Source organism: Acrocarpospora macrocephala, assembly GCF_009687865.1.
Taxonomy (GTDB): Bacteria; Actinomycetota; Actinomycetes; order Streptosporangiales; family Streptosporangiaceae; genus Acrocarpospora; species Acrocarpospora macrocephala.
Window position 1 is genome coordinate 49,461 of the sequence record NZ_BLAE01000025.1, and the last position, 55,995, is coordinate 105,455.

The 55,995-nt window shown below is 68.5% G+C and carries 56 protein-coding genes and 3 tRNA genes (1 of these 59 cut by a window edge); 16 read left to right on the forward strand and 43 right to left on the reverse strand.

All coding sequences use genetic code 11. The annotated features are described in order from the left end of the window. Positions 1-253: 253 nt before the first annotated feature. From Amac_RS56315 to fakA, 10 genes are all read right to left on the reverse strand, one after another. A complete protein-coding gene (locus tag Amac_RS56315; protein ID WP_155336276.1) occupies positions 254-448 on the reverse strand; it encodes a hypothetical protein in 195 nt (64 codons plus the stop codon). Between the two features lie 189 nt (positions 449-637). Beyond that, positions 638-943, reverse strand: coding sequence for an acylphosphatase (locus tag Amac_RS22130; protein ID WP_155356296.1), 306 nt, complete (start codon positions 941-943; stop codon positions 638-640). Between the two features lie 368 nt (positions 944-1,311). After that, positions 1,312-2,184, reverse strand: coding sequence for a bifunctional DNA-formamidopyrimidine glycosylase/DNA-(apurinic or apyrimidinic site) lyase (mutM, locus tag Amac_RS22135; RefSeq protein WP_155356297.1), 873 nt, complete (start codon positions 2,182-2,184; stop codon positions 1,312-1,314). 13 nt (positions 2,185-2,197) lie between these two features. After that, positions 2,198-2,935, reverse strand: coding sequence for a ribonuclease III (gene rnc / locus Amac_RS22140; RefSeq protein ID WP_155351508.1), 738 nt, complete (start codon positions 2,933-2,935; stop codon positions 2,198-2,200). Between the two features lie 267 nt (positions 2,936-3,202). Then, entirely contained in the window at positions 3,203-3,382 is a 180-nt protein-coding gene (rpmF, locus tag Amac_RS22145; RefSeq protein WP_155356298.1) for a 50S ribosomal protein L32, read from the reverse strand. 1 nt (position 3,383) lies between these two features. Next, positions 3,384-3,941 carry a YceD family protein gene (locus tag Amac_RS22150; RefSeq protein WP_155356299.1) on the reverse strand — a complete coding sequence of 186 codons (558 nt, stop codon included), beginning with the start codon at positions 3,939-3,941 and terminating at the stop codon, positions 3,384-3,386. Between the two features lie 79 nt (positions 3,942-4,020). After that, positions 4,021-4,497, reverse strand: a complete 477-nt coding sequence (gene coaD, locus Amac_RS22155; protein ID WP_155356300.1) for a pantetheine-phosphate adenylyltransferase — start codon at positions 4,495-4,497, stop codon at positions 4,021-4,023. A 21-nt stretch (positions 4,498-4,518) separates the two neighbouring features. Next, entirely contained in the window at positions 4,519-5,073 is a 555-nt protein-coding gene (gene rsmD, locus Amac_RS22160; RefSeq protein ID WP_155356301.1) for a 16S rRNA (guanine(966)-N(2))-methyltransferase RsmD, read from the reverse strand. 505 nt (positions 5,074-5,578) lie between these two features. Further along, positions 5,579-7,744 (reverse strand): ATP-dependent DNA helicase RecG, encoded by a 2,166-nt coding sequence (recG, locus tag Amac_RS22165; protein WP_155356302.1) that lies wholly within the window; start codon positions 7,742-7,744, stop codon positions 5,579-5,581. Between the two features lie 34 nt (positions 7,745-7,778). Further along, positions 7,779-9,335 (reverse strand): DAK2 domain-containing protein, encoded by a 1,557-nt coding sequence (gene fakA, locus Amac_RS22170; protein WP_155356303.1) that lies wholly within the window; start codon positions 9,333-9,335, stop codon positions 7,779-7,781. A gap of 209 nt (positions 9,336-9,544) precedes the next feature. Here fakA and rpmB point away from each other — a divergent pair, with 209 nt between their 5' ends. Continuing rightward, a complete protein-coding gene (gene rpmB / locus Amac_RS22175; protein ID WP_155336401.1) occupies positions 9,545-9,730 on the forward strand; it encodes a 50S ribosomal protein L28 in 186 nt (61 codons plus the stop codon). Between the two features lie 20 nt (positions 9,731-9,750). Here the strand turns inward: rpmB and thiD are convergent, their stop codons facing one another. The 6 genes from thiD to Amac_RS22205 all read right to left on the reverse strand — a co-directional run bounded on the left by thiD (position 9,751) and on the right by Amac_RS22205 (position 15,463). Next, positions 9,751-10,563, reverse strand: coding sequence for a bifunctional hydroxymethylpyrimidine kinase/phosphomethylpyrimidine kinase (gene thiD, locus Amac_RS22180; protein WP_155356304.1), 813 nt, complete (start codon positions 10,561-10,563; stop codon positions 9,751-9,753). 65 nt (positions 10,564-10,628) lie between these two features. Continuing rightward, positions 10,629-10,844: a DUF397 domain-containing protein gene (locus Amac_RS22185; RefSeq protein WP_155356305.1), complete on the reverse strand. Its 216-nt coding sequence runs from the start codon at positions 10,842-10,844 to the stop codon at positions 10,629-10,631. A gap of 20 nt (positions 10,845-10,864) precedes the next feature. Continuing rightward, a complete protein-coding gene (locus Amac_RS22190) occupies positions 10,865-11,749 on the reverse strand; it encodes a helix-turn-helix domain-containing protein (RefSeq protein WP_246268577.1) in 885 nt (294 codons plus the stop codon). Positions 11,750-11,869: 120 nt separating this feature from the next. Continuing rightward, entirely contained in the window at positions 11,870-12,751 is an 882-nt protein-coding gene (locus tag Amac_RS22195; protein ID WP_170322592.1) for an ADP-ribosylglycohydrolase family protein, read from the reverse strand. 2 nt (positions 12,752-12,753) lie between these two features. Continuing rightward, the gene (locus Amac_RS22200; protein ID WP_155356307.1) at positions 12,754-13,569 is read right to left on the reverse strand and encodes a hypothetical protein; all 816 of its coding nucleotides are present in this window, start codon (positions 13,567-13,569) and stop codon (positions 12,754-12,756) included. An 883-nt stretch (positions 13,570-14,452) separates the two neighbouring features. Continuing rightward, a complete protein-coding gene (locus Amac_RS22205) occupies positions 14,453-15,463 on the reverse strand; it encodes a thiamine-phosphate kinase (protein WP_155356308.1) in 1,011 nt (336 codons plus the stop codon). A gap of 64 nt (positions 15,464-15,527) precedes the next feature. On the opposite strand from Amac_RS22205, the gene Amac_RS22210 reads away from it, so the two are divergent. Together Amac_RS22210 and Amac_RS22215 are read left to right on the forward strand one after the other, a co-directional pair. Further along, positions 15,528-15,761, forward strand: a complete 234-nt coding sequence (locus Amac_RS22210; protein ID WP_155356309.1) for an Lrp/AsnC ligand binding domain-containing protein — start codon at positions 15,528-15,530, stop codon at positions 15,759-15,761. 8 nt (positions 15,762-15,769) lie between these two features. Further along, positions 15,770-16,189 carry a DUF3515 domain-containing protein gene (locus Amac_RS22215; RefSeq protein ID WP_155356310.1) on the forward strand — a complete coding sequence of 140 codons (420 nt, stop codon included), beginning with the start codon at positions 15,770-15,772 and terminating at the stop codon, positions 16,187-16,189. 69 nt (positions 16,190-16,258) lie between these two features. On the opposite strand, the gene Amac_RS22220 is transcribed toward Amac_RS22215, so the two are convergent. From Amac_RS22220 to Amac_RS22235, 4 genes are read right to left on the reverse strand one after another with little or no spacing between them, the layout of a single operon-like run. After that, a complete protein-coding gene (locus Amac_RS22220; RefSeq protein WP_155356311.1) occupies positions 16,259-17,353 on the reverse strand; it encodes a D-alanine--D-alanine ligase family protein in 1,095 nt (364 codons plus the stop codon). A gap of 40 nt (positions 17,354-17,393) precedes the next feature. After that, positions 17,394-18,569: a trans-sulfuration enzyme family protein gene (locus tag Amac_RS22225; RefSeq protein ID WP_155356312.1), complete on the reverse strand. Its 1,176-nt coding sequence runs from the start codon at positions 18,567-18,569 to the stop codon at positions 17,394-17,396. Positions 18,570-18,599: 30 nt separating this feature from the next. Then, positions 18,600-19,607 carry an NAD(P)H-dependent glycerol-3-phosphate dehydrogenase gene (locus Amac_RS22230; protein ID WP_155356313.1) on the reverse strand — a complete coding sequence of 336 codons (1,008 nt, stop codon included), beginning with the start codon at positions 19,605-19,607 and terminating at the stop codon, positions 18,600-18,602. A gap of 20 nt (positions 19,608-19,627) precedes the next feature. After that, a complete protein-coding gene (locus tag Amac_RS22235; RefSeq protein ID WP_155356314.1) occupies positions 19,628-20,326 on the reverse strand; it encodes a lysophospholipid acyltransferase family protein in 699 nt (232 codons plus the stop codon). A 92-nt stretch (positions 20,327-20,418) separates the two neighbouring features. Here Amac_RS22235 and cofC point away from each other — a divergent pair, with 92 nt between their 5' ends. Then, positions 20,419-21,054: a 2-phospho-L-lactate guanylyltransferase gene (gene cofC / locus Amac_RS22240; protein WP_155356315.1), complete on the forward strand. Its 636-nt coding sequence runs from the start codon at positions 20,419-20,421 to the stop codon at positions 21,052-21,054. Here cofC and Amac_RS22245 read toward each other — a convergent pair. Further along, positions 21,043-22,482 carry an MFS transporter gene (locus Amac_RS22245; protein ID WP_155356316.1) on the reverse strand — a complete coding sequence of 480 codons (1,440 nt, stop codon included), beginning with the start codon at positions 22,480-22,482 and terminating at the stop codon, positions 21,043-21,045. The genes cofC and Amac_RS22245 overlap by 12 nt on opposite strands. A 172-nt stretch (positions 22,483-22,654) precedes the next feature. Between Amac_RS22245 and Amac_RS22250 the strand changes: the two genes are divergently transcribed. After that, positions 22,655-23,374: a TetR/AcrR family transcriptional regulator gene (locus Amac_RS22250; RefSeq protein ID WP_155356317.1), complete on the forward strand. Its 720-nt coding sequence runs from the start codon at positions 22,655-22,657 to the stop codon at positions 23,372-23,374. Between the two features lie 15 nt (positions 23,375-23,389). After that, positions 23,390-23,599, forward strand: coding sequence for a hypothetical protein (locus Amac_RS22255; RefSeq protein WP_155356318.1), 210 nt, complete (start codon positions 23,390-23,392; stop codon positions 23,597-23,599). Between the two features lie 249 nt (positions 23,600-23,848). Here the strand turns inward: Amac_RS22255 and Amac_RS22260 are convergent, their stop codons facing one another. Next, positions 23,849-24,454: a TetR/AcrR family transcriptional regulator gene (locus Amac_RS22260; RefSeq protein WP_218041221.1), complete on the reverse strand. Its 606-nt coding sequence runs from the start codon at positions 24,452-24,454 to the stop codon at positions 23,849-23,851. Positions 24,455-24,524: 70 nt separating this feature from the next. On the opposite strand from Amac_RS22260, the gene Amac_RS22265 reads away from it, so the two are divergent. Further along, positions 24,525-24,917, forward strand: coding sequence for a nuclear transport factor 2 family protein (locus Amac_RS22265; protein WP_155356319.1), 393 nt, complete (start codon positions 24,525-24,527; stop codon positions 24,915-24,917). Between the two features lie 85 nt (positions 24,918-25,002). On the opposite strand, the gene Amac_RS22270 is transcribed toward Amac_RS22265, so the two are convergent. The 4 genes from Amac_RS22270 to leuC are packed head-to-tail and all read right to left on the reverse strand — an operon-like array spanning position 25,003 to position 27,581. After that, positions 25,003-25,302: an HU family DNA-binding protein gene (locus Amac_RS22270; RefSeq protein WP_155351531.1), complete on the reverse strand. Its 300-nt coding sequence runs from the start codon at positions 25,300-25,302 to the stop codon at positions 25,003-25,005. Between the two features lie 59 nt (positions 25,303-25,361). Next, positions 25,362-25,613, reverse strand: a complete 252-nt coding sequence (locus Amac_RS22275; protein ID WP_155356320.1) for an SCO5555 family protein — start codon at positions 25,611-25,613, stop codon at positions 25,362-25,364. Then, entirely contained in the window at positions 25,592-26,179 is a 588-nt protein-coding gene (gene leuD / locus Amac_RS22280; protein WP_155356321.1) for a 3-isopropylmalate dehydratase small subunit, read from the reverse strand. The genes Amac_RS22275 and leuD overlap by 22 nt, the downstream gene beginning before the upstream one ends. A 13-nt stretch (positions 26,180-26,192) precedes the next feature. Beyond that, on the reverse strand, positions 26,193-27,581 hold the full coding sequence (gene leuC, locus Amac_RS22285) for a 3-isopropylmalate dehydratase large subunit (protein ID WP_155356322.1): 1,389 nt from the start codon (positions 27,579-27,581) through the stop codon (positions 26,193-26,195). A 140-nt stretch (positions 27,582-27,721) separates the two neighbouring features. On the opposite strand from leuC, the gene Amac_RS22290 reads away from it, so the two are divergent. Next, positions 27,722-28,438, forward strand: a complete 717-nt coding sequence (locus tag Amac_RS22290; protein WP_155351535.1) for an IclR family transcriptional regulator — start codon at positions 27,722-27,724, stop codon at positions 28,436-28,438. Between the two features lie 304 nt (positions 28,439-28,742). Continuing rightward, on the forward strand, positions 28,743-30,446 hold the full coding sequence (locus tag Amac_RS22295) for a hypothetical protein (protein WP_155356323.1): 1,704 nt from the start codon (positions 28,743-28,745) through the stop codon (positions 30,444-30,446). Between the two features lie 1,130 nt (positions 30,447-31,576). Here the strand turns inward: Amac_RS22295 and Amac_RS22300 are convergent. Next, positions 31,577-32,314: an SDR family oxidoreductase gene (locus Amac_RS22300; protein ID WP_155356382.1), complete on the reverse strand. Its 738-nt coding sequence runs from the start codon at positions 32,312-32,314 to the stop codon at positions 31,577-31,579. 94 nt (positions 32,315-32,408) lie between these two features. Between Amac_RS22300 and Amac_RS22305 the strand changes: the two genes are divergently transcribed. Next, on the forward strand, positions 32,409-33,248 hold the full coding sequence (locus Amac_RS22305) for a LysR family transcriptional regulator (protein WP_155356324.1): 840 nt from the start codon (positions 32,409-32,411) through the stop codon (positions 33,246-33,248). Positions 33,249-33,297: 49 nt separating this feature from the next. Here the strand turns inward: Amac_RS22305 and Amac_RS22310 are convergent, their stop codons facing one another. The 5 genes from Amac_RS22310 to Amac_RS22330 form a co-directional block, all read right to left on the reverse strand. Continuing rightward, positions 33,298-33,798 (reverse strand): PaaI family thioesterase, encoded by a 501-nt coding sequence (locus Amac_RS22310; RefSeq protein WP_155356325.1) that lies wholly within the window; start codon positions 33,796-33,798, stop codon positions 33,298-33,300. Positions 33,799-33,843: 45 nt separating this feature from the next. Beyond that, complete coding sequence (locus tag Amac_RS22315; RefSeq protein ID WP_155356326.1) at positions 33,844-34,821, reverse strand: TlpA disulfide reductase family protein; 978 nt, start codon at positions 34,819-34,821, stop codon at positions 33,844-33,846. A 92-nt stretch (positions 34,822-34,913) separates the two neighbouring features. Continuing rightward, positions 34,914-34,989 (reverse strand) — tRNA-Glu (locus Amac_RS22320). A gap of 68 nt (positions 34,990-35,057) precedes the next feature. Next, positions 35,058-35,133 (reverse strand) — tRNA-Glu (locus Amac_RS22325). Between the two features lie 26 nt (positions 35,134-35,159). Beyond that, positions 35,160-35,231, reverse strand: a tRNA-Gln gene (locus tag Amac_RS22330). 161 nt (positions 35,232-35,392) lie between these two features. On the opposite strand from Amac_RS22330, the gene Amac_RS22335 reads away from it, so the two are divergent. After that, positions 35,393-37,372, forward strand: a complete 1,980-nt coding sequence (locus Amac_RS22335; protein ID WP_155356327.1) for a M3 family metallopeptidase — start codon at positions 35,393-35,395, stop codon at positions 37,370-37,372. 44 nt (positions 37,373-37,416) lie between these two features. On the opposite strand, the gene gltX is transcribed toward Amac_RS22335, so the two are convergent. Together gltX and Amac_RS22345 are read right to left on the reverse strand one after the other, a co-directional pair. Continuing rightward, positions 37,417-38,787 (reverse strand): glutamate--tRNA ligase, encoded by a 1,371-nt coding sequence (gltX, locus tag Amac_RS22340; protein ID WP_155356328.1) that lies wholly within the window; start codon positions 38,785-38,787, stop codon positions 37,417-37,419. Beyond that, positions 38,780-39,550, reverse strand: a complete 771-nt coding sequence (locus Amac_RS22345; RefSeq protein ID WP_155356329.1) for a fumarylacetoacetate hydrolase family protein — start codon at positions 39,548-39,550, stop codon at positions 38,780-38,782. The genes gltX and Amac_RS22345 overlap by 8 nt, the downstream gene beginning before the upstream one ends. A 148-nt stretch (positions 39,551-39,698) precedes the next feature. Between Amac_RS22345 and Amac_RS22350 the strand changes: the two genes are divergently transcribed. Further along, complete coding sequence (locus tag Amac_RS22350; protein ID WP_246268578.1) at positions 39,699-41,327, forward strand: heparinase II/III domain-containing protein; 1,629 nt, start codon at positions 39,699-39,701, stop codon at positions 41,325-41,327. Here the strand turns inward: Amac_RS22350 and cimA are convergent. Further along, positions 41,324-42,898: a citramalate synthase gene (gene cimA / locus Amac_RS22355; RefSeq protein ID WP_155356331.1), complete on the reverse strand. Its 1,575-nt coding sequence runs from the start codon at positions 42,896-42,898 to the stop codon at positions 41,324-41,326. The genes Amac_RS22350 and cimA overlap by 4 nt on opposite strands. Before the next feature lie 224 nt (positions 42,899-43,122). Here cimA and Amac_RS22360 point away from each other — a divergent pair, with 224 nt between their 5' ends. Next, a complete protein-coding gene (locus Amac_RS22360) occupies positions 43,123-43,773 on the forward strand; it encodes an O-methyltransferase (RefSeq protein ID WP_155356332.1) in 651 nt (216 codons plus the stop codon). An 18-nt stretch (positions 43,774-43,791) separates the two neighbouring features. On the opposite strand, the gene Amac_RS22365 is transcribed toward Amac_RS22360, so the two are convergent. From Amac_RS22365 to serA, 5 genes are all read right to left on the reverse strand, one after another. Then, positions 43,792-44,883, reverse strand: a complete 1,092-nt coding sequence (locus Amac_RS22365) for a branched-chain amino acid aminotransferase (protein WP_155356333.1) — start codon at positions 44,881-44,883, stop codon at positions 43,792-43,794. Between the two features lie 116 nt (positions 44,884-44,999). Next, on the reverse strand, positions 45,000-46,046 hold the full coding sequence (locus tag Amac_RS22370) for a 3-isopropylmalate dehydrogenase (RefSeq protein ID WP_155356334.1): 1,047 nt from the start codon (positions 46,044-46,046) through the stop codon (positions 45,000-45,002). 45 nt (positions 46,047-46,091) lie between these two features. Next, positions 46,092-47,021, reverse strand: a complete 930-nt coding sequence (locus tag Amac_RS22375; RefSeq protein WP_373869829.1) for an ROK family protein — start codon at positions 47,019-47,021, stop codon at positions 46,092-46,094. 326 nt (positions 47,022-47,347) lie between these two features. Beyond that, entirely contained in the window at positions 47,348-47,479 is a 132-nt protein-coding gene (locus tag Amac_RS57375; RefSeq protein ID WP_281356319.1) for a hypothetical protein, read from the reverse strand. A gap of 85 nt (positions 47,480-47,564) precedes the next feature. Then, the gene (gene serA / locus Amac_RS22380) at positions 47,565-49,154 is read right to left on the reverse strand and encodes a phosphoglycerate dehydrogenase (RefSeq protein ID WP_155356336.1); all 1,590 of its coding nucleotides are present in this window, start codon (positions 49,152-49,154) and stop codon (positions 47,565-47,567) included. A gap of 281 nt (positions 49,155-49,435) precedes the next feature. Between serA and Amac_RS22385 the strand changes: the two genes are divergently transcribed. After that, positions 49,436-50,290 (forward strand): hypothetical protein, encoded by an 855-nt coding sequence (locus Amac_RS22385; protein ID WP_155356337.1) that lies wholly within the window; start codon positions 49,436-49,438, stop codon positions 50,288-50,290. A 234-nt stretch (positions 50,291-50,524) separates the two neighbouring features. After that, entirely contained in the window at positions 50,525-51,856 is a 1,332-nt protein-coding gene (locus Amac_RS22390) for an MFS transporter (protein ID WP_155356338.1), read from the forward strand. Here Amac_RS22390 and Amac_RS22395 read toward each other — a convergent pair. From Amac_RS22395 to Amac_RS22405, 3 genes are read right to left on the reverse strand one after another with little or no spacing between them, the layout of a single operon-like run. Then, on the reverse strand, positions 51,849-54,536 hold the full coding sequence (locus tag Amac_RS22395) for an FtsX-like permease family protein (RefSeq protein ID WP_155356339.1): 2,688 nt from the start codon (positions 54,534-54,536) through the stop codon (positions 51,849-51,851). The two genes, Amac_RS22390 and Amac_RS22395, sit on opposite strands and share 8 nt — an antisense overlap. Next, positions 54,533-55,237, reverse strand: coding sequence for an ABC transporter ATP-binding protein (locus tag Amac_RS22400; protein ID WP_155356340.1), 705 nt, complete (start codon positions 55,235-55,237; stop codon positions 54,533-54,535). Before Amac_RS22400 ends, Amac_RS22395 begins: the two co-directional genes overlap by 4 nt. After that, positions 55,234-55,749 (reverse strand): PadR family transcriptional regulator, encoded by a 516-nt coding sequence (locus Amac_RS22405; RefSeq protein WP_155356341.1) that lies wholly within the window; start codon positions 55,747-55,749, stop codon positions 55,234-55,236. The genes Amac_RS22400 and Amac_RS22405 overlap by 4 nt, the downstream gene beginning before the upstream one ends. 213 nt (positions 55,750-55,962) lie before the next feature. Between Amac_RS22405 and Amac_RS22410 the strand changes: the two genes are divergently transcribed. Then, on the forward strand, positions 55,963-55,995 hold the beginning of the coding sequence (locus Amac_RS22410; RefSeq protein WP_155356342.1) for a CAP domain-containing protein. 879 nt of this gene lie beyond the right edge of the window; the window shows 33 of its 912 coding nt (coding positions 1-33); the start codon lies at positions 55,963-55,965; the stop codon falls past the right edge of the window.

Consider the following 55,995-nt stretch of genomic DNA (forward strand, 5'->3'; position numbering starts at 1 on the left):
GGGCTGGGTGGGTGGGAGAAACCCGGTAACGAAGGGGTGGGAGTCGTTGAGGGGAGTTGACGGGTGGGTGGGGGTCCCCAGTTTCGGGGGTGGGGCGTACGAAATAATCTGGAAAGTTGGCCTATGGGTCGTCAAGAATTGCCATAGGAGTGGCAAGGGAGGCGGAACATCATCGGAAATGTGGGTGGAAATGACAAGGGACGCCCTTTCGAGGCGCCCCTGACAATTTTCATTCGTGTTGTGACCCGGCCTCTCAGGTGAGAGCCGGCTCGCGATCCTGCAGCCTAACCAGAGCCTCATCACGAGTTTGCGCGGCAAGCGCATCGTTTTGTGCCTGGAGCCGGGTGAGTTCTGCCTCCAAGTCACGGATGCGCTGCTGGAGGCGACGCATTTCCGAGACCATACGAGGGTCAGGACCGCCGACGTGGCCGAGTAGAGCCTTCGCCATGGTTAAGGGTCCTCCACGCTGAGTGACCAGACTGGTTCGCGCACTTCAAGCCGCGGGAGGGGTGCGCGTGGTTCTTCTCAAGAGTCGCACCGGCTGCGGAGGCGGTCAAGTTGAACGCTTCACAATGAGCGGCCGATGGACACTGTCGACATGTAAATATACCTCATTTGGGTGGTTTAAGGGAAGGGGCTATCGCTCCACAAAGCCGACAACCGCCCCTTTCGGATCACTCCACCGCTCTATCACGCCTGTGACCTGGCCGGGCGTGTCACCCCCACTTAACAGGTCAAGTAACGCGGCGCAAGATTCCCGTGGCCCTTCGGCCACAACCTCAACCCGCCCATCCGGTAAGTTGAGCGCCCATCCGCGCAAGCCGAGCTCCAACGCCCTCGCCCGCACCCACCAGCGAAAGCCCACACCCTGCACACGCCCTTTCACCCAGACTGTGAGCCTCACCACACCAAACTCACCCCCAATCCGATCGCCAGAAGTCATCCCGCGCCGACGCAGCCTACGACAAAGCCCCGGTAACAACAGGATCGGGGGTCCCAAAGGCCCCATCAGGCTCAACAGCCCCAGCCGTCACCATGGTTTCCTTCGACAACTTCGAACCCGGCAACAACAAGTTCAGGGTCCCATGCCTTCCCTCAGGCTCCGCCAGCCCCCGCCGTCACCATGGTTTCCCACCACAACCCTCGAACCTGGCAACAACAGGATCGGAGGTCCCCGAGGTCCCATCCCTTCCCCCGGGTTCCACCATCCTCGCCGTCACCTGGTTTCCCAACGACAGCTTCGGCGCGAACGTGCAGACGCACGTACCACGCCAGCCATCGCGATATATACCCTCTTCACCCGATATACCCTCACCACCTGCCGTTTCTCGGTCTCGGCTGGCATTTCGGGCAGCTGTAGCTGGATCGGTTCATGAACGCGTCCCGCCGGATCGGGGTGCCACAGCGCGGGCACGGCTCGTCCCGCCGGCCGTACACAGCGAGTGACCGGTCGAAGTAGCCACTCTCGCCGTTCACGTTCACGTAGAGGCGGTCGAAGGACGTCCCGCCCTCCCCGAGCGCCTCGGTCATCACCCCACGCGCGGCCGTGAGCAGTTCGGCCACCTTCTTGCCGGTCAGCGTCTCGGTCGGGCGCGCCCAGTGCAGCTTGGCCCGCCACAACGCCTCATCCGCATAGATGTTGCCCACACCGCTAATAAGCGATTGATCCAAGAGCGCCCGTTTCACCCCGGTCTGGCGGCGGCGAATCCTGATCGTGAACTCGGCATCGTCGAACGCCTCCTCGAAAGGGTCGGGCGCGATATGCGCGATCGGCTCGGGAACGTCACGCGAAGGCCGTACCGCAAGGGGAGAGACCAGCAGATGCCCGAACGTGCGCTGATCGACGAAGCGCAACTCGGGGCCGTCGTCGGTGAAGCCGATCCGGACCCGCAGATGTTTCTCCGGCGGCTCTTTCGGCTCGACCATCAGAAGCTGGCCGCTCATCCCCAGATGGGCCATGAGCGCGTCCTCAACCGGTGAATCCCCCTCACGAAGCGGGAGCCACAGGTATTTGCCACGCCGCTCCGCCGACACCACCGTGCGGCCGACCAGCAGGTCCGCGAGCGTGCCGGTGTTGCGGCGCACCGCACGCGGATGGAGGACCTCGGCGGCGGCGATCTCCCGCCCGGCCACCCAGGTCTCCAGCCCGCGCCGGACAACCTCAACCTCGGGCAATTCCGGCATCTATGCTCCTGTGTCAGGTTCTGCCGACCGCCGCTTCACGGGCGTCACGCAGGTCGCGAATCGCCGTCCAGGCGGCTTCTGCGGCCTGCTGCTCGGCTTCCTTCTTGCTGCGCCCGGCCCCCGTGCCATACTCCTGCCCACCGACCCGTACGGTCGCCACGAACGATTTGGCGTGGTCAGGGCCGCTTTCGTCGACATGGTACTCGGGCACGCCCAGCATCTCCGAGGCGGTCAGCTCCTGCAGCGACGTCTTCCAGTCGAGCCCGGCCCCGAGCGAGGCGGAACGCTTGATCAGCGGGTCGAACAGCAGGTGCACCACCCGGAAGGCCTCTTCCAGCCCCTTGTCCACGTAAACCGTGCCGATCAGGGCCTCCAGCGTGTCGGCCAGGATCGAGGACTTGTCCCGGCCCCCGGTGCCCTCCTCGCCCCGGCCGAGCCGCAGGAACCGCCCCAGATCGAGGGTCCTGGCCACATCCGCGAGCGCCCGCATGTTGACCACGGCCGCGCGCAACTTCGCCAGCTGGCCCTCGGGCAGATCCGGATGCCCCCGGAACAGGGTGTCGGTGACGACCAGGCCGAGCACCGAGTCGCCCAGGAACTCCAGCCGCTCGTTGGTCGGCAGGCCACCGTTCTCGTACGCATACGAGCGGTGCGTCAGCGCCCGCTCCAGGATCTCGGTGCTGAGCCGGACGTCGAGCACCCGCTCCAGCTCATCGCGGACGGCCTCCACGGCGACGGGCTTGCCAATCATGATCTTCCTCCTCGTGCATGGCAACGCCGAAGCACGGTGGCAGGTGGATCATCTTGACGAAGCCCGAAGGCGTGGTGGGCGTCGGGTACGCACCCGGCGTCCACCACGGCCGCGGGCGAGCCGCCACCGCACACGCTTCCCTATGAAGCGCTTGTGAAGCAAGGTAACGCCGACCGGGCCGGTTTGACGACCCGATCGGCGCCGGAATCCCACAAACTCAGGCGCGCCCGGAACCGCGGCGCGCGCCGGGAATCGCTGAGCGCTTGCTCAGGCCTTCGGCACGATGACCTGACGGCGGTTGTAAGTGCCGCACTCGGGGCACGCGATGTGCGGGCGCTTCGGCGAGCGGCACTGCGGGCAGCTCACGAGCACGACCGCGGTCGCCTTCCACTGGGACCTGCGGGCGCGGGTGTTGCTCCGCGACATTTTCCGCTTCGGAACGGCCACGTCAGGCCTCCTGATCGTCTTCGTTATCGTCTATTTTCAGGCCCTGCAGTGACGCCCACCGGCTGTCCACCCGGTCGTGCCGGTGGTCAGGGCCGGCGTCCGCCAGCTTGGCCCCGCACTCCGGGCAGAGCCCTGGGCAGTCCTCGCGGCACACCGGACTCAACGGCAGTGCGAGCACCACCGCGTCACGGAACGTCGGCTCCAGATCGAGCAGTTCGCCGTCGAGGAGCGAATCGTCCTCTCTGGCGTCCTCCGCCGAGTAGAAGAAGAGCTCCTGGAACTCGACCTCGATCTCCGAGGTCAGCGGATCCAGACAGCGCGAGCACTCCCCGCTGAGCGGAGCACCCGCCGTGCCCGTCACGAGCACGCCTTCCATCACCGACTCCAGCCGGAGATCCACCTCGACCTCGGCGTCCTTGGGAACACCGATCATGCCGACCGCGAGATCCACCGGCGCCGGAAGCGTCGGACTCATCTTGCGCATCGACCCCGGTCGCCGGCCCAGATCATGAGTTGAAATCACCCAGGGAGCTCGGGGGTCGAGGCGTGGCAGACTCATCCTGCTTTCCATAAGGCATGGCGAATCACCGCCGTCGTGCAAGGCCAGAGTCCAACGATACCAGCCCGGATGGGCATCCTCAGCCGCGCAGACGTTCCACCAGGAGCCGCAGGACCAGGTCGGGGACGAGGCCGGAGACGTCGCCGCCGTAGCGGGCGATTTCCTTGAGGCGGCTGGAGGAGAGGAACGAATATTCCGGGTTGGTGGACATGAAGAGGGTTTCCACGCCGGACATGCGGTAGTTCAGCTGGGCCATCTGGAGTTCGTAGTCGAAGTCGCTGACCGCGCGCAGGCCCTTCACGATGGTCGGGATACTCTGCTGTTTGGCGAAATCGACGAGCAGGCCGTGGAACTTCTCCACGCGGACGTTGCCGTACTCCTTGGTGACCGCCTGGAGCATGTCGATGCGTTCCTCGACGGTGAAGAGGCTCTTCTTCTCGATATTGATCAGAACGGCGACGACGACCTCGTCGTAGAGCCGGGACGTCCGGCCGATGATGTCGAGATGACCATTGGTGACAGGGTCGAATGACCCCGGACAAACAACTCGGCGCACCACACACCCCTTAGATCGGGCTCATTCGGCGTGACCGTACCAAACGGTCGCTTCACCGTAGCGACGGGCCCGGGCCTCCTCGAACCCGGGGGGCCATCGAAGATCCTTCCCTCTCGTCTCACGCTCGACCGCGACCAACGCGCCGGATGTCAGCCAGCCGTTGTCCCGCAGCGCCAGCAGCACCTCGGCCAGCGTCTCGTCGCGCACCGCGTAGGGCGGATCCGCGAACACGAAGTCGTACGGCTCGGCGCACGGTTGCGCCACCACCCGCTCCACCCGGTCGGCGCGCAACACGGCTCCGGGAAGGCCGAGCGCGGCGATGTTCTCCCGGATCGTCCTGGCGGCCTTCGCGTCGGACTCCACCAGCAACGCGTGCGACGCGCCGCGGCTCAAGGATTCCAGCCCGACGGCGCCCGACCCCGCGTAGAGGTCGAGAGTGCGTTCCGGCACCCCCAGCAGCGACCCCACGGTGGCGAAAAGCCCTTCCCTGGCGCGGTCGCTGGTCGGCCGGGTGCTCTTTCCCGGTGGTACGGCCAGCCGCCGGCCGCCCGCTCTTCCTGCGATGACCCTGGTCATCTGCTCATTATCCCTGGTCAAGAGTGAGTAAGAGGTGGCGAGAAATAGGTAAGGGTGATTCCCTCCACCCGCACCTGCCTGCAAGATGGGTCTTGCGGCCTTCACGGTGACCCAGGGGAAGGCCGGCCGGCGTGATCGTGAGCCCTTCCGCACGCCGGCGCCCTCGGCACCTGACCCGAGGGTGGGCCCAGCCGGGGACGGCATTCGGGGGGAGGCCGTCCCAAGGCTGGGCCCTGGGTCATTTTGACGCCCAGGGCCCCATCCGGCCCCCCACTCAACGCGATTGCTCCCAGACCTACGCCGTTTCGAGACCACACTCCCATCCAACCCTCTGGTTCCCGTCGGGCTCAGCCCGACCCCGTGGTCGCTCAAATGAAGCAGGCAGCTTCATCCGCGTGGGCTCTCTCACCCGCCCCAAGGGGCTCCGCACGAACCCCGCCATCGCCGCGGCTGCCCCCAGAAATGACCCCCCAATCCCTCCAACACGCGGCCCTGCAGGACGAAGTCAGGTTTTTTCCAGGTATTCGGAGCGTTCGTCCGTGACCAGGGTGTCGAGTTCTGCTTTGAGTCCTGGATGGGATTCGAGCAGGGGGTCTTCGGTCAGCAGGGAGAGGGCCTCTTCGCGGGCCGATTCGATGACGTCCTCGTCGCGCAGCAGTTGGAGCATGCGGAGTGAGGACTTGCGGCCGGATTGGGCCGCGCCGAGGACGTCGCCTTCGCGGCGCTGTTCGAGGTCCACGCGGGACAGTTCGAAGCCGTCCAGAGTTCGGGCCACGGCGTCGAGGCGCAGGCGGGCCGGGGTGTCGGGGACGGCTTCGCTGACCAGGAGGCAGAGGCCGGGGAGGCCGCCTCGGCCGACGCGGCCGCGGAGCTGGTGGAGTTGGGAGACGCCGAAGCGGTCAGCGTCCATGATGACCATGACGGAGGCGTTGGGCACGTCCACGCCGACCTCGATGACGGTGGTCGCCACCAGCACGTCGACCTCACCCCGGGCGAAGGAGCGCATGATCGCGTCCTTTTCCTCGGGAGGCAGCTTGCCGTGCAGGACAGCCACGCGGAGACCGTGCAGCGGCCCGTCGGCGAGCATCTCGGCGACCTCGACCACCGCCAGCGGCGGCCGCCGCTCTTCGGCGTCCTCCTTGGCCAGGTCCCCTTCGTCCCCCTCCTGATCCCCGATACGCGGGCAGACAATGTACGCCTGCCGCCCCAACCCCACCTCCTCCTTGATCCGCTCCCACGACCGCTGGAGATAGTGCGGCTTCTCCGCCGCCGGAACCACGTGCGTCGTGATCGGCGCCCGCCCGGACGGCAGCTGGCTGAGCGTGGACACCTCAAGATCCCCGAAGACGGTCATCGCGACCGTGCGCGGGATCGGCGTGGCGGTCATCACCAGCACGTGCGGCCGCCCGCCCTGGGACTTCTCCCGCAACGCGTCCCGCTGCTCGACGCCGAACCGGTGTTGCTCGTCCACGACCACCAGGCCGAGGTCGGCGAACTGCACCTTGTCCTGGAGCAGCGCGTGGGTGCCCACCACGATCCCGGCCGCCCCGGAGGCCGCGTCCAGCAGATTGGAGCGCCGGGCCGCCGCGCCCATCGAACCGGTCAGCAGCGCCACCCCGGTCCCCCCGAACATGCCGCCCCCGGCCAGGTCGCCCAGCATCGCGACGATCGAACGGTGATGCTGCTGGGCCAGCACCTCGGTCGGCGCGAGCAGCGCCGCCTGCCCGCCGGAATCCACCACCTGCAACATCGCCCGCAGCGCGACCACGGTCTTCCCCGCGCCGACCTCGCCTTGCAGCAGCCGGTGCATCGGATGTTCGCTCCCGAGATCGGCGGAGATCTCCGCACCGACCTCACGCTGCCCGTCGGTCAGCCGGAACGGCAGCCGCGCGTCGAAATCGGCGAGCAGGCCGCTCTCCTTGCCCGGCCGCGCCGTGGCGGGCCACTGCGCCGCCACGATCCTGCGCCGCACCAGCACCGCCTGCAGCAAGAACGCCTCATCGAACTTGAGCCGCTTCTTGGCCCGCGCGATATCGCCATGGTCCCGCGGCCGGTGAATGGCCTTCAGCGCGTCCGTCAGCCCCGGCAGGCCCAGCCGCCTGCGCATCGCCGGTGGCAGCGGATCATCGAGCTCGAGCACATCCAGCACGGTCCGGACCGCACGCTGGATCTTCCAGGTGGCCAGGTTCTGCGCCGACGGGTAGATCGGCACGGGCGCGGTGCTGAACTCCTCAGCGGTCTCCTCATCCTCGGTCACATAGTCCGGATGCGTCAGCGACCGCCGCTTGACCCCATTCGGCGTAGCGAAAACGTTGACTTTTCCGGAAAAGAAGGCTTCGGTCCCGGGCAGCAGCCGCTGCTCCGCCACGTACGCGCCCTTCCCGAAGAACGCGAGCCGCAGCCGATCCTTCCCGTCGGTCACCTCGACATCCAGCCAGGTGCCCTGCCGGTTCTTCATCGGCCGCCGCTGCACGGCCGACACCCGCCCGACCACGGTGACATGATCATCATGCTCCAGCGAGGCGATCGGCGTGAGCTCCCCCCGCTCCGCATACCGCCGCGGATAGTGACGCAGCAGCTCACCCACGGTGCTGATCCCCAGCGCACTCTCCAACGGCGCGGCCGTCTTGTCCCCCACCGCGAGCTTCAACGACTCATCGAACCTGGTCACGTCAACCAGTTCTACCGCGCATCCCCGACAACAATCACTCCACCCCGATGAGCAGCGGATACCCGCCCTGCCCACCTTCGTAATGCACAACCTCAATATCCGGACGAACCACCCCAAGATGGTCCTGTACGACTTCCGCCAACGACCCCCCGGCATCCGCCCCGGACACCAACGTCACCAACTCGCTACTGGCGGACACCATCCGATCCACGACCTCAACCGCGACCTCCGCGACAGCCGTACCGATCAGGGAAACATCCCCATCCACCACGCCCAGCACATCCCCCGGACGGCACAACCCCGCACTCGTCATCGCCTCCCGGTTGGCCACCCACACATGCCCATGCCGGGTATGCCCAGCCGCGTCAGTCATAGCGACCACATCATCATCAAACCGCCGCAACGGATCATGTACGGCTAACGCCGCCAACCCCTGCACAGACGCCTTGGTCGGCAGCACGCTCACCGTCACCCCCTCCTCCCGGGCGATCTCCGCCGCCGCCACGGCCACCGCCCGGACCCCGCTGTCATTGGGCAGCACGACCACTTCGGCCCCCGCCTCCCTGATCGCCGCCAGCACGGCCGCCAGCGGCGGGCTCGCCCCCGGCTCCCGCCGCACCACCACGGCCCCGGCCTCCCGGAACAGCCCCGCCAGCCCGTCCCCGGCCGCCACCGCGACCACGCCACGGCTGGGCGTAGGCGTCCGCCCTCCGAGATACGTCACCTTGATCCGGTACGGCCGCCCAGCTCCCAACCCCGCCTCAATCGCCGACCCGGCATCGTCGACATGCACGTGCACGTTCCACAGCCCGTCCCCGCCAACGATCACCAGCGAGTCCCCGAGCCCGTCCAGCTCCGCCCGCAGGCGATCGATCGCCTCCTGCTCGGCGTCGAGCAGATACATGACCTCGTATCCAGGCTGCCCCACATCGAGGGCCGGCCTTTGATCGGAGGCGGGCGCGGGCACGTCATGACGCTCGGCGTATGCGTCGGCGACCACCTCGGCCAGGATCTCCAGGATGATCGTCAGTCCGGCGCCGCCCGCGTCCACGACGCCGCTGCGGGCCAGGACGTCCAACTGCCCGGTGGTCCGCAGCAGCGCCTGTCGGGCCGCCCGCGCCGCCGCTCCGGCCACGTCGGGCAGATCGCCGTCCCGCTCGCGTACCGCGTCCGCCACGGCGGCGAGCACGCTCAAAACGGTTCCCTCGACCGGCCGTACCACCGCGGATCTTGCCATTTCGGCGCCGCGCACCAGCGCGTCCCGGACGTCGTCGCCGCGGCCCTCGGCCTGCCCCAGCACCTCGGCCATGCCCCGGAGCGCCTGGCTGACGATCACCCCCGAGTTCCCGCGCGCGCCCAATAACGCCCCTTGCGCCAGGGTCCGCCAGGTCAGGTCGGCGTCCGCGTCCGCGCCGAGGCCCGCCAGCGCGTCGGCCGCCGCCAGCATCGTCAGATGCAGGTTCGTGCCCGTGTCCCCATCCGGCACCGGGAACACGTTCAGCGCGTCGATCTCGGCCCGAGCTCGGGCCAGCGCGTCCGCCGAAAGCCGTACCCAGCCGCGGACGGCCCCCGGATCGAGCACCTTCAGCATTGACCGGCCCTCATTTCGCACCGTCGCCCAACCCGCGTCCTGGCGCTCCCCCGATGCGCTACCGTTGGCAGGTACGAGGTTATCCCGTCTCCGCCGCGCCTTCGTTTCGCGTGTTTGGGCGGACATCGGCTATCCTCGTGTGGCCAGCCGGTTGTCCCGGCATGCTCGGATGAGCTGATCTAAGACTTGATCCTGAAGGAGCGATGACCGTGGCTTCCGTCTGCGACATCTGCGCTAAGAAGCCGATTTTCGGCAACAACGTCTCCCACTCGCACCGCCGCACCCGGCGCAACTGGAAGCCGAACATCCAGACCGTCCGCGCGACGGTCAACGGAACGCCGAAGCGGCTCAACGTGTGCACTTCCTGCATCAAGGCAGGCAAGGTCACCCGCTAGCACCCGCGACTCCGAACCCGTCACCCATCGGTGGCGGGTTTCGCATTGGTACGCCATCGCCAGGCGTGGTCCACCGGCCCGATCCCAGCCCCCAAAGGGAACCCGTTCGCAATCGCGCCAGTGACATAGACCTTGGCCTTTTCCACCGCGTCCGGAACGTTTTCGCCCAGGGCGAGATATGACGCGATGGCCGAGGCCAGCGTGCAACCGGTCCCGTGGGTGTGGCGGTTGTCCAGGCGTTCGGCGCGGAACCGATATTCGGTCGTGCCGTCCGTGAGCAGGTCGACGGGCTCCCCGGGCAGGTGGCCGCCCTTGATGAGCGCCCACCGGGGTCCGAGCGCCAGGACCGCGTCGGCCGCCCGGCGAAGATCGTCCTCGCCTTCGACCTTCACGCCGGTGAGCTGCTCGACCTCCCACAGGTTCGGCGTGACCACGGTGGCCGTCGGCAACAACCGGGACTTCACCGTCCCCACCGCCTCCGGCGCGAGCAGCGAATCCCCGTGCTTGGACACCCCTACCGGATCCACGACCACGGGCGCGTCCAGCCCGGCGAGCACCTCGGCCACCGTCTCCACCAGAACCGGCGAGGCCAGCATGCCGGTCTTCACGGCCTGAACCCCGATGTCCCCCAGCACGGAGTCCAGCTGCGCGCGGACCGCCTCAGGCGGCAACTCCCAGTACCCCTGAACCCCCACCGAGTTCTGCGCGGTCACCGCCGCGATCACGCTCATCCCGTGCGTGCCGAGCGCCAGCATCGTCTTCAGATCGGCCTGGATGCCCGCACCCCCACCGGAATCCGAGCCCGCGACCGTTAACACACGAGGAGGAGTCATACCCCAATCCAACCAGCTCGCCCAGCCGGCGATGTGCGTGGAGCGGTGGCTCGAGGCGTCACGCCTCAGGAGAAGAAGTCGAACTCGCCATCCTTGACGCCGCCGACGAACGCCTCCCACTCAGCGCGGGTATAAATGATCACCTCACCGTCGCGGTGCCGGCTGTGCCGTACCGCTACTCGGCCAGTGCCGTCAGCAAGCGGGCCCGCCTCGACACACTGCCCAACCCCGTTGGAACTCCTTGAACTGATGTGCCATGCGACACTTGACAACCCATCCATGCCGCGTCCTCCCGTATCGCCTACCCGAACCGCTTCGCGGCGTTCCGGATGAACTTCGCCGAAGCGTCCGGAATCAAGGCGATTGTTTGAAGGGAATCATACGTTCGCATGAAACTGTCGGCCCCGTCGGATTCGGCGTAGACAGCGCCTCCACGGGTTTCGGCATAGGCCACATCGGGATATGGGTCTGGCATATCGAAGATCAGGAAACCACCGTTAGGACTCGCGTGCGCCCCCACGCTGAACGGTATGATTCGCACCTCCACGTCGGGCCGGTCCGCGGCCAGTGCCAACCGCCTCAGCTGGGCCGACATCACCCGAGGGCCGCCGATGACGCGATGCATCAGGGCCTCGTCGAGGATCATTTCGATGCGTGGGTGCGGGTCTGATTCGAGCATCTTTTGTCTGGCCATCCGGAACTCCAGCCATTGGTTAATACGTTCGGGGCTGGCGCCCGCGTCACCTGCTGTAATGACCGCCGAAGCGTACTCGCGTGTCTGAAAGAGGCCCGGAATTACCATCGGCTCATAGATACGGATTCGTTCTGCCCGTGACTCCAGCCAGGCCCGATCGAGCATGCCGCCGAGAGCCTCCGGCGTATAACCATCCCACCAGCCGGTCTGCCAGACTTCGCGGCTGAGGCGTTCCATTCCCTCGCGTTTGGCCTTGTTGCTAATGCCGTACAGATTGAGCAGGGCTATCACGTCCGGGGTACGGGCGGGCACGAGGCCGCTCTCGATGCGGCTGATGGTCGCGGGGTCGCGCTGGATGTAGTCTCCGGCGTCTCGCAGGGTCAGCTTCGCCGCCTCGCGGAGTTCCCGTAGTTGTTTGCCCAGCCACTGCGTTCGTAGCGTCGGACCTCGTCTGCCGGCCATCGCGAACCACCCCTTCTCGGACTTAGCCACGCACTGGTCATCGTGCGACCAGCGGACCCAACGTGACTCTCAGCATTCTCCGCAAAACGGAAAGGAATCGGACCCCTTTTGGCCTGCTCTCTTTCCGTGTCCGCATCGCCAGAAGGGGGACTATCTCCGGAGCTCGATCAGCCGGGTGGCCAGGTGGTCTACCTCGGTGTCTTCGGGGAACAGGACGCGGGGCCACCAGGGGGGTGCGGGCTGGCCGGGGATGCCGCCGAGGATTCCGCCGACGATGGCGGCGACGGTGTCGGTGTCGCCGCCTAGGGTCACCGCGTAGGTCAGGGCGGTGGTGAGGTCGGTGGAGTGGTGGATGGTGTGGACGACGGCGGCGATGGTGGGGGCGGCCAGGATGGAGATGCCGCCGGGGGGTGGGGTCCAGGTGCCGGTGGCCGCCTGGTGGATGGGGGCGAAGGCGGGGAGGGCGAGGTGAGTGGCTTCGGCGATGGCGGCGGGGAGGATTTGAGCGGGGTCTTCGAGGGCTTGGGTGGCCATGGCGGAGACGATGGAGGCCGCGCCGATGGAGACGGGGTGGGGGTGGGTGCCTCGGGAGAGTTCGTGGACCAGGGCGCGGCGGCGGGCGGGGTCGGTGGGAGGGATGATCCAGCCGACGGGGGCGATGCGCATGGCTGCGCCGTTGCTGGCCCGGCTTTGTGGGGATATTTCGGGGAATGTGTGGGTGGCGGTGTAGTGCTTGAGGGCGCGGCGGGTGGTTGAGCCCATGCCGCGGATCTGGTCGGCCTCGGCGGAAAGGCGGCGCATGAACTCGGCCGCGGTGGGGGTTCCCGCGGTGTCGGCGAGGAGGCGGGCGACGATCAGGGCCTGGCTGGTGTCGTCGGAGGTGGCGCCGCGGGGCCAGCCTCGGCTGGCGGGCAGGTCGAAGAGGCGGGTGCGGTCGATGCGCTCGGGTGGCATGGTCTCCCACGGCACACCGAGCGCGTCTCCGGCGGCCAGGCCGCGAATCGCCGCCGCGACTTGGTGCGAGGTGACCACGTTCAGAGCGTAGGAGGTGCGGCGATGGTGCAGTCGCCGCCGGTCAGGACGCAGTCGGACGGGGTGGTGGGAGAGCCGTTGGCGATCATTTCGACGACGAGTTCCTCACCGGCGAGAAGGGGGGCGAAAGAGGTGAGAATGAGTTGCCCGCGCCGGACCTCCCATTGAGCGCCCTCAACGGTGAGGACCTCACCGGTGACGGGTATGGCGAGGCGAAGGTCGGAAATGTCCTCGTTGCCGCTTAGTACGACGATGCGGGCGGCGTAGCCGTCGAAATCCTCTTGGGTCACCTCGAAGGCGACCGTCACGGCGGGAGCCGCCACGCGGAGCGTGTTCCCGTCGGCCGGCGCGTCATCGTTGCTCGACGGACCGCCGCCCTCTTCGAGGCCGATCCCTACAGGAACCTCGTCGTCTTCGGTCGCTGTGGGCGTGGGCGACTTCTTGGGCTTCGGGGAGTTTGTACGGCTAGGCGTTGGCTTCGCCTGAACGATTGCGGGGGCCGTGGATTTGGGGGTGGGCTTCGGCTTCGGCTTGTCCGCTGTCGGGGAAGGTGACTCCTCCGGCGTGGCGAAATCAGTGGCCGACGGCTGGGGAACGGCGGGGGCCGCTCCGCATCCGCCCGGCTCGCAACTGGCCGCAGGCGGTTCCAAAACCAGGTCAGTACGGTCTCCGACCAGCCTCACCCCGGCGAACGTGACCCCCACTGCCACCAGCACCGACAGACCGGACAACAACGCGGTCCGCCCGAAACGGCCTCGAGAGCTGGGTTCGGTGAACAAGTCCGGGCCGCTGTCACGCGACTTCCCGGAAAGCTCCACAGCGACACCGGAAGACTCCGCGGGCGGCCAGCGATAGTCGACCTGCGCCTGGGGAACAGGCACCAGATCGGCGCGCGTCGCCTCTCCAGGCAAGTCATCTGAACCCCGCAAGGCGTCCGAACCCCGGAAAGCGTCCGAACCCCGGAAAGCGTCCGGACTCCGCAAGGCGTCCGGACCCGGCGGGTCATCCGAACCCCACAAAGCGTCCTTACCCCGCGAGGCGTCCGAACTCGGCGAGGCGTCTGAACCGTCTGTGGGACCAAAAGGGGACCCTGGCCCGAATCCCGCTGCCTCGGGAAATCCCGTCTCGGCTGGCGCGTAAGGGTTTCGTGGCTTGCGCCGGAACGGTGTCACGACTCCCGAGGGCGGCTCTTGATCCGACGGCTCGGCGGGGCGCTTGCGCTTGGGCGGGAGATCCCAGCGGTAGGCCGGATGGATGGCCGGACGATCCTCTTCGGCGGGCGGAGGCACGACAGGCCCCGCGTACCCAGAGCGCCCGGCGTTATCGACATACCCTCCGGGCCCAGGATGCCCGGCGGGCCAAGGCTGGCCAGAGCGCCCGGCTTGTCCAGGATGCCCGGAGTGCCCGGCGTTATCGGCATACCCAGGGCGGCCGGCGTGACCGGTGTCCTCCGGCCAGCGGTAGGTGAGCTCGGGGCCGTCTCCGGTCAGGTGCCCGAGCCACCGGTCGAAGCCATCCCCGGAGTCAGGGGAAGTGTGCTGGTCAGATGTGGCGTCCGCGGACGTGTTCGAATGGTCGGCATTGGGGTTGTCCCCATCACCGCTATCTCGTCCTGTCCTGTGACGACCCATGACGGTCCTTCCTGTTGGCGACCGTCATACTTCATAACAGATCTAAAACGCCTTTGTCACAAATTTCACATCATCCCCTGAAGTGATCCCATCCCCCGGGGGCCTCCGCGCGCCCTTTGACCTGCACTCCCTGGCCTTGAACGACTTCTCCGACAACATGCCAGGGAGGCGGAAGGCGTACCTCAGGAGGGAACGTGGCGGCGAGCGCGTGATCCTCACCGCCCGTGAGAATCCAGTCCAGCGGATCGACTCCCAGGTAGCGGGCCGCTTCAACAAGGATCGCGGACACCCGGAAAGACGCCGGCTCCACAACCACCCCGACCCCACTGGCTTCGGCAACATGCCCAAGATCCTGCACAAGCCCATCGCTGACATCCACCATCGCTGTCGCCCCCAACGCCGCAGCCCGGGCCCCTTGGTCATAGGGCGGCTCGGGACGACGATGCGCCAACAGCAACTCCGGGAAGGACCCACCCACCCAGCCCTTTGTTTCCCCTCGGGCTCCGCCCGCCCCCGTCGTGGCCGTGCCCGCCTCCATCGTGGCCTTGCCTGCCGAGAGGAGGGCGAGCCCGGCTGCCGCATACCCGAGGCGCCCGGCGATGGCTACCTGGTCTCCCGGGCGGGCTCCTGAGCGAGTAATCGGGGCGATTCCGGCGAGATCTCCCAAAGCTGTTACCCCGAGGACGATCGTGTCGGAGCGGGCGATGTCGCCGCCTGCCACGCTTGCCCCTACTAGGGCGCATTCGTCGCGGAAGCCGTCGGTTAGGGCGTCCAGCCAGGCGATTGTGGTGTCGGGGGGCATGCCCAAGCCCACGAAAAGGGCTGTGGGGGTTGCGCCCATGGCAATAACGTCGGAAAGGTTCTGCGCTGCCGCTTTACGACCGATTTCGTACCCGCTGGACCAATCGAGGCGGAAGTGTCTACCCTCAAGGAGCAGGTCCGTCGTCACGACCACGCGTTGGTCGGGCGCTGCCAGGACCGCGGCGTCGTCGCCTGGGCCGAGCAAGACCGACGCACCGTGGGACAGACGCCCCGCAATCCGGCTAACAACACCGAATTCGCCTAGTTCTCCGACTGTGATGTCACACCTCCTGGTGTTCGGGGTACGTTGACCTTTCGGTGGTGATCAATCCCGGGAGGACCTGATGGTGCAGGCCTACATCCTTATCCAGACCGAGGTCGGCAAGGCCGCCGACGTGGCCAGTGCGATCGCGGCGATTCCCGGTGTCACGCAGGCCGAGGATGTCACCGGTCCGTACGACGTGATCGTCCGGGCCGAGGCCCGTAACGTCGACGAGCTTGGCAAACTCGTGGTGGCCCAGATCCAGGCGGTGGAGGGGATCACGCGTACCCTGACGTGTCCGATTGTCCATATTTGAGATCCTTGATGAAGTCACTGATCGCCCTGCTCGCGCTGGCGGCGGCCGCGTGTTCCGGTGCTGTCCGCGTGGATCCGCCGAGCCCGCCCGCGGAGAGCAAGGTCGCGTGCGAGCGGCTGAGCCAGGCGTTGCCCCGCGAGCTGGACGGGGAGCGCCGGGTGCCGTCCGAGCCTCCGTCGCCGTATGTGGCGGTCTGGGGGGCCGGGCAGATCACGCTGCGCTGTGGCGTGGAGCGTCCGGCGGCGATGTCCCCCACGGACATGGTGGACGAGATCAACGGGGTCGCCTGGTATGCCGATCCGTACAAACCCACGCTGTTCACGTCGGTGAACCGGGAGGCGTACGTCCAGGTGACGATCTCGGTCGCCCACAAGCCGGGCGACGTCCTGGTGGAACTGGCCGATCCGATCAAGGCTTCAATTCCCTAGCCCCATATTTCGCGCATAGCCTATCCGCAATCGATCGACAAAGACGAACATGATGCGCAAAATACAGGGCTAGCGCAGCCCGGTCGGCCTATGCAGAGCGAGTTGAATCAACCGGTCCACTAGCTGCCCGTAGGACAGCCCGGTCGCCGCCCACAATTGCGGCGCGACCGACAGCGAGGTGAATCCGGGCATCGTGTTGATCTCGTTCAGGATCAGCTCGCCTGACGGCGTGTAGAAGAAGTCCACCCGGGACAGCCCCTCGCAGCCCAGCGCCTCGTACGCGCGGATCGCCATCGCCCGCAGCTCCGCCGTGGTCCCGGCCGGCAGGTCCGCCGGAACCTCCAGCGCCATCTGATCGGCGTAGTACTTGGCCTCGAAGTCGAAGAACTCCTGACCGCCCTGGACCAGCACCTCGCCGGGCAGGCTCGCCTCCGGCGCGGCGTCGCCGAGCGACTCCAGCACCGCGCACTCGATCTCCCGCCCGCCGATGGCGGCCTCCACCAGCACCTTCGGATCGTGCTCCCGGGCGAACTCGACCGCCGCCTCCAGCTCCTCCTGCGTGCTCGCCTTGCGGATGCCCTGCGATGATCCGGCCCGCGCGGGCTTGACGAACACCGGCCAGCCCAGCTCCTCGATCTCCTTGAGCACCCGGGGCCGATCGGTCCGCCAGGCCCGGTCCGGCACCACGACGTAGGGCCCGACCGGCAGCCCCGCCGACTTCAGCACCAGTTTCATGTACGCCTTGTCCATGCCGACCGCACTGGCCAGCACCCCAGACCCGACATACGGCACACCCGCCATCTCCAGCAATCCTTGCAGCGTGCCGTCCTCCCCGAACGGCCCGTGCAGCACCGGGAACACCACGTCCACGTCCCCCAGCGAGCGCGGGATCTCCCCCGGCTCCAGCGCCACCACGCTCCTGGAGGCGGACGGCAGCGCCAGCTCCGCGCCCGAGGTGTCCACTTCGGGCAGCCGGGTGCCCTCGATCGCGTAACTCTGGTCCGGCGCGGCCAGCACCCAGCGCCCATCCTGGGCGATCCCGATCGGCACGACCTCGTACGCGTCCCGGTCGATCACCTCGAGCACGCTGCCCGCCCCCATCAGGGAAACCGCGTGCTCCGAGTTGCGCCCGCCGAATACCACCGCTACGCGAATCTTGCTCATGACGCCCGAATCTACCCTGTGTGGTGGTCAAAACGCCTTGTCAGCCACGCGTGGGCGACACGGACCGAAGCGCGTCGAGTGCCTGGGTCGTGTCGGCGATCAGGTCCTCCGCGTCCTCAAGCCCGATCGAGAACCGTACGGCCGCCGCGTCCACGCCCGCCACCTCCTCAACCGAGGCCAGGTGGGCGACCTTGGTGTGGGTGCCGCCCATCGAGGTGGCGATCCTGACCATCCGCAGGGCGTCGGCGAGGGCGACCCCGGCCTCGTACCCACCGTACGGCGTGACCGTGACGATCGCCCCGAACCGGGGTCCCTCTGGCCCCGAGTCGAACAGCAGCCGGGCCAGCTGGTGCCCGGGATGGGAGGGCAGGCCCGGATAGTCCACCCGCCGGACCGCCGGATGCTTGGCGATCGCGGCCGCGAACACGAGCGCGGTCGAGCACATCCGGCGAACCCGCAGCGTCAGCGTCTCCAGGCCGCGCCTGAGCAGGTAGGCGTCGTCGGGGGAAAGTGACGCCCCGGTGTCGACGCGCACCTCGCGGACCTGGTCGATCAGGTCGGGGCGGCCGACCACGACGCCGCCGGTGCAGTCGTCGTGGCCGCCGATGTACTTGGTGGCCGAGTGCACGACCAGGTCGGCGCCGTGCTCCAGCGGGCGGCAGACGATCGGGGTGGCGAGGGTGGAGTCGACCACCAGCAGGGCGCCCGCCTCCCGGGCGACCCGGTAGAGGCCGCGGATGTCGGCTACGGCCATGGTCGGGTTGGCTAGGGTCTCGGCGTACACGATCTTGGTGTTGGGGCGGACGGCGGCGCGCACGCGCCGTACATCGGCGTAGTCGACGAAGTCGGCGGTGACGCCGAAGCGGGAGAGCACGTTGGTGAGCAGCGCGTGGGCGCGGCCGTAGAGGGGAGCGACGACGTGCGCGCCGGAGCGCAGGAAGGTCAGCAGCACGGTGTTGATCGCCGCGATGCCGGAGGAGAACGCCTGGCCGGCCACGTCCTCGGGGGCGGCGGCCCCTTCCAGGGAGGCCACGCCGGCGGCGAACGCGGCCACGGTGGGGTTGTCGATGTGGCTGACGTGCTCAGACGTGCTGTCGAAGGTCCAGGCCGCGGAGCGCCAGACCGGCGGGCCGATCGGGACCTGCCGTGGCGTTGTCGCGGCGGGCAGGTGGACCGCCCTGGAGTTCTCGCCGAGTCGTCTCCGGCTGCGCTTCACCGGCGGTTCACCAGCTTCTTCAATCGGGATTTACACGCCATATCGCTCTGGCTTGGGTGTTCGTGACATCAACAGCATCGCGGCCTCGGCCGGGGTCATGCCGTCGTGCACGACCCCCACCACGACCTCGGTGATCGGCATCTCCACGTCGTGCTTGGCGGCCAGATCCAGCACCGACTCGCAGGATTTCACGCCCTCGGCGGTCTGCTTGGTGGCCGCCACCACCTCGGCCATCGTCATGCCGCGCCCGAGATTCTCCCCGAACGTGCGGTTGCGGGACAGCGGCGAGGTGCAGGTCGCGATCAGATCGCCCATCCCGGCCAGACCGGCGAACGTGTGCTGGTCGGCGCCCAGCGCCGCGCCCAGCCGGGAGATCTCCGCAAGACCGCGCGTCATGAGCGTGGCCCGCAGGTTGTCCCCGAGCCCCATCCCGACCGCCACCCCGACCGCGAGCGCGATCACGTTCTTGACCGCGCCGCCCAGCTCCACCCCGACCACGTCGGGATTGGTGTAGGTCCGGAACCACGGCAGGTGGCAGGCCTCCTGGAAACGGTCGGCCACCATCGTGTCCGAGCAGGCCACCACGGCGGCGGCGGGCTGCCGCTGGGCCAGCTCGCCCACCAGGTTGGGCCCCGACACCACGGCCACCCGCCCCGGCGGCACCTCCGCCACCTCCACGATGACCTCGCTCATCCGCTTGGTGGTGCCCAGCTCGATGCCCTTCATCAGGCTGACCAGGACCGCTTCCGGCGGCAGGAACGGCTTCCACGCGGCCAGGTTCGCGCGCAGCGTCTGGGCCGGCACGGCCAGCACCACGAAATCGGCCCCGGCCATCGCCTCGGCCGGGTCGGTGGTGGCCCGCAGATTCTCGGGCAGCCGGAGTCCCGGCAGGTAATCGGGGTTCTCATGGTCACGGTCGATGGCGTGGACGATCTCCGCGCGCCGCCCCCACAGCGTCGTCCGGGTGCCCGCCTCGGCGAGGATCATCCCGAATGTCGTCCCCCACGAGCCGGTTCCGAGCACGGCAGCCTTGGTCATTCCCTCACCGTACGCCGAAGTCAGCCGTTAGCGCGGGCGCCGGGGACCTTCTCGCCCCGCAGCTCCGCCAGCTGCGCGGTTATCGCCGCCATGATGTCGGCGGTCGCGTCCCGGAGCACGTCAGGGCTCATGCCGTGATACCGCGACAGATCGACCGGCGGCCCGGCGAGCGCCCGGAACGTCTTGCGGGGAAACAGCCGGATCTTCTTCTCGCCGTACGGCAACAGCTCCTGGGCCCCCCAATGAGCGATCGGGACGACCTTGGCCCCGGTGGTCAGCGCCAGCCGGGCGACTCCCGTCTTGCCGGTCATCGGCCACAGGTCCGGATCGCGGGTGATCGTGCCCTCCGGGTAGAAGAGCACGCACCCGCCCTCCCGCAGCCGCTGCTCGGCGAGGGCCAGCGACTCGGTCGCCGCCGCGCTGCCGCGCTCGACCGGGATCGCCCGCAGCGAGCGGACCAGGTAGCCGAGCACCGGCACCCGGAACAGGCCCGCCTTGGCCAGGATGACCGGCCAGCGGCCGTTGACGTGCAGGTAGTGCGAGAGCAGCACCGGATCGGTCCACGACAGGTGGTTGGCCGCCACGATCACCCCGCCCTGCCGGGGGATCAGGTCGCCGCGCCGCCAGTCACGCTTGACCAGCAGCAGGGACAGCGGCTTGACGATCACGATGGCGACCGCTTCCCAGAAGCGGGTGGGTCGTCCGGCGCGGCGGCTCATCGTATTTCCTCACCTGTCCCCAAATCACCGGGTCTGTGCGGGGCCAGTCTCCCGGTTGCGCCGCGCCGATGTCGAGGCGGGATGCTGGGGTAATGCAGGAAGCACGCTGGTCGATCGTCATCCCCGTGAAGACCCTCATCAGGGCGAAAACCCGGCTCGCGGGCGCGGCGGGCGCGCACCGCGAGGATCTCGCGGTGGCCGTCGCCGCCGACACCGCCTCGGCGGCCCTGGCCTGCCCGCTCGTGGCCCGTGTGATCGTGGTCACCGCCGACCCGATCCCCGCCACCCGCCTGGCCCTGCTGGGCGCCGTCGTGGTCCCCGACCCCGACAAAGGCCTCAACACCGCCCTCCGCGCGGGCTTCACCGAGTCCGTACGGCTTGCGCCCCGCGACCCGGTAGCCGCCCTCCAGGCCGACCTGCCCGCGCTCCGCCCCGCCGAGCTCGCCCGCGCCCTCACCGCCGCCGCCGAGTTCGACGAGTCCTTCGTCCCCGACGCGCCGGGCGTCGGCACCACGCTCTACGCCACCGGCCCGGGCATCCCGTTCCGCCCCCGCTTCGGCGGCGAGTCCCGGGCCCGGCATCTGTCCTGCGGGGCGAAGGAGTTGCTCCTGGACGGCATCGACTCGGTCCGGCGCGACGTGGACACGGTCGAGGATCTGCGTGCGGCGGCGGCGCTCGGCCTTGGCCCGCACACCGCCGCCGTGGCCGCCAGGTTCCTAGTGGGTTGATCCCTCCTCCAGCGCCTTCTCCGGCAGCAGGTACGAGACCACGAAGGTGAGCGCCAGCATGCCGGCCACCACCCAGAGCGTGACCTCCATCGCGTTCTCGAAGCTCGGGCCGGTCGGGACGTCGCCGAGCAGGTCGAAGAAGACCGTGCCGAGCAGCGCCACCCCGAACGCGTTGCCGAGCTGCTGGATCGCGGTGAGCGTGCCGGAGGCGGAACCGGTCTCCTCGGGCTCGACCCCGGCCAGGACCAGGTTGAAGAAGGGCGACATGAGCAGGCCCATGCCGAGGCCGGTGAGCACCAGGGTGGGGGTGAGCTGCCAGGGGGTGACGCCCATTCCGGCGATGTTCAGGGTGATCCAGACGCCGATCACGCCAAGGATCATGATCGCCGTACCGAGCTGGAAGCAGCGGCGGCCGTACTTGAGCAGCGGCTGCGCCAGTCCGAATCCGACGATCATGCCGACCGACCAGGGCACGCCGGCGAGCCCGGCCTTGAGCGGGGAGTAGCCGAGGCCGATCTGGGTGTAGAGGTTGAAGACCAGCATGAAGCCCGACATGCTCGCGAAAAACACCATCCCGGTGGCCAGGCCGCCGTTGAAGGCCCGCTTGCGGAACAGGCTGGGCACGATCAGCGGGTCGCCGCCGGAGCGGCTGCGGCGCGACTGGTACCAGCCGAACAGGCCGAACATCGCGACGGATGCGGCGATCATCACGAACGCCCACGCGGGCCAGTCGTTCTCCCGGCCCTGGACCAGCGGATACACGATCAGCAGTCCGGCCGCCGAGGCCAGCGCGACGCCCAGCAGGTCCAGCCGGAGCGGATGCGGCGAGCGTGACTCGGGCAGGAAGCGCAGCCCGCCCGCGAAGGCGAGCAGGCCCACCGGCAGGTTGATCAGGAAGATCATGCGCCAGCCGGTGCCGAACAGGTCGGCGTCGATCAGCCATCCGGCCAGGATCGGCCCGCCCACCGAGGCCAGGCCCATGATCGGCCCGAACATGCCGAAGGCGGTGCCCATCTCCTTCGGCGGGAACATCTCCTTGATCATGCCAAGCCCTTGCGGGATCATCACGGCCGCGAACAGACCTTGCAGCGCGCGTGAGCCGACCAGCATCTCCGGCGACTGGGCGAGCCCGCACAGCAGCGAACCGAGCGTGAAGCCCGCCGCGCCGATCAGGAACATCCGGCGCCGCCCGTAGATGTCGCCGAGCCGCCCGCCGGTGAGCAAGCCCATCGCCATGGCCAGCATGTACGCCGCGCCGAGCCACTGCAGCACGCTCGCGGAGCCGCCCAGATCGGCCTGGATGTGCGGACCGGCGATGTTGGTGACCATGGCGTCGATCAGGTCCATGATCTCGGCGCCGAGGATCACGAAGAGGGCGGGCCATCGCCAGCGGTAACCGATTATCTCTTCGGTGACTGTCGTGGTCATGGGGGGCGACCTCCGGGGAGAACAGTGTTCAGAACTCAGTGAACACTGTTCTAGCATGAACACTGTTCAGTAGACAAGAGTAGTGTTCGCCTTCACGATCGTTGTTCACTAAAGTGCGGAGGAGGAGATGATGTAATTCATAGATCACCCGGCTCGGGAGGATGGTGCATCAGTGAGCGAGACCGACCTGCCGTCGCCGCCCTGGGACCGCAATCGCCGGCGGCCTGCCCCCGCGAAGGTGCCCCTCACCCGGGATCGGATCGTCGACGCGGCCTACACCGTGCTCGACCGGGAGGGCTACGACCGCTTCAGCATGCGGCAGGTCGCGCTTGAGCTCGGGGTCGCCGTGTCGGCGCTCTACGTGCACGTCGCCAACAAGGACGAGCTGTTCGAGCTCATGTACAACCGCACGTTCGTTGGCGAGGAACTCCCGGATCCCGACCCGGAGAACTGGCAGGAACAGATCAAGGAATTCGCCCGCCGAGGCCGCGCCCGCCTCCGCCAGCACCGAGACCTGGCCCGCATCTCCATGGCCCACATCCCGTTCACCCCCGAACTCCTCCCCCACGTGGAACGCCTGATGGCCATCTTCCGCTCCAGCGGCATGCCCGACCTGGTCGCCGCTATGGCCGGAGACCTGCTGTCGACCTACATCGAGGGGTTCTGCCTGGAGGAGAGCATGTGGCTGGAGCGCTACCGGGACATGGACGAGGAAACCTGGGAAACCAAACGCACCGAAATCATGAACTACTTCGCCGAACTACCACCCGACCGCTTCCCCAACATGGTCGCCATGGCGCCCTACATGGTCGACGAGTCAAACGACTACCGCTTCGAACTAGGCGTCGACATTCTGGTCCGCGGCCTGGCCTCCTACATTCCGGCCCGCTGAGGTTACGCTGACCACGTGCAGGCCACGGTGAAAACCTACGACGCGACGACCCGCTCCGGCTCGGTGTACCTCGACAACGGCACAGAACTCCCCTTCGGCACCGCCGCCTTCGACGCGGGCCCACTGCGCCTGCTCCGCTCCGGGCAACGCGTCAACATCGTGATGTCCGGGGACCAGATCACGTACGTCACACTGAGCACGTTTCCTGTCCCGAGCTCTGATTGAGCACCGTGGGTCTCCCACCCACCCACCCTTGATTTCATCCCAGGGCTCCGCCCTGCCCCGTCGTTACGCCCTTGGCGGGCAGAACCCGACAAAGGGCTGGTGGGTGATTCTTCGGGCTCCGCCATCCCTCGTCGTCGTCCGAAGGAAGCGGCAGCCCCTGGGTGGTTCCCGGCGACGGCGGATGCTTTGGGCCTGCTGAGTCAGTTCCTACCGGCACCCCTAAGCCTCCACGAGGGCCGTACATTCGGCTCAGGCGTTTCCGGAGGCCACCATGACGCGCAGGACGCTGTCGTGAAAAGCCGCACCGGCCTCGATGACGCTCATCCTGCCTGCGCTGACCTCCTGGCCCGCGGCGTGGCCCAGGCCGATCGTGGCGGCCACCAGCCACGCCGGCGTCGCGCCAGGGTCGATCTCGTTGGCCTGCTGGCCGCGCTGGATCAGGCGGTACAGGCTCTCGACGATCGGCAGGTGCCGGTCGTGGTCGTCCTGGGCGTCGTCGGTGGGAACCGCGGAGGTGAGCAGGATCGGATACCTCTCCAGGACCTGCCAGCTGGCCTGTAGCCACCGCCGCAACGCGGGCACGGCGGGGCCGCTGTCCAGGTCCGCCGCGTCGAATGCGGCGCGCACCTCGACGATGATCTGGTCGATGGCCGCTTGCAGGAGCGCCTCGCGGTTGGGGTAGTGGGCGTAGATGGTCTGGCGGGCGACCCCGGCGGCTACCGCGATCTCCTCCATGCTCGCCTCGGGCCGCCGTCCGAGTAGCACGATCGCCGCATCGAGAACCGTCGCCGCACTGCGCTGGGCATCGGCTCGCCGCGACCGCCGCACACGCCTTGCCTCCGGTATCTCTGACACGCTTGTCAACGTTACCAGAAGCCGTTAACTTGGACACATCTGTCAAAGATAGGAGAAGGTGGGGGTCGCCATGACCAGTGGCTCGGGAGTGGGTCGTGATCTCGTCGGCTACCTGACCGGGTATCCCCAAGAGGTCGCTTTCGGCGATGAGGAGGCTGCCGATGTCTTCGACCGCTATCACGTGCCGGCGTTCGAAATGTTCAACGACGGTGTCCGGCTGGACCGGGACCAACTGATCGCCCACATGCGGCCCGCGCGCAAGAACGCGACCAGTGTGCACGTCGACGTCCACGAGGCACTGACCACCGGGGATCGGGTCGCCGCCTCCTACACTTTGACCGCGGTCCTGCGCAAAGGACGTACCGTGACGACCGAGATCTACATGTTCGGTCACCTCGCCGGCGACGGCAGGCTGCGACGCGTCGATCAGATCACCCGCAACGTGCCCACTGAAAGTCAGTGACCCGCAGCACCGGGGGAGCACCCGTACCTCGTCCGGAAACGCAAAAGGCGCCTCCGGATTGGGAGGCGCCGTTTGCGAGCTTGAGCTACTTCTTTTTGGCCTGCTTCTTGCCGCCGACGTTGACCAGCTCCTTGAAGTCCGCGCCTGGGCGGAATTTGGGCGCCCAGCTCTCGGCTACCTTGATCGGCGCGCCGGTCGAAGGGTTCCGAGCCGTGCGGGCCGGCTTGTGCACCATTTCAAAGGCGCCGAAGCCGGTGATGGAGACCTTGTCGCCGCCTGCGACCGCGTGCTGGATGGCCTCAAGGACGGCGTTGACCGCCTCGGTGGCCGTCTTCTTGTCCCCGACGCGGTCAGCGATCGCGTCGACGAGTTCCTTCTTGTTCATCTGGTTCCTCCCCCTTACGCGCTTGAAAGTAAGGGAGGAACGCGCGCGACTCAATCACCTTACGTGATTTGGTCTTCACTCGGCGTGTCGAATTCGCCGTCCAGGTAGGCGATGAAGCCATCCAGCCGGGCAGTTGCATGGGGAATGTCACGTTTTGCCGTATTACAGATGGCCAGCAGCCTCTTGGCGAGGCGAGCCCGCTCCTCGCATGGCACGGCGAGCGTCCTGACGCGGCGCTGCGTCTCCCGCAGTCGCCGCGCCAGCTCGTCTTCTGGTCCGCCCGGATGGGTCAGACGGTCGTCGGCAGCCATGGCTGCCGACCATTCTCGTACGCCGTGATGTCATCGGCATGACGCAGGGTCAACCCGATGTCGTCAAGTCCCTCCAGCAGCCGCCAGCGGGTGTAGTCGTCGATCTCGAACGACCACGCCCCCGCACCCAGCCTGACCTGGCGCTCGACCAGATCGACGGTGATCGTCACGGTCGGGTCGGCCGCGACGGCGGCCTGGAGTTCCTCGACCACTCTGGCCTCCAAGATGACCGGAAGCAGGCCCATCTTGGTGGAGTTGTTGCGGAAGATGTCACCGAACCTGGCGGCGATCACGACGCGGAAGCCGTACTGCTGGAGGGCCCAGACGGCGTGCTCGCGGGACGAGCCCGTGCCGAAGTCCGGCCCGGCCAGCAGGATCGAGGCGCCCGCGTAGACCGGGTTGTTGAGGACGAAGTTCGGGTCCTCCCGCCAGGCGGCGAACAGGCCCTTCTCGAATCCGGTACGGCTGACCTGCTTCAGCCAGACGGCCGGGATGATCTGGTCGGTGTCGACGTTGCTGCGGCGCAGCGGGACCGCGGTGCCGGTGTGCGTGGTGAAGGCGTCCATGATCGTGGTTCTCCTAGGCCAGGTCGGCGGGGGCGGTCAGCTTGCCGGTGACGGCGGTCGCGGCGGCGACCTGCGGGGACACCAGATGGGTCCGGCCGCCCTTGCCCTGCCGGCCCTCGAAGTTGCGGTTGGAGGTGGAGGCGCTGCGCTCGCCCGGAGCGAGCGTGTCCGGGTTCATCCCGAGACACATGGAACATCCGGCCTCGCGCCACTCCGCCCCCGCGGCCTTGAACACCTCGTCCAGGCCCTCCTTCTCCGCCTCCAGCTTGACCAGCATCGACCCGGGCACGATCAGCGTCCTGGTCCGGACCGTACGCCCCCGGAGGATGTCGGCGGCGGCGCGCAGGTCCTCAAGACGCCCGTTGGTGCAGGACCCGACGAAGACCGTGTCCACCTCGACGTCGCGCAGCGGCGTACCGGCGGTGAGCCCCATGTATTCCAGCGCCCGCTCGGCCGCCGACCGCTCCACCGGATCCGCGAACTCCTCCGGCCTGGGTACGGCAGCCGCCAGCGGAGCCCCCTGCCCCGGGTTGGTCCCCCAGGTCACGAACGGCGTCAGCGTCGCCGCGTCGATCTCGACGACCTGGTCGAAGACCGCGTCGTCGTCGGTCCTGAGCGTGCGCCAGTAGGCCACGGCCTCGTCCCAGGCGTCGCCCTGGGGGGCGTGCGGGCGGCCCTGGAGGTAGGCGAAGGTCGTCTCGTCGGGGGCGATCATCCCGGCCCTGGCGCCCGCCTCGATGGACATGTTGCAGACCGTCATGCGGCCTTCCATCGACAGGCTCCTGATGGCCTCGCCGCGGTACTCCACGATGTAGCCCTGGCCGCCGCCGGTGCCGATCTTGGCGATGATCGCCAGGATCAGGTCCTTGGCGGTCACCCCGTACGGCAGCGCGCCGTTGACCTCGATGGCCATCGTCTTGGGGCGGTAGGCGGGCAGGGTCTGGGTGGCCAGCACGTGCTCGACCTCGGAGGTGCCGATGCCGAACGCGATGCCGCCGAACGCGCCGTGGGTGGAGGTGTGCGAGTCGCCGCAGACGATCGTCATGCCGGGCTGGGTCAGGCCGAACTGCGGGCCGATGATGTGCACCACGCCCTGACCGGCGTCGCCCATCGGGTGCAGCCGCAGGCCGAACTCGGCGGCGTTCTTGCGGAGCGTCTCGACCTGGGCCCGGGAGACCGGGTCGGAGATCGGGCCCAGCACGGTCGGGACGTTGTGGTCCTCGGTCGCGATGGTGAGATCGGGGCGCCGCACCTTCCGGTCCGCGAGCCGGAGGCCGTCGAACGCCTGCGGGCTGGTCACCTCGTGAATGAGGTGCAGGTCGATGAAGAGCAGGTCGGGCTCGCCCTCGGCGCGCCGCACGACATGCTGCTCCCAGACTTTCTCGGCCAGTGTGCGACCCATGGTTCTCAACGCCTCCTTGCGTCTTTTCCCCCGAGTGATCATCTCTTATGATGAGACGGAAATATCGGGATATGGAACTCTACCGGCTGCTTGTTGGTAACGCGTTTGCATCTCGGATAGCGAGACGGCAGTATCGGGGTATGGACAACTCTAGCGGAGTCGGGGTACTCGACAAGGCCGTTCTCGTGCTCAACGCTCTGGAGGCGGGCCCGGCTTCGCTGGCCCAGCTGGTGCAGGCCACCGGCCTGGCCAGGCCCACCGCCCACCGCCTGGCCGTGGCCCTGGAACACCACCGCATCGTCTCCCGCGACACGCAGGGCCGCTTCATCCTCGGCCCCCGGCTGTCCGAGCTGTCCACCGCCGCCGGCGAAGACCGCCTGCTCGCCGTCGCCGGACCCGTCCTCACCCAGCTCAGGGACCAGACCGGCGAAAGCGCCCAACTCTACCGCCGCCAGGGCGACGAACGCGTCTGCGTCGCCGCCGCGGAACGCGCCAGCGGCCTCCGCGACACCGTCCCCGTCGGCTCCGCCCTCCCCATGCTCGCCGGCTCCGCCGCCCAGATCCTCCTCGCCTGGGAAGAACCCGACCGCCTCCACCGCGGCCTGCGCGGCGCCAAGTTCACCGCCGCCACCCTCGCCAGCGTCCGCCGCCGCGGCTGGGCCCACAGCGTCGGCGAACGCGAACAGGGCGTCGCCAGCGTCTCCGCCCCCATCCGCGGCGCCGGCGGCAAGGTCATCGCCGCCGTCTCCGTCTCCGGCCCCATAGAACGCCTCAGCCGCACCCCCGGCCGCCTCCACGCCATCCCCGTCGTCACCGCCGCCGAACGCATCACCGAAGCCATGCGCCGAGCCAACTAACCCAAGGCCTCACCCCGCCGCGGTTACTCGAACAAATCAGCAGCTTGACCCGGCTGGTTCTCCCACGGTACGAAACGAAAAGATGGTGGAAGAACCACAGCACCGTAGTCGTTTCGGGTGGGGAAACCACGGTGATGGTGGGCGCGGGCGGAGCCCGAGGTGGAGCAAAAGGGCTAGATGGCTGGGAGTCTCACTAGCCCACGCCTAACCCTGGCGATTCACGTCCGTGTCAAGTTGATCAGAACCCCGGGCCGGACAGGCTAACCGATTAGAGTGCGTGCCCTGTTAGCCCTAGGCTGGCGGGGTGACAGATCGCATCGAGGCGGCCGCGGCGGAACTGCGTCCCCTGCTCCAGGAGTTCATCCTCTGGGCGCCGTCCCACGCGCCAGGCAACGACCCCGACCTGGTGGGCCCGGCGGCGCTGTGGCACCGGCTCACCGCGAGCGACGACGTGGGCCGGTGGCGGCGCGGCGATCTGCGCACCGTCCTGCTGGAACGAATGCCCCAGGTAGTCGAGGATCCCGACGAGGCAGCCGACGGCATGCTGCCCGCAATCCGCGCGTACCTGACATTCCTCTCCGAGACCGGCCGCCTCACCAAGGGCTCAGACTCGCTGGAGGAGCTCCTCGCCGAGCTCGACGAACTCGAAGAGGAGTTCGTCGACAAGATGGAGGACGCCATCGCCGAGCGAGACTGGGACGAGGAGGAGGACGACGAGGTCGAGGAGGACGAGAGCCTCGGCGACTTCGAGCCGTTCGCCGACGAGATCGCGGAGCTGCCCACCATCCGGCTCCGCCCCGACGTCGAACTGGCCGCCGCCGCCCGCACCGTCCCGCTGATCGCCCAGGCCCGCGACCTCGCCGTCTGGGTCGGCGTCAAGCGCAAGGTCGGCGCCGAGACCCTGCTCAGCGAGGGCGAGATCCGCGAGGCCCTCGACGCGCTCGGGCTGACCGAGCCGCAGAAGCTGTGGAACCTCTGGAACCTCGCCATCGACCTGGAGTTCCTCACCCCCGACGGGGAGGACACGGTCAGCGTCGACTCCGACACCGCCGCCTGGCCGTTCGAGGACGACGAGGACGTGCTGGACGCCTGGATGCTGGGCCTGCACTCGATCGACTACGGCGACCCCGAACTCGACGACGACGACCTCACCCTGGCCCTCTCCGGCCTGACCCGCGAACTCCTGGTCCGCGTCCTGGTCAGCGGCCTCCGCAAACCCCTCGCCGAACTCCGCGCCGAACTCGCCGAAGCCGTCGCCGAATACGACGATCTGGGCGCCGACGCCTGGTCCGCCGCCGAGGACCCGCTCGCCTCCCCACTCGGCTGGCTCACCGGGTACGGCATGCTCGAGCTCACCGACACCGACGAGGTAGCGTTCACCGCCCTCGGCGTGGAAGGCATCGTCCACCTGGTCGACGACGAGGACATCGAGGTCGACGCCAGAACCGCCATCGACGCGATGACCGCGCACGACCTGCTCTCCGCCAGCGCCGACATGTCCGAAGAGGAAGCCGACGCCGAGTTCGCCGCCTGGATGCGCCTGCGCGACCCCGCCACCGCCGCCCACGAACTCCTCGCTGCGGCCGTCGAGGACGAGTCCGACGCCCTCGTCCGCGTCCAGGCCGCCAGCATGGTCGGCTCCCTCGGCGAGATCGCCGTCCCCGCCTGGCTGGAGGCCCTCAAGGAACCCTCCCTGCGCCCCTACGCCGCGACCCACCTCACCCAACTCGACGTAGAAGACGCCCCCGAACCCACCCAGGCCGACACCCACTGGCTGATCCTCGACATGTGGACCATCTCCGCCGGCCTCGGCCGCCCGGAATTCGTCAGCAGCCTCGAAGACATCGGCCCCGCCACCGACCTCATCGGCCTCCTCGACGTCATCTGGAAGGTCCGCCACCCCCACGTCGAAGAACTCCTCGAAGCCATCGGCGACGCCCACCCCGACAAACAAGTCACCAAAGCCGCCAAACGCGCCCTCTTCAAGGCCCGCTCCGGCGGCCAGTAGCCACGCGATGGCCGAGCCTCCCGCTCGGCCATCCCCGCGAACACCCGTCACGCGTAGCCAAAAGTCATCAAATGTGATTCAGGCACACATTTCATGATGCTCTCTTCTCGATCTTGGCTTGGGCAGCGGAGGCTGGACCGACAGCGCCGGACATCCCACGAGATCGCCTGAAGTACCTAATCATTCAAGAAATGTCTGCCTGAACCTCAAATGTCCTGTTCAGCCAACGGTCGCGACATCGGCGCGGCTGCCCGTAGCCAACCATGAGGATCGCAGGCCGCTGGGGCCGCCCGAGGCCTATCTGCGGGGGGTGTGGGAAGACCGCGACTGGCGTAACGTGCCAGGCCCCTTCTACGGTGCGCAGACAGACTCCTGTTGGATGGGCCGGGACATCGCACCGCGCCACATCGTCTACGAAGACGAGTGCGGCAGCGAGGTCGTCTTCCGGCAGCCGCAGAGCCCCCAAGAGGTTCATCTTGTGCTGACAGCGGCGTGGAACGACCCATTCTGCGCTTACGCTGGCGACGGCGACAATCATTGGACGCTCGAGCTCATCCGCGAGTGGTGGGCCAGCCGCGAACGGCTTGCCGCCTGGATCGACGACGTGCGTCGCCGATGGTCGGTCAGCGAGCGCGAGGACGAGCGGAGAACGCGCTGGGGCTGGGCGACTACTCAAGCTATCTGGACAATGGGCTCGCAACCTACCTGCGAGAATACGGATTCTGGCTGGACAACCGCCGTTCACCGATGCCGGACGAAAAACTGCCGAAACTCGGTTAGCGGCCGCCCAACCAGCGGCCTGCCCGATGCTGCAGGTCAACCCGAAAATGCTCACACGGCTGGCCGAATTGGAACAGGATCTTCTCCACGGCGGCAGCGAGTCGAGACGGAGGGGTGGCTCGGCGAGACGATGGCATCAACACGACTCTGACCTTCCTCCGGGCAAAGCCAAGCCGATGCTGCTCGAACAGCCCGGTGGCCAGCCGAGTTCTCCTACTGGCAGACCTGCTGATGCGTCTGCTCAACAAGATCGAGGAGTCTTGAGCTAAGGCCGTGGGTGACGGTTGCCCACAGGGCGCTGGTGGGGCGCGTTGAGCCGCGGCCCAGTCGAGCGGGAACACATCAGAGAGTCACCACGGCACGACTCCATTGTCGTCGAACAGCTGGCCGGTAGGGCCGTCGTCAGGCAGAGCCGCCAATCGGATGGCGATCACCGCGCCCTGCTCAGGGGTCTGAGTACCGCTGAAACCATTGAGGTCGGTGGCCACGTAGCCGGGGCAGGCGTTGTTAATCAAGATGTTGGTGTCGCTCAGCTCCTTGGCGTACTGGATGGTGACGGCGTTGAGGTAGGTCTTCGTCGGCGCGTACGCCCCGCTGATCCCTCCGAGGTCGACACCGGGCGTGGTCTGCAGGGCCAGAGAGCCGACATGGCTGGACTGGTTGACGATCCGCGGGTGCGCCGAGTGGCGCAGCAGCGGCAGCATCGCATTGGTGACCCGGATGACGCCGATGACGTTGGTCTCCACCAGCCGCCGCACAGTCTCGAGGTCGATAGTCGTAGGCTCCTCTGGCCAACCGCCTGCAGCGCCGGCGTTATTGACCAGCACGTCAAGGCGTCCCGCTCGCTCCTCGATCAGCTGCGCTGCGGCGGTCACGCTCTCGTCGTCGGTCACGTCCAAGGGCACGCCGAACGCGTCGGCACCTGCCGCGCGCAGTTTCGCCACGGCGTCCTTCCTGCGCTGCTCGTCGCGAGCGCCGACACCGACGCTCCAGCCCAATGCGCCCAGCCCGGCCGCGATCTCGTATCCGATTCCCTTGTTCGCGCCGGTGACCAGCGCGATTGTCTTCTCACTCATGACAGCGAGCATGGCGGCGCTTTGACCAGGCACCAACACCATCTCGGTAATGCAGCGATACCTGAGCGACATCAATCGACCCGTCCGCCGAACTTACGGTGAATGCATGGAAATACGCGAATTGCGCTACTTCGTCGCCATCGCCGAGGAGCTGCACTTCGGCAAGGCTGCCCGGCGTCTGGAGATAGCCCAGCCGCCCCTGTCCCGCGCGATCGCCCGGCTCGAACGACAGCTCGGGGTCACGTTGCTGGAGCGCACCAGCCGCAAGGTCACGCTCACCGAGGCCGGGACCGTGCTGCTGTCCGAGGGGCGCGCGATCCTCAGCGCGGTAGCCGCAGCTGAGCGGCGTACCCAGCAGGCTGCGCAAAGGCGCCCCCGCCTCGTCCTCGCCGTCAAATCCGGCACCGCCAGCGAGTTGTTGGCCAAACTGCTCGATGCCTACCGCGCGGAACCCGGCGCAGCCACCGTCGATCTGTTGCTCTGTGAGACGCATCAGCAACAGAAATTGTTGCAGGATGGGCAAGCCGACGTGGCTCTGCTGCACTTGCCATTCGATTCGACGGTCGGACTCGACACCGAAACCCTGTACACCGAGGGACAGGTGGCGATCCTGCCCACCTCTCACTCACTTGCCAACCGCTCTCAGATTCGGATGGCCGAGGTCACTGCATTGTCGGAACTCCCGATGGCTCGCTGGCCCGGTCCTGGCGGCAGCTACCCGGAGGGACCAGGGGCAGAGGTAAGGAATCTGACACAGCTCTTCCAGCTGATCGCGCTCGGCCGTACCACCGTGGTCATGCCCGAGTCCGCCGGCACCGACCTGCGCCGGGATCTCGCCGCCGTGCCGGTCCTGGATGCTCCGCCCGTGACAACGGTGATCGCTTGGCCGTCGCAGAGCCGACTTCGCGCAGTCGCCGACCTGATTCGCGTAGCAACACGTCTTTGACTGGCTGTTCTCAATCCGCTCGCGTGGAATGCCACCGGCAGATGCTCGCCTAGCGGAGCGGGAAGATTGCGCAGGTGGTTGTGCCGTGGGCGTACAGTTTGCCGTCGGTTGAGCCGGTGATCTTGGCTTCGGCGGTGGCTATGGTGCGGCCGACCTGGAGGGTTTTGCCTTCGCAGCGGAGGGGGCCCGTGTGGGCGAAGGCTGGTCTGGTCATGTTCACGTTCAACTGGATCGTGGTGTACGCCTGGCCTGGGGGGAGGGTGGTCATGACGGCGCAGCCGAGGGCGGAGTCCAGGAGGGTGGCCAGGTAGCCGCCGTGGATGGTGCCCAGGGGGTTGTACTGGTGTTCGCCGGTCTGGCCTTCGAAGACGGCGATGCCGGGCTCGACGCTGATCAGGGTGAAGTCCAGGGTGCCGGCGATGGGTGGGGGCGGGATCTTGCCGTCCAGCATCGCCTGGAGGAACTCCAGGCCGGTGAGGTCGGCGAAGTGGGCCGGGAGGACGGTGGGCGGCGCCCACGAGTGGGTGCGCGAGTTCATCGTCGTCGTCATGAGTCTAATTTTCGAACCCAGCTGCCGTTGAGCGCAAATCGGACTTCACGACCAGTCCGGGAGGGGGCGGTAGATAGGGGTTCCGGAGGTTTCCAGTTCGGTGCGGAGCTTGAAGTAGGCGTCGCCGAAGGGGTCGACTCCGTCGAGGGGCATCAGGCCGCGGCGGATGGCGAGGTCGTGGGGGGCGAGGAGGGCGGCGGTGGCCAGGTGGTCGCGGGCGGAGGCCGTACGGGAGTGGCGGAAGAGCCAGGTGGCGAGGCGGGCGTGCAGGCGGGCGCGGCGTTCGTCAGGGGTGGGGACGCGGAGGTGGGCGCGGACGGAGTCGCGGGTGAGGCCGGGGTCGCCGGTGCGTACCCAGGAGCGCAGGGCGGCGGTGGCGGCTTCGGCGGAGAGGCCGTTGAGTTCGCGGAAGGTGTCGGTGGCGGTCATGGTGTCCTGGGGGCGGGCGATCCGGCCGGATTCGTCGATCCAGACGACGGTGGGGACGTTGATCACGTTGTAGCGTTCGGCGATCGTGCCGTCGGCGTCGATCAGCGCGGGGTGGGTGAGGTCGGCGATCCAGGGCGCGGCGTCGGCGCGATCGCGGTCCAGCGAAACGCTGATCACGGTGAACCCGTTGGGAGACAGCTCCCTGTGGAGGTCGTCCCAGGCGGTCAGGTCGTAGCGACAGCCGCACCAGGACGCCCAGAAGACCAGGGCCACCTTGGTGCCGCGCAGGTCGCGCAGGGTCAGCCCGTCGAGGGTGAAGTCGGGAGCTTCGTCGGGAGTGAGATCCTGGGTTTCCCCGACGGCGATGACGCGGTTGTCAGGGTCGACGACCGCCATCCGGCCGAGGAGCTCGGCGAAGGCGGCGACGTCCACCCCTGAGGGGTTCTCGGCGGCGGCCGCGCGGAAGGCGGGCACGCACGCGTCGCCCCGGCACCAGCCGTGCGGCTTGCGCTCCCACCCGAGCACGGGAACACCGTGCGGGACCACGGCTCCCGGGATGGTCTCTTCTCGTCCGTCTGCCAGCAGCGTGTACATCAGCCCTCCATTAGATAGTGACACTTTCGATAGTAACACTGTCCAACCAGAAGGCAAACAAAAAGACCCCTCAGCGGGTGAGGGGTCCTGCTTGGTAGTCCCGAGCGGATTCGAACCGCCGCTACCGCCTTGAGAGGGCGGCGTCCTGGGCCACTAGACGACGGGACCAAGCTTTTCGTTCTGACAAGAAACTTTGCAAGCTTTCAAGTCCTTGCGCAAACCTCTCTAGAGAGGTTTGGTAGTCCCGAGCGGATTCGAACCGCCGCTACCGCCTTGAGAGGGCGGCGTCCTGGGCCACTAGACGACGGGACCATGCACCGTGTGTTGCTGAGATGCAGCTGGGGTACCAGGACTCGAACCTAGACTAACTGAACCAGAATCAGTCGTGCTGCCAATTACACCATACCCCATCAACTCGCTCACCCCTCACAGAGGTTCGCGTGCGGACTCCGAAAGAATAGCCCAGTCAGAGACCCACTACCAAAACGATTCCCGCGAGCATGGCGATCGCGTCGTTTTCACGGCTTGTGCGAACCTGTACGAATCCGACCACCGTGAGGAGCCGCCACCGATGACCCCGGCTGACCACCCGTTCCTGTTCCCCAGCGCCCTGCCCTACCAGCTGCCCCCCTTCCGCGAGATCCGGGAGGAGCATTACGCGCCCGCGTTCGAGCAGGGCATGGCCGAACACCTCGCGGAAGTCGAAGCGATCGCGGCCGATCCCGAGCCGCCGACCTTCGAGAACACCGTGGAGGCGCTCGAACTGTCGGGGCGGCTGCTCGAACGGGTGGCGACCGTGTTCTTCAACCAGGCCTCCTCGGACACCACTCCGGGCATCCAGGCCATCCAGCAAGAGATCACCCCCAAACTGGCCAAGCACAGCGACTCCATCAACCTCAACCCCCGCCTGTACGCCCGGCTGAAGGCCATCACCACCGACGATCCCACCCAGCAGTGGCTGCTGGATCGTTACCTGACCGATTTCATCCGGTCCGGAGCCGAGCTGGACGAGACCCAGCAGGCGCGGTTGCGGACGATCAACGAGGAGCTGTCCTCGCTGGCGACCACCTTCCAGCAGACCCTGCTCAACGACACCAACGAGCGGGCCGTCGTGGTCGAGGACGCGGCCGAGCTGGACGGGCTCACCCTGGACGCGATCGAGGGCCTCCGCGAGACGGCCACGGCGCGCGGCCTGGACGGCAAGTACCTGATCACGCTCGTGCTCCCCACCGGACAGCCCGCCCTCAGCTCGCTCACCGACCGAGCGCTGCGCGAGCGCGTCCACCTGGCCTCCGTCGGCCGCGGCGCGGCCAACGCCGAGCTGATCACCCGGATCGCCACGCTCCGGCGCGAACGCGCGGGCCTGCTCGGGTACCGCAACCACGCCGAGTACGTCCTGGCCGACCAGACCGCGGGAACGACCGGCGCGGTCACCGAGATGCTGGACAAACTCGTCACCCCCGCCGTCGCCAACGCCCGCCGCGAGCAGGAGGCCCTGGAGGCGGAAGCCGGATTCCCGGTCGAGGCCTGGGACTGGTCCTTCTACGCCGAACGGGTGCGCAAAGCACGCTACTCCATCGACAGCGCCCAGATGCGCCCGTACTTCGAACTCGACCGCGTCCTGCACGACGGCGTCTTCTACGCCGCCTCCCGCCTGTACGGCCTGCGTTTCGAAGCCCGCCCCGACCTCCACGGCTACCACCCCGACGTACGCGTCTGGGAGGTCTTCAACGAGGACGGCTCCCCGCTGGGCCTGTTCCTGGGCGACTACCACGCCCGCGCCTCCAAGCGGGGCGGAGCCTGGATGAACAGCCTGGTCCAGCAGTCCGGCCTGGAAGGCTCGCGCCCGGTCGTGGTGAACAACCTCAACATCGTCAAGGGCGAACCCACCCTGATGACCTTCGACGAGGTCAACACGATGTTCCACGAGTTCGGCCACGCCCTGCACGGCCTGTTCTCCGACGTCCGCCACCCTCGTTTCTCCGGCACGTCGGTGCCCCGCGACTTCGTCGAGTATCCGTCCCAGGTCAACGAGATGTGGGCCACCCACCCGGAGATCCTGGCCAACTACGCCAAACACCACGAGACCGGCGAGCCGATGCCTCGCGACCTGGTCGACCGCATGCTCGAAGCCCAGAAGTTCAACCAGGGCTTCGCCACGGTCGAATACCTGGCCGCCACCCTGCTCGACTGGGCCTGGCACACCGACTACGAGTCCGGCGACGCCGAAACCTTCGAAACCGAGGCCCTGCAGCGCGCGGGCGTCGACCTCGCCGCCGTCCCGCCGCGTTACCGCAGCACCTACTTCGCCCACATCTGGGCGAGCGGCTACAGCGCCGGCTACTACTCCTACATCTGGAGCGAGGTCCTCGACGCCGACACCGTCGAATGGTTCACCGAGAACGGCGGCCTGCTCCGCGAGAACGGCGACCGCTTCCGCACCCACCTCCTCTCCAAGGGCGGCAGCGTCGACCCCATGACCGCCTTCCGCACCTTCCGCGGCCGCGACCCCCGAATCGAGCCCCTACTGGAACGCCGCGGCCTCCTCTGAAACCACCCACCAGCGTGAACGGCACCGTTCACGCTGGTGACAGGTCACGACAGCTTGGCCAAGGCGGTGTGGAGGCGGTCGAGGGTGCGTTCGCGGCCGAGGACCTCGATGGACTCGAACAAGGGGAGGCCGACGGTGCGGCCGGTGATGGCGACGCGGATGGGGGCCTGGGCCTTGCCGAGTTTGAGGCCGTGGTGGGCGCCTACCTCTTCCAGGGCCGTCTTCAGGGAGTCGGGGTCCCAGTTGATGGTTTCCAGGCGGGAGGCGTACCCCGAGAGGATTTCGGCGGCGCCCGGTTTCATGGCCTTGTCCCAGGAGGGCTGGTCGTGGATGGGCTCGGGGAGGAAGAGGAAGTCGACGTTGGCCGTGATTTCGGAGAGGACGGCCACGCGGGTCTGGGCTAGTTCGGCGACTCGGGTGAAGGTTTCGCGGTCCCAGGCGGGGTCGAGCCAGGGGGCGCAGCGGTCGATGAAGACGTCCAGCGGGAGGCCGCGGATGTATTCGCCGTTGAAGGCGCGGAGTTTCTTCTCGTCGAAGAACGCGGGCGAGAGGTTGACGTTCTTGAGCGAGAACAGCGGGACCATGTCGGACCAGGGCATGATCTCGCGGTCGTCGCCGGGGCCCCAGCCGAGCAACATCAGGTAGTTGACCATCGCCTCGGCGAGGTAGCCCTCGTCGCGGTAGGACTCCAGGGCGACCTTGTCGCGGCGCTTGGAGAGCTTCTGCCGCTTCTCGTTGACGATGACGGGCAGGTGCGCCCAGATGGGCGGGGTGTGGCCGAGGGCGCGCCAGAGCAGCTGCTGCTTGGGGGTGTTGGAGAAGTGCTCCTCGCCGCGGACCACGTGGGTGATCCGCATCTCCACATCGTCCACCACGTTGGCCAGCACGAACAGCGGGGAGCCGTCGCCGCGGGCGATGACGAAGTCCTCCATCGCGTCGTTGGGGAACTCGACGGTGCCGCGAAGCGCGTCCTCGACCACGGTGACGCCCTCGTCAGGGGTGCGGAAGCGCAGCGCGCCCTCGGTCAGGCCGAGGTCGCGGCAGTGCCCGTCGTAGCCCTGGTGCTCGGAGCCGGTGCGCGCCTTCACGTCCTCGCGAGTGCAGGTGCAGTGGTAGGCGCGGCCGTCCTTGCGCAGCAGCGCGGCGGCCTCCCGGTGCTGCGCCTCGTACGCCGACTGGAAGTAAGGCCCCTCGAAGTACGGCGAATCGCCGCTGATCCCGATCCACGCCAGCGCCGAGATGATGCCCGCCGTCCACTCCGGACGGTTGCGCGCGGCGTCGGTGTCCTCGATGCGCAGGACGAACCGGCCGCCGGACTGCTCGGCCAGCGCCCAGTTGAACAGCGCGGAGCGGGCGCCGCCGACATGGAACATGCCGGTCGGCGACGGCGCGAAGCGGACCCGTACGTCAGTCACGTGTGATCACCCTGTTGGTGAGAGTTCCGATGCCTTCGATGCCCACGCTGACCTCGTCCCCCGGGAACACCGGCCCGACACCGGCGGGCGTGCCGGTGAGCAGGATGTCGCCAGGGAGCAGGGTCATCACGGCGGTGACGTGGGCGATGAGCGCGGGAATGTCGAACACCAGCTGCGAGGTTCGCCCGCTCTGCCGCAGTTCCCCGTTGACCGAGGTGGTCAGCGCCAGGTCGGTCGCGTCCAGGTCGGTCTCGATCCACGGCCCGAGCGGGCAGAAGGTGTCGAAGCCCTTGGCCCGGGTGAACTGCACGTCTCGTTTCTGCAGGTCGCGCGCGGTGACGTCGTTGGCGCAGGTGTAGCCGAAGATGACGTCCTTGGCCCGCTCGACCGGCACCTCCCGGCACAGCCGCCCGATGACGACGGCCAGCTCGCCCTCGTAGTCGACGCGCTCGGAGAGTCCCTGCGGATACATGATGGCCTCGCCGTGCCCGATCACCGAGGTGGACGGCTTGATGAACATGATCGGCTCAGTCGGGACGTCGTTGCCCATCTCGGCGGCATGATCGGCGTAGTTGCGCCCGATCGCGACCACCTTGCTGGGCAACATCGGCGCCACCATTCTGACCTCGGCCAGCGGAAACCGCTCGCCGGTCAGCTGGATCCCGCCGAACGGGTGACCGTCGATCTTGGCGAGCATCTGCCCGCCCTCTTCCACCACTCCGAACGCGACGCCGCCGCCCGTGGAGAACCTTGCGATACGCACCTCACCAGGCTAGTGGTCCCGCTCACCGGGTGATGCCTGAGAAATTTGTGTGGTTACTTGACCGGATCGCCGGGTTCGGCCAGCATGATCCGCGCCCCCCAGCGTTATGGAAGGAACAGGTGTGCCCGGCCGTACCAGAGTTGTTGGCGTGTTCATCCTGTTCCTGGCGGGGAGCCTGCTGACCGCGCGGCCCGCGTACGCGGCCAGAACGGCGGAGTGCCAGGGTGATTGGCTGCCCGCGACGCCCACCTCCGAGGACGTGATGGCGGGCAAGCTGTCGTTCCTCGATCTGCCCGCGGTTCAGGTGGGCGAGAAGGTGAACTGGAAGCTCAATCCGTACAAGAACCGGTCCTGGCAGATGGTGTTCCATTCGCTGCGCTGGATGGGGCGGCTGGTCGCCGACTTCGAGACCACCGGCAAGGCCGCGTACCTGGCCAGGGCGACCGAGGTGGCGAAGGACTGGGTGGCCAAGAACCCGCCCGGGGGCGGCGCCGACTACGCGTGGGCGGAGCATCCGGTGGCATTGCGGGCGCCCGCGCTGGTGTGCCTGAGCAGGCATGTGCCGGACAAGTGGCTGCGCGACAGCCTGTCGCAGCATGCCCGGATCCTGGCCAACGACAAGCACTACGAGTGGGGTCACAACCACGGGCTCGACCAGGACATCGGCCTGCTCGGCATCGCCTGCCGCTACGACAACAAGGCCTGGCGTTCGCAGGCCATTCGCCGGATGGTGAAGACCACCACGCTGGACGTGGACTCGCAGGGCGCGCTGCGCGAGCAGGCTCCCCGCTACGCGGTCTACTTTCACGACCGGCTCCGCGTGGCCATGGACAAGATCAAGGACTGTGGCCTGAAGGTCCCCGCCGACCTGGCCAAACGCTGGGATCTGCTGCCCGAGCACATCAGCGCGGCCACCCAGCCGGACGGCTACCTGGTCCCCATCGGCGACGGCCCCGCCGACGTGCAACCGGCCGCGTTCGACCGCCCGGACTCGCTGGTGCAGGTCTACCGCGCCGGCTACGTCTTCGGCCGGACGAAGTGGGACTTCAAGGAGTCGGCCTACTACTCGATCCGGTACGGCCCCGGCCTCAAGTTCCACGGCCACGAGGACCATCTCGGCGTCACGTACTACGCGCAGGGCCGCAACCTGCTCACCGAGGCGGGCTTCCACTCCTACGAGAACACGCCCTACCGCCGCTGGACGATCACCCCGGAGGCGCACAACGTGCCGATCGTGTCCGGGAAACGGTTCCGCGGCGGCGTGGCGTCCACGCTGACCAAGAAGTCGATCGGCAAGGACCGCCAGTCGTTCACGGTCACCGACACCGCGTACGGCACCCGCCGGACCCGGGCGGTGCTGGTCAACCACGACGAGGACGTCATGGCCGTGTACGACACGGTCAGCTCGGGCAAGGTACGCAACCTGTGGCACCTCTCGCCATCGCTGAAGGTGGCCTCCAACGCGGGCGGCAAGGTCGTGGTGAGCGACGGCGCCTGGCGCGCGTCGATCGTGCAGCTGGCGCTGCCGGGGTGCAAGCCGGTCGGCGGGCAGAAGATCGTGCGTGGCCAGACCTCGCCTTACCAGGGCTGGATCTCCGGGTCGTACATGAAGAAGGAGGCGGCCTCGGTGGTGCAGTCGCCGTCGGCGAAGGCGCTGCTCACGCTGGTGGTGCCGGGCACCGACCAGCCGGACGTGTCGTGTTCGGGCCGGACCGTCATCGTGCGCACTTCCAACGGCCCGGCCACGTTCAAGATGTCCGGTAAGGACCTCGTCTAGGGCGTGTAACCCGCGCGGAGTAGGCCGAAGGTGACGGCCTGCTCCAGGGCCTGCCAGGAGGCCTCGATGATGTTCTCGTCCACGCCCACGGTGGCCCACTCGGCGGTCTCGTCGCTGGAGGTGATCAGCACGCGGGTGATCGCGTCGGTGCCGTGGGTGCCCTCCAGGATGCGGACCTTGAAGTCGATCAGTTCGACCGCGGTCAGCTCGGGGTAGATGCCCTCGAGCGCCGTCCTGACCGCCCGGTCCAGGGCGTTGACCGGGCCGTTGCCCTCGCCGGTGGCGACGATGCGCTCGCCCTTGGCGTGCAGCTTGACGGTGGCCTCGGAGGCGACCTCGCCGGACGGGCGGCGTTCCACGATGACGCGCCACGACTCGACCGCGAAGTGGCGGCGGCGCTCGCCGTGCACGCTGTCGCGCAGCAGCAGCTCGAAGGAGGCGTCGGCGGCCTCGAAGGTGTAGCCCCGGGACTCCATCTCCTTGACCCGGTCGACCAGCTCGCGCGACTGGTCGCCGGTCAGCTGGTAGCCCAGCTCGCGGCCCTTGAGCTCGACCGAGGCGCGCCCGGCCATGTCGGAGACGAGCATGCGCATGTCGTTGCCGACCTCGGCGGGGTCGATGTGCTGGTAGAGGTTGGGGTCCACCTTGATGGCGGAGGCGTGCAGCCCGGCCTTGTGGGCGAACGCCGACACGCCGACATACGGCTGGTGGGAGTTGGGGGTGACGTTGGTCACCTCGGTGATGGCGTGCGCGATCCTGGTCATGTCCCGCAGCGACTGCGGCGGCACCAGGTCGTAGCCGCGCTTGAGCTGGAGGTTGGCGACCACGGTGAACAGGTTGGCGTTGCCGGAGCGCTCGCCGTAGCCGTTGGCGCAGCCCTGCACGTGGGTGGCGCCGGCGCGGACGGCGGCGAGGGTGTTGGCGACCGCGCAGCCGGTGTCGTCGTGGCAGTGGATGCCGATCCTGGCCGAGGTCTGGGCCGCGTGGTGCACCACGTCGGCGAGCTCGTCGGGGAGCATGCCGCCGTTGGTGTCGCACAGCGCGATCACCGAGGCGCCCGCCTCGGCGGCGACCCGGATGACCTCCAGCGCGTACGCCGGGTTGGACTTGTAGCCGTCGAAGAAGTGCTCAGCGTCCAGGAAAACCCGCTGGCCCTCCGCATGCAGGTGGGAGACCGTGTCGCGGATCATCGCGAGGTTCTCCTCCAGGGTCGTGCGGAGGGCCAGTTCCACGTGCCGGTCGTGACTCTTGGCGACAAGAGTCACGATCGGCGCGCCGGATTCGCGCAGAGCGGCGACCAAGGGGTCGTCGGCCGCCTTCACCCCGGCCCGGCGGGTCGCGCCGAACGCGGTGAGCTGCGCGTGCTTCAGGTCGAGCTCGGTCTGAGCCCGCCGGAAGAATTCGGTGTCCTTGGGGTTGGCGCCCGGCCAGCCACCCTCGATGAAACCCACGCCGAGGCCGTCCAGGTGCCGCGCGATGACCAGCTTGTCGGCGACCGAGAGGTTCAGGCCTTCCTGCTGCGCGCCGTCGCGCAGGGTCGTGTCGTACACGTGGAAAGCGTCGTCAGCCATTGGGATCCGTCTCCTTTGGGAGGTCCTGCCAGCATGCCCCGTCAAACAAAAAGACCCCTCACGGGCGTGAGAGGTCTGCGCGCTGGCGGTGTCCTGAGTCAGCCAGCGCGCCTGCCGATAATGAGCAGACGGTAAGTCATGGTGCTCCGGAGTCTGCCATACGACTCGCGATATGGCACATTGATCTCAGGATGCGAGACGCGCACATGATCTAGGGTGGGCGTATGAAGGCGTCTTACCAGGATCCGTCGGTGCCCGCCTACGTGGCCGCGCACGCCACCCAGCCCGATCAGACGCTGCGCGAGCTGGCCGTGGAGACGGCCGCGCTGACCGGCGGGAACGCGGAGATGCAGATCAGCCCGGAGCAGGGCACGCTGCTGACCATGCTGGTGCAGCTGACCGGGGCGAAGCTGGCGGTCGAGGTGGGGACGTTCACCGGGTACTCGTCGATCTGCATCGCGCGGGGTCTGGTGCCGGGCGGCAAGCTGATCGCCTGTGACGTGAGCGAGGAGTGGACGGCGGTGGCCCGGCGCTACTGGGAGAAGGCCGGGCTCACCGATCGCATCGAGCTGCGGCTCGGCCCGGCGCAGCAGACGCTGGAGGCGATGCCGGAGGACGAGCCGATCGACTTCGCCTTTATCGATGCCGACAAACCCGGATATGCCGGGTATTACCACGAGCTGGTGGACCGGCTCGCGCCCGGTGGGCTGATCTGCGCGGACAACACCCTGCAGGGCGGGCGGATCGCTCACGCGCGGGCGGGCGGGAACGTGCCCGCCATGCGCGCCTTCAACGACCTGGTCACCGCCGACCCGCAGGTCGACTCCGTGCTGCTCCCGATCGCGGACGGGCTGACGCTGATCCGCAAGCATTGAGGGTTATTTACTGAAATATCAGCAGATCTTGTGGACCCAGCCGTGGTTGTCGGGGCGGGTGCCGTACTGGATGCCCATCAGTTCCTCGCGGATCTTCAGCGTGACCGGGCCGGGATTGCCATCGCCGACCGTCCACTCGCGGTCGGCACCCTTCACCGAGCCGACCGGGGTGACCACGGCGGCGGTGCCGCAGGCGAAGACCTCGGTGAGCTCGCCGGAGGCGCAGCCCTGCTGCCACTCCTCGATCGAGATCTTGCCCTCCGCGACGGTGAGCCCGAGCTCGGCGGCGAAGGTGAGGATCGAGTCGCGGGTGATGCCCGGCAGCAGGGTGCCGGTCAGCTCGGGGGTGAGCAGGCGGTCGCCGTAGACGAAGAACAGGTTCATCCCGCCCATCTCCTCCACGAACCTGTGCTCGTACGCGTCCAGCCAGACCACCTGGTCACAGCCCTGCTCGACGGCCTGCCGCTGCGCCACGAACGCCGCCGCGTAGTTGCCGCCGCACTTGGCGAACCCGGTCCCGCCGGGCGCGGCCCGGGTGTATTCGGTGGACAGCCACACCTTGACCGGCTTGACCCCACCCGCGAAGTACGACGCCGCCGGCGAGGCGATCGCCATGTACCGGTAGGTCTTGGACGGGTAGTTCACGCCAAGCCCGACCTGCGTGGCGACCATGAACGGCCGCAGGTAGAGGCTGTGCCCCTCGGTGGTCGGCACCCAGTCCCGATCGGTCTGCACGAGGAGTTCGAGCGACTCCACGAACGTGTCCTCGGGCAGCTCCGGCATGGCCATGCGCGCGGCCGACCGGTTGAACCGGGCCGCGTTGGCGAACGGCCGGAACGCGACGATCGCCCCGTTCGCCTGCCGATACGCCTTGAGCCCCTCGAACAGCTCCTGGGCATAGTGGAACACCGAGGTCGCCGGGTCGAGCACCAGCGGCCCGTACGGCTCGACGCGGGCGTCGTGCCAGCCCTGGCCCTCGGTGAAGTCGATCGACACCATGTGGTCGGTGAAGATCTGCCCGAAGCCCGGGTTCGCCAGAATCCGCTCGCGCTCGTCCCGCCCACGGGCGTTCGGATTGCGCTGCAGGTCGAAGCTGAGCTGGGTGATCATGGCGAGGTTCCTTCTCTCTACTCTGCTAATGGAAACTTAGGGCATTTCGCGGGGAACAAAAAAGCGCACGGCGGCCCTTTGCGGGCCACCATGCGCTCAGGTGTGTGTGGCCGGCGTCAGCCGGCTACTCGGGCGGCGATGTCGTCGCCGATCTCGCGGGTCCGGCGGGCCACCCACGCGCCCTGCCGTTCGACCAGGTCGTCGGCGACGGCCTGCTCGACCCGGGCCGAAGCCTCGGCGAAACCGAGGTGATCCAGCAGCATCGCGACGGACAGGATCGTGGCCGTCGGGTCGGCCTTGTGCTGGCCCGCGATGTCGGGGGCGGAGCCGTGCACCGGCTCGAACATGCTGGGCGCGGTCCGGTCCGGGTTGACGTTGCCGCTCGCGGCTAGGCCGATGCCGCCCGCGATGGCGGCGCCGATGTCGGTGATGATGTCGCCGAACAGGTTGTCGGTGACGATCACGTCGAACCGCTGCGGCTGCGAGACGAAGAACATCGAGGCCGCGTCGACGTGGCAGTAGTCGGTGGCGACCTGGGGGAACTCCTCGGCAACGCGGTTGACCGTGCGCTGCCAGAGGTCACCGGCGAAGGTGAGCACGTTGGTCTTGTGGACCAGGGTGAGCTTGCGCCGCTCCCGGCTCGCGGCCTTGGCGAAGGCATACCGCACGACGCGCTCGACGCCATACGCGGTGTTCACGGAGTCCTGGGTGGCGATCTCCTGCGGGGTGCCCTTGCGGAGCACGCCGCCCGCGCCCGCGTAGGGGCCCTCGGTGCCCTCACGGACGACGATCATGTCGATGTCGCCGGGCAGCACCTTGCCGAGCGGGGTCTCCACGCCGGGGAACAGCTTGACCGGGCGCAGGTTGACGTAGTGGTCGAGCTGGAACCGCAGCTTCAGCAGCAGGTCGCGCTCCAGCACGCCGGGCGGCACGCTCGGATCGCCGACCGCGCCGAGCAGGATCGCGTCGAAGCCGCGCAGCTCGTCGAGGACCGGGTCGGGCAGCGTCTCGCCGGTCGCGTGGTAGCGCTTGGCGCCGAGATCATACTGCGTCGGCTCGACCTTCACCCCGGCCGCGTCCAGGACCTTCAGTCCCTCGGTCACGACCTCGATGCCGATCCCGTCGCCGGGGATCACCGCCAGCCGGATGTTGCTCGAATCCATGCGCGTACCCTACTAGTCCATCTCGTAGATCGAGAACCTATCTCATCATCCGGGCGTGACCGTGCGCTCGAACACATAGTCCCTGGCCGCGGCCAGGCCGACGGCGAGCGCGCCGAGCAGCACGGCGTCCTGGCCGATCGAGGAGACCTCGATCCGCGGTGGCCGTAAGGCCACCAGCGCCTCCAGGCGTTCGGCCACCCGGCCGGCCAGCAGGTCGCCCGCCTGGGCGCCGATGCCGCCGCCGAGCACGACCAGTTCGGGGTCGAGCACGGCGGTCACCCCGGCCAGCGCGTGCGCGATGTGGTCGATCTCGGCGTCCAGCACCCGGGCCGCCAGCGGATCCCCGGCTCTGGCCGCGTCGAACACATCCTTGGCGGTGGCGCTGTCCAGGCCGAGCCGCCGGGCCAGCGCCACCACGCCGTCGGCGGAGGCCACCGACTCGAACATGCCGCGCCCCGGGTTGACGCGCGGGTCGCCCTCCCCCACCGGCAGGTACGAGATCTCCCCCGCCGCGCCCCGGGAGCCGCGATAGAGCTTGCCGTCGATGACGACGCCCATGCCGATCCCGGTGCCGATGGAGACGAAGACGAAATGCGAGACGCCCTGCCCCAGGCCGTACGCCCCCTCGCCGACGGCGGCCAGGTCCACGTCGTTCTCCAGCACGTACGGCGCGGCGACCACCTCGGCGAGCCGGTCTACCACGCCGGGCAGCTCCCAGCCGGGCAGGTTGGGGGCCAGCAGCAGCGCGCCGGTCTCCTTGTCGTGGATGCCGGGCGTGCCGAACACCGACAGCGTGATGTCCTCGGCGGCCAGCCCGGCGTCGGCCAGCAGCGCGGCAGCGATCTCGGTGAGCTGTGCGAGCAGCGCGTGCGGGGTCTCGGCCCTGGACGGTTCATCCCGCCGGGCCACGATGTCGCCGATCAGGTCGGCCAGGGCCAGCCGGACGTAGTTGCGCCCGACGTCGATCGCGAGCACCCATCCGGCCTGCGGGCGGATCTCGTACAGCAGGGCGGCGCGGCCCGCGTTGCCGGTGCGCAAACCCACCGCGCGGACCAGTTTGGCGCGCTCCAAATCTGCGAGAGCCACCGAGATCGTCGGTTTGGACAGGCCGGTGGCCTGGGCAAGCTCAGGCCGGGAGACCCGCCCCATCCGGAAGATCTCGCCGAAGACCGCCCGCTCGTTCATCACCCGGAGCAGGCTCGTCGTGTTCGCGGTCACGCCGCCGATGCTCACCACATCCCAAGGTTGGCATATTCCCCCAACAACGCGAGGGTGCAGTTGATCACGGCGGGGCAGCGGTTCTAGCGCTGCGGGGAGCCGCCGTTGTCGCGGCGGTCGAGAGCCGTCTGGAGCGCGTCCGCGGCTTCGTCCTGGCGCTCGTCGATCGGGTGGTTGTGCCCTGGACGGTTGTTCCAGGGATACATGTCATACATGGCAGACCTCCTATCTTGCGGAGGTCTGCCAGAATACCGCAGCCATCTCAGTGGACGACCGTGCATCTCACCATATGAGATGCGGTCAGTCCTCCAGATCCACCGTGCGCCCGCTGTCGGCGCCGATCTCGGCGCCGATCTGGTCCACCACGTCGGCCGGGATGGCCGAGTCCACGGTCAGCGCGATCAGCGCCTTGCCGCCCTTCTCGCCCCGGGCCACCTGCATGGAGGCGATGTTGACCCGGTGCTCGCCGAGCAGCCGCCCGACGATCCCGACGATCCCCGGCCGGTCGGTGTAGGTGAAGAAGGCCAGGTGGTCGGTGGGCTCGATCTCCATGGTGAAGCCGTTGACCTCGACCAGCTTCATGATCTGCCGCGGGCCGGACAGCGTGCCGGACACCGAGACGGTCCGCCCGTCGGCCAGCACGCCGCGCACGGTGATCAGGTTCCGCCAGTCCGGGCTGTCCGCGCTGGTCACCAGCTCGACCACGACGCCCCGGTCCTTGGCCAGCAGCGGCGCGTTCACGTAGGTCACCGCGTCGGTGACCACGTCGGTGAAGACGCCCTTGAGCGCGGCCAGCTCCAGCACCCGCACGTCCTGGGAGGCGATCTCGCCGCGCACCTCGACGTCCAGGCGGGTGGCGACCTCCCCGGCCAGCGCGGTGAAGATCCGGCCGAGCCGCTCGGTCAGCGGCAGGCCCGGCTTGACGTCCTCGGCCACCGCGCCGCCCTGCACGTTCACCGCGTCCGGCACGAACTCCCCGGCCAGGGCCAGCTTGACGCTGCGGGCCACCTGGGTGCCCGCCTTCTCCTGGGCCTCGTGGGTGGAGGCGCCCAGGTGCGGGGTGACGACGACCTGGTCCAGCTCGAACAGCGGGCTGTCGGTGACCGGCTCCTTCGGGAACACGTCGATGCCGGCCCCGGCGACCCGGCCCTCCTTGATCGCGGAGTAGAGCGCGTTCTCGTCGATGATGCCGCCGCGGGCCACGTTGATCAGCCGCACGTTCGGCTTGACCTGGTGCATCTCGCGGTCGCCGATGAGACCGATGGTCTCCTTGGACTTGGGCAGGTGCACGGTGATGAAGTCGGCCTGCTGCAGCACCTCCTCCAGCGAGACCAGGCGCACCCCCATCGCCGCCGCCCTGGCGGGCTGCAGATACGGGTCGTACGCGATGATCTCCACCCCGAACGGCTGCAGGCGCTGCGCGACCAGCTGGCCGATCTTGCCGAGGCCGAGGATGCCGACGACTTTCTCGTCCAGCTCCACGCCGGTGTATTTGGAACGTTTCCATTCGCCGTTCTTGAGCGCGCCGTGCGCCTGGGCGACGTTCCGCGCCGAGGCCAGGATCAGCGCGATCGTGTGCTCGGCGGCGCTGGTGATGTTGGAGGTCGGCGCGTTCACGACCATGACGCCGGCCTTGGTGGCGGCCTCGACGTCCACGTTGTCGAGACCGACGCCGGCCCGCGCGACCACGCGCAGCTTGGGCGCGTTCGCGATGGCCTCCGCGTCCACCTGGGTGGCACTGCGGACGATCAGAGCGTCCACGTCGGCGAGCGCGGGGAGGAACTGGGACCGGTCGGCTCCGTCGGTGTGGCGGACCTCGAAGTCCGCGCCGAGCACGGCCAGACCGGCGTCGGACAGCTCCTCTGCGACCAGGACGACTGGCTTGTTCACTGATTTTGTCCTTCGAGATTTATGGGCGCGATCAGCGCGGGTTTTGCCGGGACTCGGACGGCCCCGAGTCTATCCGCGCGGGTGAAAGGCCCTGTGGAGGATCCGCCATACGAGACAACTGTTACGCAGGGGATTCGTGAGACTCCCTCGCGTATGGGGCAAACGACCGGCATACCCAGATTGGACCGTGCCCATCCACACAGCCTCCAGCTTGGTATTGATCGCACCCTTTCTTGGCGATTAGCCTGCTAAACCGTGGTTCGGTACCTATGGTTTTGTATATGAGCATCGGGAACCCCGCTCTCGGCGAAGTGCTCGCCCAGCACGGCAGCCCGCACCGTCTACTGGCGGCGCTGGCCGAATGGGGAATCCTGGTGGCGGTCAGACCCGATCGTTCGGTCGTGCTCGGTACGACGCAGGGCGGGGAACGTGTCCTGCTCGGCTACACCGGCCCGGCGACGTACGCGCGCCATCGCGGCAGCCACGCGCTGTCGGCGTGTGACGCGGACACGATCCTGGACATCCAGCGGGTGACCGGGGTCCGGGAGATCGTCATCGACGCGGCGGGGCCGGCTGCTGCTGCCGTCCCCATCGAGGATCTCCAGCGGTATCTCCAGTCCAACCGGAGCGGTCCGGCCCCGGTGCTGGCGGCGTCCGCGCCCAACGCGTACGCCACCGGAAGCATGGCGATGATCACCAAGCCGCCGGTCAGGACCATGCCCGCGCCCGCCCCGACGCCGGTCTCCTCGTCGTCCTGGGTTCCGCAGCCGCGCCAGCACCTGTCGGGGGCGATGACCGTCGTCGATCCCGGGTACCAGCGCACCAACCATCCGATCCTGCCCGCGCTGCGGGTGGCCATCGCCGAGTTGCTCCGCGATTTCGCGGTCATCCACCATGTGTGGATCTCCGAGGCCAGGACCGTGTCCGGGTCGTCGGGGATCATGCTGCACGTCAAGGTGCACACCCCGGCCGCCGAGGAGATCGTCCGCGATCTGCATCGCGGGGTGCGGTCCCGGCTGCCGCAGCTGGCGGCGAGCGAGGCGCCGGTGCTGATGGCCCGGGTGGCGGACGCGCACACCGAACGCCGGATGATCGAATTAGGCGCGCACGTGGTGTGCGCGGACGTGCGGGAGTAATTCAGCGAACTCCAGCTCGGACACGGCATGTGATGGGCGCGGACGCGCGGGAGTAACAGGATCAGCACGCGCGGCCCGGCCAGCAACCATGCGGTGCGCGCGGACGCGGGACCAAATCCTCGGTTAAGCGGCTTTAGGCCGAAAAATCGGGATCTGCGGGTGTCTATAACACCTTGCTGGGCAATCGGGATCTCGGCCTAGGCGGTCGGGCGCTTGGTGGGCTTCAATGACGCCATGATTCCCGCGACCCCCGGGCGGGTCCCCACCGGTGTGCGCATCGGCTATGCCGTCGGCTCGTTCTGCACGGCCAACTTCGCGGCCATTCCCGGGCTGCTCCTGCTGATCTACATGACCAACGTGCTGGCGGTGGATCCGCTGCTGGCCGGGGTCGTGGTGTTCCTGCCCAAGGCCTGGGACCTGATCGCGAACACGCTGATCGGCCAGTGGTCGGACCGCACGGTCTCCCGCTGGGGCCCGCGCCGGCCGTGGATGCTGGCCGGGACCGCCGTGCTGCCCATCTCGTTCGCGCTCATGTTCATCGGGCCGCCGCTGAAGGGCGTGCCCGCGGCCATCTTCGTGGGCCTGGTCTTCCTGGTCGCCGCCACCGGGTACGCGCTGTACGAGGTGCCGTACAAGGCGATGCCGGCCGAGATGACGCACGACTACCACGAGCGCACCGCGCTCCTGCAGTGGCGGATGGTGTTCATCGCGATCGCCATCGCGATGAGCGGGGTGCTGGCGCCGATGCTGGCCGGGGACACCATCGAGGGCTACCGGCTGATGGGCATCGTGTTCGCGGTGATCCTGCTGGTTGCCATGATCGGCTCGTTCTTCGGGACCGCGAACGCGCCGTACACCGGGCAGCAGGACTCGGAGGGATCGCTGCGGGTGCAGCTGGCGGCGGCCCGGGAGTCCAAGCCGTTCCTCTGGCTGCTCGGGCTGTGCAGCGCGCAGACGCTGGCGGCGGGGGTGATGCTGGCGGGCGCGCCCTACTTCGCGGCCTACACGGTGGGCGACCCGAAGGCGACGACCACGCTCTTCGCCGCGCTCGTCGGCCCGATGCTGATCACCATGCCGCTGTGGGTGTGGCTGGCCCGGGTGCTCGACAAGCGCGGCGCGATGATCCTGTCCGGCCTGCTGTTCATGTCCGGCGCGATCCTGGCCCTCGCCAGCCCGCTGCTCGGCCCGATCTACGCGCACCTGTGCATCGTGGTGGTCGGCGTCGGGTACGCCGGGCTGCAACTCCTGCAGTTCTCCATGCTGGCCGACGTCATCGCCTACGACGGCCAGGTCAGCGGCAAGCGCAGGGGCGGCGTCTTCACCGGCCTGTGGACGGCGGTGGAGAGCGCGGTCGCCGCCTTCGGCGCCACCATCTACGGCGCCGTCCTGTCCATCGGCGGCTTCCTCGAATCCGACCCGGCCAACCCGGTGGTGCAGCCGGACAGCGCGGTGACGGCGGTCCTGATCGGCCTGACCGTCATCCCCGCGCTGATCATCCTCTCCGGCGTCCTGATGACCCTCAAGTACGACCTCAGCGCCGACAAACTGGCCCCAGCGGTCACGTGAGCCGCCGCGGCGGCCGGACCCTGGCCCGCGTGAACACCCCGGTGATCAAAGCCGCCAGCAGCGGCAGCACGAGCGCCGTGCCCACCAGCAACATCCAGGGCACGGCCACGATCGGCGTGGCCGCGAACTCGGGGTTGGTGGCGGTGTCCGCGCCATAGCGAATGCCGCCGTCGGGGGCGCCGGTGACGGCCCAAGCCGCCAGGCTGCCCGGCACCAGACCGGCGGCCAGGCCGACCAGCGTGCCGAGCCCGGCGATGAACGCGCCCTGACCGGCGACGGTGAGGCGGCGGGTCCAGGGCGAGGCCCCGATGGCGGCCATCGTGTCCAGATCCGGCCGGGCGTCAGCGGCGGCCAGCGCGGTCGCGACCACGGCCGCGACCAGGACCAGCAGCCCGGCCACCAGGGTGATCACGGCCAGCGTCAGATCCCCCTCCCGCGCCTGCGGGCCGCGAGTCACCTTCAGGTTCACCTGACCGCTCAATTCGGACACGCGGGCGCCGACCCGCCGCTCCTGCTCGGCGGTCAGCCGCAGGTCGGCCGGATCGATCAGCAGCGCGGTGGTCCGCGCGGTCAGCCGGGAGGCGCTCGCCAGCCCGTCCGGGAGGATCGCGCCGACCGGCGGCGGGCGGTCGGCGCGCACCGCGACGGCGGACACGGTGACCCGCGTGGGCTTGTCCGCCGTCCCCGGCACGGAGATCCGCGCCTTCCCGCCGTGCACGCCGTTGGCGTCGAAGACCACGGCCTTTCCCGCCGCCAGCGCGGCGGCCGCGACCGGATCGTCCTTCCCGAGCACATAGCGAAGCAGGTCACGACCGCCCACGACCACGTCGCCCAGCAGGCTGCTCGCATAGCCGCACCCCTGGCAGGATCGAACCAGCTGGGCATGGCTCGACAGCGGGGGCAGGTCGTCCCCGGCGGACACCACGGTCTTGACCTCGATGAGCGGGACGCCGGGCAGCTCGTCCGCCACTGCCGAGCGCACGCCCGCCCACCGGTCGGCGGCAAGATCCTCGGCGAAGACCATGGCTGTGCCCGGCGCCTGGACGGAGACGTAGTTCACGCGCCGGTCGGCGTCCTGGCTGGACAGCAGCACCGCGATGGTGGTCAGCCCGGCCATCGCGGCCATCACGGCGGCGACCGCGGGTGCGGTGCGGCCCCGGTTACGCGCGGCGTCCCTGGCGGCGAGCCGGAGCGGCAGCGGCAGCCAGGCGCGGGTCCGCCCGGCCACGCGGACCAGGAGCGGGGTCAGCGCGACCAGCCCGAGCAGCAGCACCAGCACGCCGAAGACGATCGCCAGCAACGCGAGCGACGGAGCCCCCATCAGCCGCGCTCCCAGCGCGCAGCAGGCGGTTCCCGCCACCACCAGAACCAGGCCGAGCACGGGCAGGCCCGCACGGTCGCGGACCCGGTCCCGGCGCCCGGCCAGCACGGCGGCCACGTCGGCGCGGCCGGCCTGGATCGCCGGGGTCAGCGCGGCCAGCAGCCCGCTGGCCAAGGCCAGCGCCGCCACCCCGGCCAGCAGCCAGCCGGGCACCTCGAACGGCCCGTAGACCGGAACCGGCAGGTTGGCGCGCCACACGGTCAGCGCGGCGATCCCGATGCCGAGCGGCACCCCCGCCAGCCCCGCCAGGCTGCCGAGCACCAGCCCGTCGGCCAGCATGAGGCGGCGCAGCTGCCCGGGCTCAGCGCCCTGTGCCGCCAGCAGGCCGAGGTCGCGCCTGCGGCGGCGCAGGCCCACCGCGAACGCGGGCCCGGCCAGCAGCACCACCTCCAGAACGATCAGGAGGATGCCGAGCAGCACGCCCGTCGCGTCGGCGCCGGACGTCACGTCCCGGCGGAACAGGGTGGGCAGCTCCGGCGGGTCGGCGGCAACGGCGCGGGACCGCACCACCAGCCCTTCCTTGTTCAGCCGCCGGACCTCGGCCCAGCCGACCGGAGCGGGCGTGTCGACGAGCCAGTGCACCTCCCGGGCCGGCCGCACGGTCGTGGCATCAGGCACGGCCCCCTCCGCTGGTTGCAGGACCAGCGTGGATTCCGGGGCCGGGTCGGCGACGCCGGGAAGCATGATCATCGCGTCCGAAGGGGACATGTTCCCGGCCGACTCGGCCACGCCGACCACCCGGACCCGCGTGTCCGTCCGGGGCAGCCGGAGGGTCGAGCCGATCGGCGCGAGCTCGGCCAGCGTGCGGGAGACGGCCGCCTCTCCCGCGTTGGCGGGCATGCGCCCGGACACCTGGACGTAGGTGCCCTGGGTGAGCGGGTCGCGGGAGTCGATCTCGTACGCGTAGATCCACTGCCTGTCTCCGGCGAGCTCCACGACCTGCTCGCCTTCGGTGATCCGGCTGACCCGGCCGCCGGTCGCCGCCGCGATCTGGGCGGTGGTCCAGGACCGCTTCGCCGAATCCGGGGCGGTCTCCCCGGCTATCTTCCACAGCTCGCCGAAGGCGTCCTGCTCGACGGGCAGGCCGTATCCGACGGACCGCACCTGGGCGTCGGCGCGCGATCCGAGTTCGGCCGGGATCGCCTCCTCCGCGTTGACGGCGGCCGTCGTGTAGAGCACGAGCAGGTGGCTCACCAGGGCGACCGGCACCGCGATCATCAGGAAGATCAGCAGGCTGCGTCCCTTGGCCCGCCGCAGGTCGTGGCGGGACAGGCGCAGGATCGTGCGCAAGGCGCTCATCGGCTGCTCACCAGTGGCTCGGCGGTGTCGGTGACCTGGCCGTCGCGCAGGTAGACGACCCGGTCGGCCCAGGCCGCATACCGGGACTCGTGGGTGACCAGCAGCACGGCCGCGCCGGCCTCGCAGCGCTCGCGGAGCAGTTGGAGGACCGCGTCGCCGGTCGGGGTGTCGAGCGCGCCGGTGGGCTCGTCGGCCAGCAGCAGCGAACGGCCGCCGACCAGGGCGCGGGCGATGGCCACCCGTTGTCGCTGGCCGCCGGACAGCTCTTCGGGGAATCGATCCCCGGCGTCCGCCAGACCGACCTCGCCGAGCACCGTCCCGGCTTCGGCCCGCGCCTGCCTGGTCCGGACTCCGTCCAGTTCCCGGGGCAGCATCACGTTCTCGATCGCGGTCAGCGAGGGAATCAGGTTGAGGTCCTGGAACACGTATCCCGCGTGTGTGCGGCGCAGGGAGGCGAGCGAGCGCGCGGACAGCCCGGCCAGCGGGACGCCCGCGAGCTCGACCGTGCCGGACGTGGCCCGCTCGAGGCCGCCCGCCAGGTTCAGCAGGGTGGACTTGCCGGACCCGGACGGGCCCATGACCGCGACCAGCTCGCCGGCCGCGACCCGCAGGCTCACCCCTCGCAGGGCGGGCACGGCCTGCTCGCCCGACCCGTAAACCTTGGTGACCTCGGTCAGGCGGGACACCGGATCTGTGCTCATTGAGACTCCTGGGGGGACGCGCCGAGAACGGCTTCGCAGTGGTCGAGCCAGCGCTGCTCGGCCTCGGCCTGAAAGATCATCGAGTCGTAGACCAGGCGTTGCGGCAGGTCGGCGCCGCGTTTGGCCCTGGTCAGGGTCTGCAGGGCGCGCATGGTGGCCGAACGCTGGGCCTGCACGACGCCGCGCACGTCCACGCCGGGGGCGGTCACGGCCATCGCGAGTTTGATCACCAGTTCGTCCCTGGGCCGGTCGGACTGGGCGATGGGGGTGCTGAACCAGCGCTCCAGCTCCGACCGGCCGCGCTCGGTGATCGCGTAGACCACCCGGCCCTGCTCGTCCTGCTCGCCGGGGGCCACCAGGCCGTCGCGCTCCATCCGGGACAGCGTCGTGTAGACCTGGCCGATGTTGAGCGGCCAGGTCGCCCCCGTGGACGCCTCGAACTCGGCGCGGAGCTGATAGCCGTAGCGCGCCCCCTGGCTGAGCAGGGCGAGCAGGCCGTGGCGGATCGACATATACCCAGTATGCATACGCGGTATGCAGTCGGCAAATCGGGGGGTGTGACGAGGATCACACTTGCGCGAATGGAACGAATCCATCAGGGCTGACGGCCCTGCCGATCTTCCGATCAAACGACAAAACGGCCGATTTGTCGGACTTCACGGGTGAAGGGGGACCATAATGCTGATTTCCATCCAGCGTCTAACCCCCTTCACCTGGAAGGATTCATGAACAAACCTCTGCGAGCGCTCCTCTGCGCG

What these genes read in the sequence shown, in the direction of transcription:
- rnc (WP_155351508.1), bottom strand. Translation starts at nt 2,935, where the DNA reads ATGATTGGCAAGCCCGTCGCCGTGGAGGCCGTCCGCGATGAGCTGGAG.
- Amac_RS22210 (WP_155356309.1), top strand. Translation starts at nt 15,528, where the DNA reads ATGGTGCAGGCCTACATCCTTATCCAGACCGAGGTCGGCAAGGCCGCC.
- mutM (WP_155356297.1), bottom strand. Translation starts at nt 2,184, where the DNA reads ATGCCGGAATTGCCCGAGGTTGAGGTTGTCCGGCGCGGGCTGGAGACC.
- Amac_RS22360 (WP_155356332.1), top strand. Translation starts at nt 43,123, where the DNA reads ATGAAGGCGTCTTACCAGGATCCGTCGGTGCCCGCCTACGTGGCCGCG.
- Amac_RS22245 (WP_155356316.1), bottom strand. Translation starts at nt 22,482, where the DNA reads ATGACCACGACAGTCACCGAAGAGATAATCGGTTACCGCTGGCGATGG.
- rsmD (WP_155356301.1), bottom strand. Translation starts at nt 5,073, where the DNA reads ATGACCAGGGTCATCGCAGGAAGAGCGGGCGGCCGGCGGCTGGCCGTA.
- Amac_RS22215 (WP_155356310.1), top strand. Translation starts at nt 15,770, where the DNA reads ATGAAGTCACTGATCGCCCTGCTCGCGCTGGCGGCGGCCGCGTGTTCC.
- cofC (WP_155356315.1), top strand. Translation starts at nt 20,419, where the DNA reads ATGCAGGAAGCACGCTGGTCGATCGTCATCCCCGTGAAGACCCTCATC.
- Amac_RS22305 (WP_155356324.1), top strand. Translation starts at nt 32,409, where the DNA reads ATGGAAATACGCGAATTGCGCTACTTCGTCGCCATCGCCGAGGAGCTG.
- Amac_RS22400 (WP_155356340.1), bottom strand. Translation starts at nt 55,237, where the DNA reads ATGAGCACAGATCCGGTGTCCCGCCTGACCGAGGTCACCAAGGTTTAC.
- Amac_RS22185 (WP_155356305.1), bottom strand. Translation starts at nt 10,844, where the DNA reads ATGGATGGGTTGTCAAGTGTCGCATGGCACATCAGTTCAAGGAGTTCC.
- fakA (WP_155356303.1), bottom strand. Translation starts at nt 9,335, where the DNA reads ATGCTGAAGGTGCTCGATCCGGGGGCCGTCCGCGGCTGGGTACGGCTT.
- Amac_RS22220 (WP_155356311.1), bottom strand. Translation starts at nt 17,353, where the DNA reads ATGAGCAAGATTCGCGTAGCGGTGGTATTCGGCGGGCGCAACTCGGAG.
- leuC (WP_155356322.1), bottom strand. Translation starts at nt 27,581, where the DNA reads ATGGGTCGCACACTGGCCGAGAAAGTCTGGGAGCAGCATGTCGTGCGG.
- Amac_RS22335 (WP_155356327.1), top strand. Translation starts at nt 35,393, where the DNA reads ATGACCCCGGCTGACCACCCGTTCCTGTTCCCCAGCGCCCTGCCCTAC.
- Amac_RS22370 (WP_155356334.1), bottom strand. Translation starts at nt 46,046, where the DNA reads ATGGATTCGAGCAACATCCGGCTGGCGGTGATCCCCGGCGACGGGATC.
- Amac_RS22390 (WP_155356338.1), top strand. Translation starts at nt 50,525, where the DNA reads ATGATTCCCGCGACCCCCGGGCGGGTCCCCACCGGTGTGCGCATCGGC.
- Amac_RS22230 (WP_155356313.1), bottom strand. Translation starts at nt 19,607, where the DNA reads ATGACCAAGGCTGCCGTGCTCGGAACCGGCTCGTGGGGGACGACATTC.
- Amac_RS22290 (WP_155351535.1), top strand. Translation starts at nt 27,722, where the DNA reads ATGGACAACTCTAGCGGAGTCGGGGTACTCGACAAGGCCGTTCTCGTG.
- Amac_RS22265 (WP_155356319.1), top strand. Translation starts at nt 24,525, where the DNA reads ATGACCAGTGGCTCGGGAGTGGGTCGTGATCTCGTCGGCTACCTGACC.
- Amac_RS22315 (WP_155356326.1), bottom strand. Translation starts at nt 34,821, where the DNA reads ATGTACACGCTGCTGGCAGACGGACGAGAAGAGACCATCCCGGGAGCC.
- Amac_RS22130 (WP_155356296.1), bottom strand. Translation starts at nt 943, where the DNA reads ATGACTTCTGGCGATCGGATTGGGGGTGAGTTTGGTGTGGTGAGGCTC.
- Amac_RS22150 (WP_155356299.1), bottom strand. Translation starts at nt 3,941, where the DNA reads ATGAGTCTGCCACGCCTCGACCCCCGAGCTCCCTGGGTGATTTCAACT.
- Amac_RS22310 (WP_155356325.1), bottom strand. Translation starts at nt 33,798, where the DNA reads ATGACGACGACGATGAACTCGCGCACCCACTCGTGGGCGCCGCCCACC.
- Amac_RS56315 (WP_155336276.1), bottom strand. Translation starts at nt 448, where the DNA reads ATGGCGAAGGCTCTACTCGGCCACGTCGGCGGTCCTGACCCTCGTATG.
- thiD (WP_155356304.1), bottom strand. Translation starts at nt 10,563, where the DNA reads ATGACTCCTCCTCGTGTGTTAACGGTCGCGGGCTCGGATTCCGGTGGG.
- Amac_RS22275 (WP_155356320.1), bottom strand. Translation starts at nt 25,613, where the DNA reads ATGGCTGCCGACGACCGTCTGACCCATCCGGGCGGACCAGAAGACGAG.
- leuD (WP_155356321.1), bottom strand. Translation starts at nt 26,179, where the DNA reads ATGGACGCCTTCACCACGCACACCGGCACCGCGGTCCCGCTGCGCCGC.
- Amac_RS22385 (WP_155356337.1), top strand. Translation starts at nt 49,436, where the DNA reads ATGAGCATCGGGAACCCCGCTCTCGGCGAAGTGCTCGCCCAGCACGGC.
- cimA (WP_155356331.1), bottom strand. Translation starts at nt 42,898, where the DNA reads ATGGCTGACGACGCTTTCCACGTGTACGACACGACCCTGCGCGACGGC.
- Amac_RS57375 (WP_281356319.1), bottom strand. Translation starts at nt 47,479, where the DNA reads ATGTATGACATGTATCCCTGGAACAACCGTCCAGGGCACAACCACCCG.
- Amac_RS22300 (WP_155356382.1), bottom strand. Translation starts at nt 32,314, where the DNA reads ATGCTCGCTGTCATGAGTGAGAAGACAATCGCGCTGGTCACCGGCGCG.
- Amac_RS22405 (WP_155356341.1), bottom strand. Translation starts at nt 55,749, where the DNA reads ATGTCGATCCGCCACGGCCTGCTCGCCCTGCTCAGCCAGGGGGCGCGC.
- Amac_RS22365 (WP_155356333.1), bottom strand. Translation starts at nt 44,883, where the DNA reads ATGATCACCCAGCTCAGCTTCGACCTGCAGCGCAATCCGAACGCCCGT.
- Amac_RS22395 (WP_155356339.1), bottom strand. Translation starts at nt 54,536, where the DNA reads ATGAGCGCCTTGCGCACGATCCTGCGCCTGTCCCGCCACGACCTGCGG.
- Amac_RS22235 (WP_155356314.1), bottom strand. Translation starts at nt 20,326, where the DNA reads ATGAGCCGCCGCGCCGGACGACCCACCCGCTTCTGGGAAGCGGTCGCC.
- Amac_RS22270 (WP_155351531.1), bottom strand. Translation starts at nt 25,302, where the DNA reads ATGAACAAGAAGGAACTCGTCGACGCGATCGCTGACCGCGTCGGGGAC.